At 59.5% G+C, this 57,671-nt stretch carries 48 protein-coding genes, 2 tRNA genes and 1 riboswitch (1 of these 51 running past the window's edge); of the genes, 17 read left to right on the plus strand and 33 right to left on the minus strand.

All coding sequences use genetic code 11. The features are described 5' to 3' along the window. Window positions 1-77: 77 nt before the first annotated feature. From tnpA to DXB44_RS03645, 3 genes are all read right to left on the minus strand, one after another. Window positions 78-584, minus strand: a complete 507-nt coding sequence (tnpA, locus tag DXB44_RS03635; protein WP_118657773.1) for an IS200/IS605 family transposase — start codon at window positions 582-584, stop codon at window positions 78-80. 190 nt (window positions 585-774) lie between these two features. Continuing rightward, window positions 775-1,425 (minus strand): metallophosphoesterase, encoded by a 651-nt coding sequence (locus DXB44_RS03640; RefSeq protein ID WP_181967338.1) that lies wholly within the window; start codon window positions 1,423-1,425, stop codon window positions 775-777. Window positions 1,426-1,460: 35 nt separating this feature from the next. Beyond that, window positions 1,461-3,392 (minus strand): BMP family ABC transporter substrate-binding protein, encoded by a 1,932-nt coding sequence (locus DXB44_RS03645; RefSeq protein ID WP_118657774.1) that lies wholly within the window; start codon window positions 3,390-3,392, stop codon window positions 1,461-1,463. 179 nt (window positions 3,393-3,571) lie between these two features. On the opposite strand from DXB44_RS03645, the gene DXB44_RS03650 reads away from it, so the two are divergent. The 4 genes from DXB44_RS03650 (at window position 3,572) to DXB44_RS03665 (ending at window position 5,025) form a co-directional block, all read left to right on the plus strand. Beyond that, the gene (locus DXB44_RS03650; RefSeq protein ID WP_118657775.1) at window positions 3,572-4,135 is read left to right on the plus strand and encodes a DUF1643 domain-containing protein; all 564 of its coding nucleotides are present in this window, start codon (window positions 3,572-3,574) and stop codon (window positions 4,133-4,135) included. 28 nt (window positions 4,136-4,163) lie between these two features. Next, window positions 4,164-4,700: a phosphatase PAP2 family protein gene (locus DXB44_RS03655; RefSeq protein ID WP_118657776.1), complete on the plus strand. Its 537-nt coding sequence runs from the start codon at window positions 4,164-4,166 to the stop codon at window positions 4,698-4,700. A gap of 166 nt (window positions 4,701-4,866) precedes the next feature. Beyond that, window positions 4,867-4,940 (plus strand) — tRNA-Arg (locus DXB44_RS03660). 8 nt (window positions 4,941-4,948) lie between these two features. Beyond that, window positions 4,949-5,025 (plus strand) — tRNA-His (locus DXB44_RS03665). A gap of 104 nt (window positions 5,026-5,129) precedes the next feature. On the opposite strand, the gene DXB44_RS03670 is transcribed toward DXB44_RS03665, so the two are convergent. From DXB44_RS03670 to DXB44_RS03715, 10 genes are all read right to left on the minus strand, one after another. Then, entirely contained in the window at window positions 5,130-6,479 is a 1,350-nt protein-coding gene (locus DXB44_RS03670) for a cell envelope biogenesis protein TolA (RefSeq protein WP_118657777.1), read from the minus strand. Window positions 6,480-6,493: 14 nt separating this feature from the next. Further along, the gene (locus tag DXB44_RS03675) at window positions 6,494-6,679 is read right to left on the minus strand and encodes a hypothetical protein (RefSeq protein ID WP_055185609.1); all 186 of its coding nucleotides are present in this window, start codon (window positions 6,677-6,679) and stop codon (window positions 6,494-6,496) included. After that, window positions 6,667-8,547 carry a hypothetical protein gene (locus tag DXB44_RS03680; protein ID WP_118657778.1) on the minus strand — a complete coding sequence of 627 codons (1,881 nt, stop codon included), beginning with the start codon at window positions 8,545-8,547 and terminating at the stop codon, window positions 6,667-6,669. The genes DXB44_RS03675 and DXB44_RS03680 overlap by 13 nt, the downstream gene beginning before the upstream one ends. A 12-nt stretch (window positions 8,548-8,559) precedes the next feature. Next, window positions 8,560-8,943, minus strand: a complete 384-nt coding sequence (locus tag DXB44_RS03685) for a hypothetical protein (RefSeq protein ID WP_118657779.1) — start codon at window positions 8,941-8,943, stop codon at window positions 8,560-8,562. 74 nt (window positions 8,944-9,017) lie between these two features. Then, window positions 9,018-9,230 carry a hypothetical protein gene (locus DXB44_RS03690; RefSeq protein WP_005927203.1) on the minus strand — a complete coding sequence of 71 codons (213 nt, stop codon included), beginning with the start codon at window positions 9,228-9,230 and terminating at the stop codon, window positions 9,018-9,020. Between the two features lie 10 nt (window positions 9,231-9,240). Beyond that, a complete protein-coding gene (locus DXB44_RS03695) occupies window positions 9,241-10,239 on the minus strand; it encodes a N4-gp56 family major capsid protein (protein WP_015536641.1) in 999 nt (332 codons plus the stop codon). 24 nt (window positions 10,240-10,263) lie between these two features. After that, window positions 10,264-11,190, minus strand: coding sequence for a ribosomal-processing cysteine protease Prp (locus DXB44_RS03700; protein ID WP_118657780.1), 927 nt, complete (start codon window positions 11,188-11,190; stop codon window positions 10,264-10,266). A 1-nt stretch (window position 11,191) separates the two neighbouring features. Then, window positions 11,192-12,976: a hypothetical protein gene (locus DXB44_RS03705; RefSeq protein WP_118657781.1), complete on the minus strand. Its 1,785-nt coding sequence runs from the start codon at window positions 12,974-12,976 to the stop codon at window positions 11,192-11,194. Window positions 12,977-13,001: 25 nt separating this feature from the next. Continuing rightward, window positions 13,002-14,447: a terminase family protein gene (locus tag DXB44_RS03710; RefSeq protein ID WP_118657782.1), complete on the minus strand. Its 1,446-nt coding sequence runs from the start codon at window positions 14,445-14,447 to the stop codon at window positions 13,002-13,004. After that, window positions 14,444-14,731 (minus strand): hypothetical protein, encoded by a 288-nt coding sequence (locus DXB44_RS03715; protein ID WP_005927190.1) that lies wholly within the window; start codon window positions 14,729-14,731, stop codon window positions 14,444-14,446. Before DXB44_RS03715 ends, DXB44_RS03710 begins: the two co-directional genes overlap by 4 nt. A 737-nt stretch (window positions 14,732-15,468) precedes the next feature. Here DXB44_RS03715 and DXB44_RS03720 point away from each other — a divergent pair. From DXB44_RS03720 to DXB44_RS03745, 6 genes are all read left to right on the plus strand, one after another. Then, window positions 15,469-16,515 carry a substrate-binding domain-containing protein gene (locus DXB44_RS03720; protein ID WP_118657783.1) on the plus strand — a complete coding sequence of 349 codons (1,047 nt, stop codon included), beginning with the start codon at window positions 15,469-15,471 and terminating at the stop codon, window positions 16,513-16,515. Window positions 16,516-16,677: 162 nt separating this feature from the next. Next, on the plus strand, window positions 16,678-18,219 hold the full coding sequence (locus DXB44_RS03725; RefSeq protein WP_055185603.1) for a sugar ABC transporter ATP-binding protein: 1,542 nt from the start codon (window positions 16,678-16,680) through the stop codon (window positions 18,217-18,219). Between the two features lie 18 nt (window positions 18,220-18,237). Then, complete coding sequence (locus tag DXB44_RS03730) at window positions 18,238-19,236, plus strand: beta-methylgalactoside transporter (RefSeq protein ID WP_118657784.1); 999 nt, start codon at window positions 18,238-18,240, stop codon at window positions 19,234-19,236. Window positions 19,237-19,349: 113 nt separating this feature from the next. Beyond that, window positions 19,350-19,661 (plus strand): hypothetical protein, encoded by a 312-nt coding sequence (locus tag DXB44_RS03735; RefSeq protein WP_118657785.1) that lies wholly within the window; start codon window positions 19,350-19,352, stop codon window positions 19,659-19,661. A 48-nt stretch (window positions 19,662-19,709) separates the two neighbouring features. Beyond that, a complete protein-coding gene (locus DXB44_RS03740; RefSeq protein WP_118657786.1) occupies window positions 19,710-22,463 on the plus strand; it encodes an insulinase family protein in 2,754 nt (917 codons plus the stop codon). Window positions 22,464-22,764: 301 nt separating this feature from the next. Next, complete coding sequence (locus DXB44_RS03745) at window positions 22,765-24,135, plus strand: NCS2 family permease (RefSeq protein ID WP_118657787.1); 1,371 nt, start codon at window positions 22,765-22,767, stop codon at window positions 24,133-24,135. Window positions 24,136-24,416: 281 nt separating this feature from the next. On the opposite strand, the gene DXB44_RS03750 is transcribed toward DXB44_RS03745, so the two are convergent. From DXB44_RS03750 to DXB44_RS03800, 12 genes are all read right to left on the minus strand, one after another. Further along, window positions 24,417-27,683 (minus strand): ABC transporter permease, encoded by a 3,267-nt coding sequence (locus tag DXB44_RS03750; RefSeq protein WP_243111017.1) that lies wholly within the window; start codon window positions 27,681-27,683, stop codon window positions 24,417-24,419. A 5-nt stretch (window positions 27,684-27,688) separates the two neighbouring features. Beyond that, window positions 27,689-28,393: an ABC transporter ATP-binding protein gene (locus tag DXB44_RS03755; RefSeq protein ID WP_005927166.1), complete on the minus strand. Its 705-nt coding sequence runs from the start codon at window positions 28,391-28,393 to the stop codon at window positions 27,689-27,691. A gap of 166 nt (window positions 28,394-28,559) precedes the next feature. Continuing rightward, a complete protein-coding gene (locus DXB44_RS03760; protein WP_118657789.1) occupies window positions 28,560-29,702 on the minus strand; it encodes a ribose-phosphate pyrophosphokinase in 1,143 nt (380 codons plus the stop codon). Window positions 29,703-30,046: 344 nt separating this feature from the next. Continuing rightward, on the minus strand, window positions 30,047-31,201 hold the full coding sequence (gene metK / locus DXB44_RS03765) for a methionine adenosyltransferase (protein WP_097784732.1): 1,155 nt from the start codon (window positions 31,199-31,201) through the stop codon (window positions 30,047-30,049). Window positions 31,202-31,300: 99 nt separating this feature from the next. Next, window positions 31,301-31,399, minus strand: a riboswitch (SAM riboswitch). Between the two features lie 82 nt (window positions 31,400-31,481). After that, window positions 31,482-32,651: a GGDEF domain-containing protein gene (locus DXB44_RS03770; RefSeq protein ID WP_118657790.1), complete on the minus strand. Its 1,170-nt coding sequence runs from the start codon at window positions 32,649-32,651 to the stop codon at window positions 31,482-31,484. A 217-nt stretch (window positions 32,652-32,868) separates the two neighbouring features. Further along, window positions 32,869-33,534: a deoxyribose-phosphate aldolase gene (gene deoC, locus DXB44_RS03775; protein ID WP_097782685.1), complete on the minus strand. Its 666-nt coding sequence runs from the start codon at window positions 33,532-33,534 to the stop codon at window positions 32,869-32,871. A gap of 18 nt (window positions 33,535-33,552) precedes the next feature. Continuing rightward, complete coding sequence (locus DXB44_RS14980; protein WP_005944717.1) at window positions 33,553-33,687, minus strand: hypothetical protein; 135 nt, start codon at window positions 33,685-33,687, stop codon at window positions 33,553-33,555. Window positions 33,688-33,707: 20 nt separating this feature from the next. After that, complete coding sequence (locus DXB44_RS03780) at window positions 33,708-34,328, minus strand: GtrA family protein (protein ID WP_112121272.1); 621 nt, start codon at window positions 34,326-34,328, stop codon at window positions 33,708-33,710. A 96-nt stretch (window positions 34,329-34,424) separates the two neighbouring features. Beyond that, window positions 34,425-36,335 (minus strand): bifunctional 4-hydroxy-3-methylbut-2-enyl diphosphate reductase/30S ribosomal protein S1, encoded by a 1,911-nt coding sequence (locus DXB44_RS03785; RefSeq protein ID WP_118657791.1) that lies wholly within the window; start codon window positions 36,333-36,335, stop codon window positions 34,425-34,427. Window positions 36,336-36,337: 2 nt separating this feature from the next. Next, the gene (locus DXB44_RS03790) at window positions 36,338-36,949 is read right to left on the minus strand and encodes a lysophospholipid acyltransferase family protein (protein WP_055185592.1); all 612 of its coding nucleotides are present in this window, start codon (window positions 36,947-36,949) and stop codon (window positions 36,338-36,340) included. Window positions 36,950-36,975: 26 nt separating this feature from the next. Next, window positions 36,976-37,641, minus strand: coding sequence for a (d)CMP kinase (gene cmk, locus DXB44_RS03795; protein WP_118657792.1), 666 nt, complete (start codon window positions 37,639-37,641; stop codon window positions 36,976-36,978). A 55-nt stretch (window positions 37,642-37,696) separates the two neighbouring features. Continuing rightward, the gene (locus tag DXB44_RS03800) at window positions 37,697-38,989 is read right to left on the minus strand and encodes an NAD(P)/FAD-dependent oxidoreductase (RefSeq protein WP_118657793.1); all 1,293 of its coding nucleotides are present in this window, start codon (window positions 38,987-38,989) and stop codon (window positions 37,697-37,699) included. Between the two features lie 178 nt (window positions 38,990-39,167). Between DXB44_RS03800 and DXB44_RS03805 the strand changes: the two genes are divergently transcribed. Beyond that, a complete protein-coding gene (locus tag DXB44_RS03805; RefSeq protein WP_118657794.1) occupies window positions 39,168-39,812 on the plus strand; it encodes a TetR/AcrR family transcriptional regulator in 645 nt (214 codons plus the stop codon). Between the two features lie 79 nt (window positions 39,813-39,891). After that, window positions 39,892-41,085, plus strand: coding sequence for an MFS transporter (locus DXB44_RS03810; protein ID WP_118657795.1), 1,194 nt, complete (start codon window positions 39,892-39,894; stop codon window positions 41,083-41,085). A gap of 45 nt (window positions 41,086-41,130) precedes the next feature. Here the strand turns inward: DXB44_RS03810 and DXB44_RS03815 are convergent, their stop codons facing one another. The 3 genes from DXB44_RS03815 to DXB44_RS03825 form a co-directional block, all read right to left on the minus strand. Beyond that, window positions 41,131-41,895: a M23 family metallopeptidase gene (locus DXB44_RS03815; RefSeq protein WP_118657796.1), complete on the minus strand. Its 765-nt coding sequence runs from the start codon at window positions 41,893-41,895 to the stop codon at window positions 41,131-41,133. Between the two features lie 160 nt (window positions 41,896-42,055). Beyond that, window positions 42,056-43,201, minus strand: coding sequence for a glycoside hydrolase family 88 protein (locus DXB44_RS03820; RefSeq protein WP_118657797.1), 1,146 nt, complete (start codon window positions 43,199-43,201; stop codon window positions 42,056-42,058). A gap of 3 nt (window positions 43,202-43,204) precedes the next feature. After that, window positions 43,205-44,761, minus strand: coding sequence for a glycoside hydrolase family 28 protein (locus DXB44_RS03825; protein ID WP_118657798.1), 1,557 nt, complete (start codon window positions 44,759-44,761; stop codon window positions 43,205-43,207). A gap of 111 nt (window positions 44,762-44,872) precedes the next feature. Between DXB44_RS03825 and DXB44_RS03830 the strand changes: the two genes are divergently transcribed. Then, window positions 44,873-45,691, plus strand: a complete 819-nt coding sequence (locus DXB44_RS03830; protein ID WP_243111018.1) for an AraC family transcriptional regulator — start codon at window positions 44,873-44,875, stop codon at window positions 45,689-45,691. Window positions 45,692-45,774: 83 nt separating this feature from the next. On the opposite strand, the gene DXB44_RS03835 is transcribed toward DXB44_RS03830, so the two are convergent. The 5 genes from DXB44_RS03835 to DXB44_RS03855 all read right to left on the minus strand — a co-directional run bounded on the left by DXB44_RS03835 (window position 45,775) and on the right by DXB44_RS03855 (window position 51,521). Then, entirely contained in the window at window positions 45,775-46,632 is an 858-nt protein-coding gene (locus DXB44_RS03835) for a carbohydrate ABC transporter permease (RefSeq protein ID WP_055186959.1), read from the minus strand. Window positions 46,633-46,642: 10 nt separating this feature from the next. Next, the gene (locus DXB44_RS03840; RefSeq protein WP_118657800.1) at window positions 46,643-47,572 is read right to left on the minus strand and encodes a sugar ABC transporter permease; all 930 of its coding nucleotides are present in this window, start codon (window positions 47,570-47,572) and stop codon (window positions 46,643-46,645) included. Window positions 47,573-47,759: 187 nt separating this feature from the next. Continuing rightward, window positions 47,760-49,151: an ABC transporter substrate-binding protein gene (locus tag DXB44_RS03845; RefSeq protein ID WP_118657801.1), complete on the minus strand. Its 1,392-nt coding sequence runs from the start codon at window positions 49,149-49,151 to the stop codon at window positions 47,760-47,762. Window positions 49,152-50,269: 1,118 nt separating this feature from the next. Continuing rightward, a complete protein-coding gene (locus DXB44_RS03850; RefSeq protein ID WP_055187050.1) occupies window positions 50,270-50,875 on the minus strand; it encodes a thymidine kinase in 606 nt (201 codons plus the stop codon). A 4-nt stretch (window positions 50,876-50,879) separates the two neighbouring features. Then, on the minus strand, window positions 50,880-51,521 hold the full coding sequence (locus DXB44_RS03855) for a redox-sensing transcriptional repressor Rex (RefSeq protein ID WP_055187049.1): 642 nt from the start codon (window positions 51,519-51,521) through the stop codon (window positions 50,880-50,882). A 254-nt stretch (window positions 51,522-51,775) separates the two neighbouring features. On the opposite strand from DXB44_RS03855, the gene DXB44_RS03860 reads away from it, so the two are divergent. The 4 genes from DXB44_RS03860 to DXB44_RS03875 form a co-directional block, all read left to right on the plus strand. Continuing rightward, the gene (locus DXB44_RS03860) at window positions 51,776-52,459 is read left to right on the plus strand and encodes an ATP-dependent Clp protease proteolytic subunit (RefSeq protein WP_118657802.1); all 684 of its coding nucleotides are present in this window, start codon (window positions 51,776-51,778) and stop codon (window positions 52,457-52,459) included. 263 nt (window positions 52,460-52,722) lie between these two features. After that, the gene (locus DXB44_RS03865; RefSeq protein WP_118657803.1) at window positions 52,723-55,587 is read left to right on the plus strand and encodes a DNA translocase FtsK; all 2,865 of its coding nucleotides are present in this window, start codon (window positions 52,723-52,725) and stop codon (window positions 55,585-55,587) included. A gap of 12 nt (window positions 55,588-55,599) precedes the next feature. Continuing rightward, window positions 55,600-57,657, plus strand: coding sequence for a YgiQ family radical SAM protein (locus DXB44_RS03870; protein ID WP_118657804.1), 2,058 nt, complete (start codon window positions 55,600-55,602; stop codon window positions 57,655-57,657). After that, window positions 57,630-57,671, plus strand: partial view of an MBL fold metallo-hydrolase gene (locus DXB44_RS03875; RefSeq protein WP_118657805.1) — the beginning only. The gene runs 1,065 nt beyond the window's last position; the window shows 42 of its 1,107 coding nt (coding positions 1-42); it begins with the start codon at window positions 57,630-57,632; the stop codon falls past the right edge of the window. The genes DXB44_RS03870 and DXB44_RS03875 overlap by 28 nt, the downstream gene beginning before the upstream one ends.

The raw sequence follows: 57,671 nt of genomic DNA on the forward strand, positions 1-57,671 counted from the left end.
GGCCCCATAGGGGCCATAATACCAGCCGCGCCTAAAGGCGCACAATGAGCGACGTCAACCGCACACTGACGTCGCTTTTACTTTCTCATACTATCTGTAGGCACTTCTGGCGAATCGTCGTCATCGAAGTCAGCTACATTCTTGAATGGATCTTCGTATTCCTTGAAGCTCAACTGGTCGCACATCTGATCGTTGAACTCTTGTTCCTGAATGTATTTGCGAATCTTGGCTTCATTTCCACCTACTGTATTTACGTAATATCCTTTCGCCCAGAACACTCTCCTTCCGTATTTGTATTTTAGGTTTGCATGTCGCTCAAATATCATGAGCGTATTCTTCCCTTTGAGATACCCCATGAAATCTGCTACGGCAAGTTTGGGCGGTATCGACACAAGCATATGGATATGGTCTGGCATAGCGTGTGCTTCTATGATTTCTACATGCTTATAATCGCAAAGCATTCTCAATATCTTACCGATATCTTTTCTCAGTTTTCCGTATATCACTTTCCTGCGATATTTCGGTACTAGCACTATGTGATATTTGCAATTCCAGCTCGTATGTGATAAACTTTTCTCGTCCATATGGATGAACCTCCTTTTGCTTTAGTATGCGGTTGGCGTTACCCGCTTCTAATTATAGCAAAAGGAGGTTCTTTTTCTACCGTTTCAACGCTACGGCTCTTTTCTTCCACAAGCTTAGCTTGTGGTTTTCTATATGAACAAAAAAAGACACCGCACAGCTGTGCGGTGTCTTTTTTGCATAGGCAGCGGCTCAGAACCCCAGCATCCGCCAAAGGGTCTTACGCTCCTCGGCCGGATCCGGGTCCGGGATCTCGAATACATAGCGCTCGGTGGCGTTGATCACGGTGGTGTTGCCGCGGGTGCATACCCGGGGCAGCTTTGCATCGTAATTCAGGTGTACGTGCCCGTGGATGAACCATTTAGGCTGGTACTCGTCCAAAATCTCGTTGAAGCACTCAAAGCCCCTGTGGGCACAGTCGTCCCCATCGTTCAGCCCTTTGGCCGGGGCGTGGGTCAGCAGCAGGTCGATGCCGCCCCTTTTGTGTGCCTGATGCTCCAGCTTGTGCACACGGCGACGCATGGCCTTCTCGGTGTACTGGTAGGTGTCCTCTTTATTATAGCGCTGACAGCCCCCAAGCCCCATGATGCGCAGACCCTTCCATGTGTACACCTGATCGTCCACGCAGATGCAACCGCCGGGCTCGCCCTGGGTCTGGTAGCTGCCGTCGTGGTTGCCGTGCACATACAGGATGGGTGCAGCGGTAAAGTTTGTGAGATATTCCAGATACTTTTTAGGCAGATCCCCGCAGGAGAGGATCAGGTCGATGCCTTCCAGCCGGGCGCGGGTGTCATAGTCCCACAGCGCCTTGGACGGGACATCTGAGATAGCAAGAATTTTCACGTTCGTATGCTCCATTCTTTTCTGGTCAGGCCGGCTCATTTCTCCAGACCCTTTACGTTGTCCAGTCCGTTGATCGCCAGCACGGTACGGGTCTTGACGTCCAGTTCATCGTAATGGGGCAGCTTGCCGTGTACACAGGCATCCAGCCAATCCATCTCCATCAGTTCTTTGGGGCTGTAAACTCTATTCTCCGGGGAGTGCAGGTTGTCCTCGTTATCATACAGCTTTTCCGGGAAGATGTGCACATTATCCGAGCCCTGCAGTGTTTCCAGCAGATCCAACAGCTGCCGTGTACCGCTGGGCAGTGTTTCCTGATACTCCAGATCCTCTGCGCCGCTGCGCAGCCCCCACCAGTAGTTCACCGCACGAGTGGTGGCTGCGTTGTCCCAGCTGCCGTCAAAGATAGAGCGCACGATCTCCACATAGAAGGTATCCCACCTCCAGATTGGCAGACCCAGCGGCTGCAAACTGCCGTCCGGCAGCTTGCGGCACAAACCATAGTCCCGGTGGGTGTTGGCAGGCTCCCGGCTGTCCCGGGCGTAGACCATGTCGATCTCCGGGCAGTCGGCAAAATCCAGCGGGTGGGCTGCATCGTTCAGGCAGGCCCAGCGCAGCCAGATGCGGCCCGCCGGGCGTACACTCTTCAGTCCCTGTGCAAAAGCGTTGATCGCAGCGGGCACGCCGTACACGGGGTTTGCCGCCACATAGCCAATGTGCCCGGTTTTGGTCATGATACCGGCCAGCATGCCCAGCAGATAGGTCACTTCATAGGTGCGGGGGTAGTAGGTGCGCACCAGCGGGTGCGGCGCGTTCAGCGAGCAGTTCAGGATGCGGGTCTTGGGGTGTTGCGCCGCCACCTTCAGGCAGGCGTTGTACATCCGCACGCTGGTGGCGAACACCACGTCCGCATTGTTGTGGGCTACTTCCTCCAGCACCTGCTCTGCGTCCACCTCCGGGTTCACATCCTCGTAGCAGCTGATATACACCTTGTCCGGGAAAACCTTGGCCAGCGCCTCGCGCCCTTCGTCATGCGCGCGTACCCATGCGCTGATCTTGGCGTTGTACTCGTGGATAAATGCCACCCGCAGCTCACTGGGCTGTTTGCTGGGGCTGAAGATATTCAACTTGGACAAAAGCGGCTCTGCGGGACTCTTGGGCGGGTCCAGCGAAAGCTCCACGCCATGGGGCTCGGTGAGCACCTTCACCTCGTTCCACAATTTTTCGAGATTCTGCCGCACCTGTGCAGGGGTGGCGTCGTAGGTGTCGGAGTAGCGGTACACCGACAGGTACACCAGCAGCGCATCACCGGTGGTCAGCCCCAAGGATCTGCCGCCCAAGGCTTCGAACTGTTGGTGGAACATGGTGTAGAAGGCGGCAAAGTTCAGCCTGTCGTCCTCCGACCATGCCTCGCCGCTGGCCTTGCACACCAGCGTCTGCAGCTTGCTGTAGCCGCCCAGCTTGGAGAAATGCACATAGTTCACTTTGGACAGCTTATAGAAATCCAGAAACTCGTAGTAGATCTTATTCTCAAGGTCATCAGTGCGGGCGGGGATGAGCCGGGTGACTGTGCCCGGGATCTTGACTGCACCGTAATACTTGAGCACCGAGACCCGCTTGTTGCCCTCCTGCACATAGAACCGGTTCATGTACTCAAAGGCGATGATGGGGGTATGGATGCCCTCTTCCAAGTGCGCGTCACACAGGTTCGACCACTTGGCGGCAAACTCGGTATCCGGCTCCAACAGAGGCATAAAGTCATACGAAAAGGCAGTGTGCCGTCCGCTGGTTTTGGTGCCCACAAGACTGTCTGACGGGATCTCCACCAGACCCAGCGGCTCCTGCGCCACGATATCCACGCCCTTGAGCACATCGTCCAGAACAGCCAGATAGGGCGACTGGCCGCGGGATATGCGGGCACGATAGGCGCGCTGCCCTGCGCGCAGTGCACTTTTATAATCTTCCAGCATAAGAACTCCTTTTTTCTATAAGCGAAACGCGGTGCCGCAGTCCCCCTGCCGCACCGGAACACCCCCAGTATACCACAAAAACAGAAATAAGGCAGTATTTTAGGGCTAAAACTGTTGATTTTCCCGGTAGATTCAGGTACGATAAGAATGCTATTCAAAACCGACAGGAGTTTACTATCATGCAGACCGTTTCTCTGCCCGTGCTCAAGGCGGGCGAATACGCCGGCGGCGTCTGGTATTACGAGCCCCACACCTACCAAAGCTACCGTTATGTTCTGGGGCGGGTGGGCAAACACCCGCTGGTGTGCATCGGCATCAACCCCAGCACCGCCCAGCCCGGCGCGCTGGACCCCACCTTAAAAAGCGTGGAGCGTCTGGCCGCCGCCAACGGCTTTGACAGCTGGATCATGTTCAACGTCTACCCCCAGCGTGCCACCGACCCCAACGATATGGACAAAGTACCCGACCGCGCCCTGTGCGATGAAAACCTGCGCTGGCTGCAGGCCGTGCTGGCGCAGACCGAGCCTACCATGTGGGCGGCATGGGGCACCCTGATCGAAAAGCGGGACTACCTACCCGGCCTGATGCGGGAGATGGTAGCCCTGACGCGGGAGCGGGAGATCCCGTGGGTCACCTTTGGCAAGCGCAGCAAAAAGGGGCACCCGCACCACCCGCTGTACCTGCGCAAGGATTCCACCCCGGAGCCCTTTGATGTGGAAAACTATCTGGACACCTGTTTCTGATGTCCGACCCGACAGGAGGAGAGCTGCTTTGACCGCAGAACAGTATAAGCCCATCTATCACTGGTTCAACGACCATCCGGCCGTAAAACGGCTGGTCGTTTTTCTGGACCGGTGGCTGCCGCTGGTGCCCTTTGTGTGCTATCCGGTGCTGCTGTGCCTGCTGAACGTCCGGCTCTCGCGGCTGTTCCTCACCCAGCAGCAGGCCGCGCTAGGCTTTATGGTGCTCATCGCCCGTTCCGTCTTTGTGCCGGGACTGGTGTTCTGGGGCGGCACGTTGCTGCGCAGTCGGCTGCACTTCCCCCGCCCCTACGAGCAGCCCGGCTTTACCCCGCTGGTAGCAAAGGAGAGCCGGGGGCACTCCATGCCCTCCCGCCACGCGCTGAGCGCCGCTGTGCTGGCCGCGGTGTGGCTGTATTTCTACCCCGCTGCGGGCTGCGTGATGGTGGGCATTGCCCTGCTCATCTGCTGCCTGCGGGTGCTCACCGGGGTGCATCATGTGCGGGACGTGGTGTGCGGCTTTGCACTGGGCTTTGCGCTGGGCTGTGCCGGAATGTGGCTGCTGTAAGGCCGTTCCTACACGCTGGAACGTCTATTTTTGCCCGCAGCGCAAAAAAGTTGAAACTTTTTTCAAATTTTCCTTGACAGAATGCGATGGGTATGGTATTATTTCTCTCGCAGCCTGTGCCGACACAGAGCTGCCGCCATAAAGGAACCCATTGGGATAACAACGTGCGCCCGTAGCTCAGGTGGATAGAGCAACTGCCTTCTAAGCAGTGGGCCGGGGGTTCGAGTCCCTTCGGGCGCATCTATGTGGTGCCCATAGCGTAGTCGGTTAACGCGCCAGATTGTGGATCTGGAGACCGTGGGTTCGAGTCCCACTGGGCACCCCACCAAAAAGTCCGCTGTTTTGAACAGCGGACTTTTTCTTTTGGCCGGATACTATAAAAATACTGCACCCCGGCAAAGCAGCTGCTTTGCCGGGGTGCCTTTTCTCTTATTTATTCATCTCCTGTAAAATCTTTGCGATCTGGGCGGGGGTATAGCCCTCCTGCCGCAGGGCAGAGGTAATGGCCACATCGCTCTTGCCCTGACTGTGCAGCAGCGCTGCTGTGTAGGGCACTCCGGCGCTGACGGCGCTGCGGCTGCCACCGGAAGCAGAGCCGCTGCTGCCGGTGGCCTTTCCGCTGCTGGAGCTGCCAGAGCTGCCGGACTTTGTGCCCGCAGTCGCTGCTCTGCTGGCGGCCTGTGCGGCCTTCTGCTGGGCGTTAGCCTGCTTCAGTGCCCACTCACCCTTGGCGATGTTCAGCTTCTGGGTGGTCACGTTATTGTTGAAGGCCTGTTGCTTCAGCGCATCCTGATAGGCGCGCTCGCTGGCGGTGTTGTCGTACTGCTGCTGGGTCAGTGCGTCCTGCCGCTGCTTCTCCTGCATCTGCTGGCTCCACTGGGTGTCGGCACGCTCGGCCTCATAGGCGCGGTTGCCAGCGTAGATGTTGTACCCGGTGTTCATCAGACTGCCCGCCAGACTGCCCAGACCGGTAGTACCGCTGATGGCCAGCTGCACCACATCCCCGATGATGCCCAGCACGGTCATGATATTATTAAAGGCCTGCTGGCGCTGATTGATCTGCGCCTGCTCCTGCGCGGTGTAGTAGCCGTGCAGGGTATCCAGCCGGTTCAGGTGCTCCTGATACTGGCCGTAGTCCTTGGCGTAGGCGTCGTTGTAGGCCTCGCCCTTCTGCTGCAGCTGGGTGTAGTAGTCCTGCAGCTGACGGTCATACAGGGTCTGGGCGTTCTGCTCCTGTCCGTTCAGTTGGTCCAGCCGGTTCACCAGTTCCTCGCCGCCGCTCTGGTAGGTATCCAGCGCCAGACTATACAGGGTGGGGATAGCGCTTGCCAGCCCGCCGATCTGCTGCTGATAAGCCTGCTGCGCCGCACTGGTGGCATAGCTGGAACCGTAGCCGCCGGTCAGGGCTGCCGCCTGCGCCGCCGCGTCCGCGCTGGCGTTGTGGGCGTTCTGGGTATATAGCTGCTCATACTGGCGGTAGAGCGGGTCACGGGTGTAGCTGTACTGAAAATTTTCCCGCTCCAGCAGCTGCCCCAGCAGCTCGTTGATCCTGTCCTGATAGCCGCTCTGGTAGTCTGCGGGGCGGTTCTGCTGCCACTGCTTCAGGGCATCGGCAGCATCGGTCACCTGCTGGCTGGGGCGGTAGCTAGTGTTTGCCATGGCCTTTTCCACATCGGCGCGGCTGTTCAGCCCCTCGGTGCTGTAAGTGGGCTGCGCGGCAGGCTGTGCCTGCGTTTGCACATCCGGCTGCAGCAGCTCCTCCTTCTTTTTGGATGCCATAAAATTCTCCTTTCTTATAATCCCTGCAGCTTGCTGCGCAGGGTGTCGGACATATTTTCCGTATCCAGATTGGTCAGTACATACTGCAGCTGCTCCTGCATCTGGTACAGATAGCTGCGCAGTGCCCGGGCATCCTCCGGGTCCATGTGATCGCTGAGCTTGGGCAGGCCCAGCTTGCTCAGGCCGTTCATGCTTGCCATGAGGCATCCTCCTCCCATAATTTTCCCTTTGCCGGGGCGATGGTGCGCACAAGGCTGCGCAGGGTGATCTGCCCCTTGCCGCGCAGCCGCAGCCGCAGCGACCCACACCGCCGGGGCACAAAGGGCAGGTCACAGCTGCGGCGGCTGCCTTGGGTGGCAAGAGAGGCCACCGTCTCCCACGCGCCGCCGTCATAGCTCACCGCCACTTCTACTGTGCTGGTGCGCTCGGCGTCCAGACGCAGGGTCAGCCGGGAGAGATACCGCTGTTCGGTGCCGTCCAGCCCCACATCGCCGGTAACCAGCTCAAAGGGGATGTCCGTTTCCACACCGTCGGTGGTTTGCCAGTCCGGCTCACGGGTGGGATCTGCCGCCCACAGCGCCTGCCCGTCCCACAGATAAAGCTGCCCGCCGGTGCTGGTCATATCGCAAGAGCAGACGTCCTCCTCGCTCCACAGCCCCTTCTCGGTATCGTAGACCAGCAAGCGCGCACTCTCCCGGGAGATGTGCAGGTAGTACCGGCCATCCAGCGCACCACCCACGGCGCTTTGCACGTTGGCAAGCTTTGCGGCGTCCAGCGCACCGGACACCTTGGTGGGCAGACTGCCGTCCCACGCCATGACGCCGTCCGGCGAGAGATAATACAGCGTCTCGTTCAGCACACACAGGCTGCGGGCGGCGTTTTTTGCCACGCCCCGGCAGCGCAGGCTGGAAAGCTGAAAATCCGAAGGCTTGGAGCCGTACAGCTTGTGCAGGGTATTCTCTTTAAAAAACAGCGCATAGCCCATGCAGGAAGCTGCCCCGGTAAAGGCACCATCGCTGCCCACGGTGACGGCGTAGCTGTCCGCGGCAATGCCCCGGTAGCTGAACCAGTTGGTGGGGTCGCCCAGCTTGCAGCCGTAGATAACGTTTTCTTTGCTGTTGCAGCCCCACACCCGGTTGTCGCACTCGGTCACAAAATCCAGCTCCGGCACCCGGCGCTCCATGGATACCGTCTGCGCAGTGTCCACACTGCGGCGCTGCTTGCCGTCCATGCTCTGCCACTGGGCGGCGGCGGCGTTCTGCACCAGTGTGCCGTAGAAATACTCGCCCTGCGGGGTGCAGCGCACCCGCAGCCAGTCCTCGCCCACGTCGTACACGATCTGATCTCCGTTCAGCTCCGGGCTCTGCCCCGCTGCTTCGGCGGCTGCACCCTGCACGGTCACGGTGTCCCACTGCCGGAACAGTTTGCCCAGCCCTGCCGCCGTGATACGGCAGTATTCCAGCGGGATGGCTGCCCAGCTGCCGGAGTTTTTGCTGTACATCTCCAGCGTGCTGTCGTACCGCCACGGGTGGTCGGCATCCTCCACCTTTAAAAACAGCTGTCCGTCTGCTGGTTCGGCGGGCTCGTCCCGGCCAAAGGCCTCCACCTGATAAGTCTTGCCTGCGGCATCGCAGGGGGCAAAGGTCACGCTTTTGCCCGCCGCCGTCCACAGTGCTCCCAGTGCGGTCACGCTGCCGTCTGCCGTATCAAAGGCCAGCTTGTCCGGGAAGATCAGGATCTTTGTGCCAATACCCACCAGCGCCTTGCGGCCATCGGTCACGGCGTCCTGCTTCGTCACCGCCGGGGCGGCGGCATCGTCCGGGGTATAAACAATGTCCCGCCCGCAGACGGTCAGCAGACCGTTCAGATGATACATCCCGTTCAGTCCGGTCAGCGCCCGCAGTTTGCGGCGGGGCGTGCGGGTGCTCAGTGCGGGAAAATCCCGGGTGGAAAAGTTCACTCCGGCGCTGTACTCTGCCTCCGAACAGCCGTAAGTCTCGTTCAGGCCGCCAAAGGCCCGCAGCAGCTGCCGGGTGTTGGCAAGCCGCATTCTGTCTGCCAGTACCATCGTCTCACCTCCTTACCAGCGCCACTGCGCCCGGCTGCGGGGCGGGTAGTTCTGCCGCAGCCAGACCGCCAGCTCTGCATACAGGGCGTTGTACTGCGCCTGCTCCCCGGCGTAGCGGTCGGTCTCGCCCAAGGCGGCATCCATCTGCGCACACAGCAGGTGCGGGTACAGGGCATCAAAGGGCGGCGGGGCCAGCAGCGTCTGGTCATCCTGTACCGGCTGCTCCCACGGACGGTCTGCGCCCACTGCATCAAACGTCCCGGCGGCGGCGCGGTCAAACAGCTTTGTGCGCAACAGGGCGTCCGCCTCCCGCAGCCATTGCAGCCGGGTCTCGGTTTCAATGCGGCAGTTGGGGCGCAGCCGCTCGGCACGCTCCAAAGCCTCTCCTATGGTCATCTCATCACATCCTTTTTATAAAAAGCCCGGCCGGGGGCATTTCTCCCAGCCGGGCAGCGTTGATATTGCAGATTTTACTGCGCCGCGTTCTCCGCAGCGGCAATGCGGGCAGCGGTCAGCTCGTCCTGACGCTGGCTGTGCTCCAGCACCTCGGCCACAGCGGGCGGCACTTCCACCTCCACGCCACGGCGGATCTTGTAGTTCACGCCGTTGACGCTGACGAACAGATCGCCCTTGTAGCGGCTGTTATCCTTGAACAGCCGGATGCGCACATTCTTTTCAGCCATGGGCACCTCCTTAGTTGGCGGCAGCGGTGGCGGAGTAGCTGGACACGCTCTCGATGCGCACCATGTACTGCTCCACCAGACGCTCGGCGGCGCGCATACCCTTCCAGCCCACAGAGGCGCGCTGGTTCAGCGGGTCGTCGCCGTAGCCCAGCTGCTTGACGATGTGCTCAAGGCCGCCGCCCTCCAGCTCGGTCACACCGTAGGCGTGGGCACCCAGCACCAGCGTACCGAACACCGCAAGACCCGCCGGGCAGGTATCGTCCTTCCAGATCTTGGCTTCGCTGGTCTCGATAAAGCGGATGTTGCCCAGCTTGCCGATCTCGCCGCGGAACATGGTGTCGGGGTCGGCGTACTTGTGCACCTCCATGAACTCCTTGCAGGTCTTGAGGTCGTAGGCCGCATAGGGGTGGATGATGGCAACGTAGCTGTCGCCGATGGGGTCAGCGTTCATTGCGCCCAGCTGCGCCGCCGCCTGAAAGAACAGCTTCGGGGTCAGGGTGCAGCTCTTGTCCAGCGCCTTGCGGCTGGTAACGGCGGTCTCGGCACCGTCTGCGCCAAGCTTAGGGGCGTAGATAACATTGGTGCCGCCCGCCAGCACATCGCGGGTGATGCTGTCCATGGTGCGGCCTGCCTGACTTGCCAGCACACGGGTAGCCTGCACCACGTTGTTGTCGATGGCGGTCATCTGCAGCACATCGGTCAGCGGGGTCCAGCCGCCGTACTGGTGCAGGTCGCTGGTGATGCTGGTCACGTTCAGGGCCTGACCGTTGGGGGTAACGCCCTCGGTCAGCGGCGTGCTGGCCTTGGGCAGGCTGTCATACTTGCGGAACTCGATGGTCTTACCGCCGTTCTGGGGCACGGGGTAGTAATCCGCAAACTGATCGTGCACAAGGCGCGGCTCCGCCTGATCGATCAGGCGCTTCTCGTAAAAGGTCTTCATCTCTACCGACATAGTGCCGGTGGTGTTGGTCTGCGCGTCCGCAAACAGCTGGATGTTGAAATTCATCATGCTTTTTTCCTTTCTCCTGTCAGGTTAAAGTTCAATTTGTGCACCGTGCAGCACACGGCGCTCCAAGGCCTCCCGCTGGGCGCGGGTCATGGCGGCTACGTCCGGCCGTACCGAAGCCGCAGCTCCGGGGCGCAGGCCGTTTTCCAGCGGACGCGCGGCGCGCTGCTGCACCCGCTCCACCACGCCCTGCTCCACGGTCTGTGCTGTGGTGCGCAGGGCATCCTCGTAGTGGGCAAGGCGGTAGGCGTCCTGCACCCGCATGCCGGGCAGCTGCATCAGACGGCGCATCTCCGGGTTCTTCAGCTCTGCTTTCAGGTCAAAGCCCGGCTGGCTGCGGCGCATGGCGGCTTCCTCTGCCGCCCAGCGGGCGTGCAGGCTGCGCACCGTGTTTTCCACCGGCAGTGGCAGAGGCGGCAGCACCGGGCGCTCCGGCTGTGCGGGTGTTTCCGGCTGCTTTTCCGGCTCTGCCGGGGTCTGCCGGGGCGCTTCCGGCTGCGCGGCGGGGGCTTCCGGCTTCAGGGTGCCCGCAGCCACCGCCTGTCGGCTCTGCTCCGGGCTCAACGCGGGGGCGGCTTCGCCTTCCGCAAACAGCTGCAGGTCCATCATGCTTTGCTGTCCGCTGCGGCTCACATCCGCAAAGCGCAGGTTGTCCGGGTAGCGCTCTGCCAGCAGGGTAAAGCCCGCCTTGGCCAGCTCAAACGCACCCTGCACCCACGGTGCTACCGGGGCCTGCACCGCCACGGCAAGGCGCGGACCTTCCGGCTCGTCCCATGCATCGCTGCGGGCGCTCTCCTCCCCTGCCAGCAGGTACACCAGCGCCTGCATCAGGGTGCTTGCGCCAGCGCATACGATATCCTGCCCGGCGGGCGCGTAGCCCGCGTGGCCGGCGGCTTCCAACCGCAGGCTCAGCCCCTTGGGGCCGTCCAGTTCACTGTAACATACCTTGATCATCTCACTTCACCTCCTTTCCGTTCCAGTTCATGGCGCGGGCAGCCGCCGCCACCGGCAGCTGTGCCGTCAGACTGGCGGTGTCCTGCGCCGTTTGGGTGCCGCCGGGCTGCTGCGCAAGAGCGGCGGTCAGTCTTGCCATCTGCCCCTGCAGCTGCAACAGCTGCTGCGCCAGCGTACCGTTCTGCCGCACCCGGGCGCGCACCTTTTCCACCCCTTCAAAGTCCATCATTTCCAGCGCCGCAAGGGCAGCGTCCGCATTGGCAGGGTCGAAGAAGCCCAGCTTATAGCACTCCTTGGCGGTCTCGTTCTGGGACAGGCGGCTGAAGGTGCTCTTTTTGGCGGCGCTGACCACGATGTCAAAGACAGGCTCCCGGCTGCCCAGCTCCACCCCGCCCACGGCGGGCACAGACTTTGCGCGCAGTCCCTGTGCCGAGAAGGGCACGAATTCGCTCTCGCCGCGCTGCCCGGTGATACGGAACACCCGCTGCTCGTCGTAGAACTGCCGCATCAGCTCAATGATAAGGTAGCACTGCTTTGCAAAGGCGCGGTAGGCGCTCTTGAGCATATCCCGGCTCAGCTTGCTGCCTGCCTCCTGCAAGGCAGCGATGGCGCTGGCGGCGGTCACGCCGCCGCTGGTGCCGCCCTGCGTCAGGTCACGGTTGCCGCTGATCTCCTTCAGCTCCTCGATGCGGCTGTTGCGGTAGCTCAGGCTGTTGCCCTGCAGGCCCGCCGTTTGCAGCGGACGGAAGGAATCTTCGTTCAATCGGCCCACAACGTGCACGATGTCCCGGCTCAGGTCGGCCAGCTCCTCTTCGTTCACACCGGCGGTATCGCTGAGCACATACCGCTGGCGGGAGGCCAGCAGCACGTTCTCGTCCATGGCGTGGTTCATCTTATCAATGGCGTTCTGGCAGTCCTTCATCACGTCAATGTAGCCGAACCCGGCAGGGGAATCCTCCTCCACGAACAACGGGTCGAACACAAAGGGGTACTTGCCGTGGTCGTACAATCCGCGCGCCGCCAGCGCCGGGTCGTTCTGGCTGGCATACAGCACCACGCCGTTGCACAGCTTGCAGTAGTGCAGCCGCAATTTGCCGTTCTCGTCCGGGCGCTTATAGTACCAGTCCACCACTACGCTCTTGTTGACGGTGGTCTGGCCGTCCTCGTGGATGTACCGGGGCACGTCCACCACACCGGCGGCGTGCCCTGCCAGCTGCGGATACTGCGCGGTCAGCCGGGCGGTGTCCTCAAGGCTGAGGTGGAACAAATCCGGCGAGTCCTGAATATCCTGCACGCCCGGCTCCCAGTAGAGCATAAGCAGGTTGACGCTGCGCACCGCAATGTCGCCCAGCCCGCCGCGCGCCGCCGGGTCCCAGAAGATGCCGGTAACGCCAGTGCCCTGCTTGAGCTTGCGCCACCAGACATCGCTGTACACCTGCTCGTAATCCGCCTGCTCCAGCACCACCGGCAGCACGCTGGAAAGCGCCTGCGCCGTGGTTTGGTCGTCTGCCGCCCGGGGCAGCACCATGGGCTCGGGGTAGTTGTCCATGGCGTCGGCGTGCTTGTTGGCGATGCTGTTGAACAGCCACCCGCTGGAGGGCTGCGCCTTGCCGGGCATCAGCGGGTCGCGGTAGTTTTTCCAGTGTCCCATGCGGAACCACAGCTCGTTATCGATCAGGCGCTTGTCCAGCGCCGCCTTGCCCGCCTTATAGCGCTGCAGCGTCTGCAGCGCAGCCGCCGCCTCTGCCGTGCCGATGGGCAAAGCTTCTGCTCTTGTATCTTCCATAATCTTTCCTTTCTGTCCTGTTTTTTCAGATGCGGTAGAACCGCGCCTGCCGGTGCAGCTCCAGCGGGTCGTCCGGCCTTGGCGGCGCGGCAGAAGCCTCGGGCGGGCTGATGGGATGCTCCATCAGCACATAGCGGCACTCGTCGTAGATGTGGTCCTCCTGCCGGGTGTCGATATCCTCCACATTGCTCTCGTCGTACACAAGGTTCGGCAGGGTGCGGATAAAGTGCTTGCAACTGCTGAACACCTGCAGCATCGGCCGCCCGTCCGGCGCAAACCGCAGCCGGTAGTGAAACTGCATCTTGCCCGCCAGCCGGGTGTGGTCTCCGGGTTGCCAGCGCAGAAAATGCGGGCTGCGCTCCATCATGGCCGCAATGCTCTCGCCCCGGCTCTCGTCAAAGATGGCGGGGTCTGCCACCCCATGGATCACCCTGCCCCGCAGCAGCGGGTCATTCTGCTCAGCCTCCCGGATGCGCTTGGCCTGCTCCACCGGGTCGATGCGCAGACCCTCGTTGGGACGTCCGGTGCAGCCGTACAGCTCCTTGATGCGGTACAGCCGCCCCTCCTCGTCCACCGCATACCACCCCACCGAAAAGGGCTTGGAAAAACCGAAGTCGTACCCGCGCCAGATGGGCCAGTGCTTGGGGATGGCAAAGGGCGCGATGACGTGGGTCCAGCGCTGGTCCTGATAATGCGCCGGGTCGTTGCGCCATTCGGTGAACACCTGCCCGGAAAAGCTGTCCCAGCTGCCGTAGAGCAGCGCCTGCTTTTCCGCCTCCGGCAGGCTGGCAAGGCTTGCCAGATACCCGGGGTCGTTGGCCAGCAGGGCGGGGTTATCGAACACGCTGGACGGGATGAATACCCGCGCCCGCTCCATCTGCTGGTCGGTGCCGTCCGGCAGACGCACCGTGACCGTTTCCACAATGGGGGTACCGGGCGGGGCAGGCGTGATGAACCGTGCCTTCACCCAGCCGTGGCCGATGCCGCCGGGGTTGGTGGTGGCACGCATATACACCCGGGTGCCCGGCCCGGTGGGGCGGTTGCGGCTCATCATGTAGCTGTACTCGTCCCACTCAAAGTGGGTCAGCTCGTCAAAGCCGATAAAATCATAGGCTTTGCCCTGATAGTTGGTGCGGTCCTTGGTGTACTGCATGGAGCCAAACCAAATCTTCGCCCCGCTGGGAAAGACCCATACATGGGAGGTAGCGTTGTACTGCGCCTCTGGGAACGCCCGGCGGTAATATAGTTGGCTCTTATCCACAAGGTCGGAAAGCTGTGGGTAGGTCTTGCGCAGGATCAGCGCCCGGTAATGCGGGATATGCACCTGCCGCAACGCCTCGATCAGCAGTGCATCGCTCTTGCCGCCGCCTGCCGCGCCGCCGTACAGCGCCTCCGGCTCCGGTCTGCGCATAAATTCCAGCTGCCGGGGCTGCGGCTTCCACACAATAACTGCCCGTTCGGTTCTGTTCATTCCTTCTCCTCCTGTTCCACCGGCGGCAGCAGCACCACGCCGCACTCTGTCCCTTCCAGCTCTGTGCCCTGATCGTTCAGGGTCTTTACTACACCCGCCAGATCCTTGAGCACGGCGGTAGCCTCCTTCAGCCCCTTCATCATCCCGGGGTCGGGGGTGTTTTCCCGCCGGGCGGCCTTCTGCCGCTCGTTCAGCTCCTTCACCTCCTGCGCCAGCAGGGTGCTCAGGGTATCGGCGGCGCGGTTCAGGCTCTTCAGCCCGGCGGCGGGCTTTGTCTGCCCCATGATGTTCTTCCTCCTTTCGTCCGGTGTCCCGGGCTCTGTACACAGGATATCACCCGCCTTCCGCACCCGACAGTGTGCACTTTTGTGGGGTCATTGGGTATTTTTTCATAGATATTATCCTAAACGTATATCTTGCATTTTCAAGGTACAACGCAGCTGCGTCAGTTTTATCTCTCCGGTCGGCGTAGCACGCAGAAAACGGCCGCTCGTATTTCGGGTGCTTCCCACAAAAACGTTCGCCGCGCACTGCCCGTCCTATCACTATAAAGGTACAACGGCGCCGTGCTCTAAGGCCGCAGCACCGTCCCTACCCGGAGGAGCAAAGCTTTTTCTCGACCCATGTTGTTTTTCCCTTCCAGTAAGAGTATATAAAAGGCGTTTTCTTTCCGTTGTGTAGTATCCCTGAAAATATCTTTCAAAAAATGTATCGCCCCTTTTCGCGGTTTTTTAGCAGTCATGCAACATTCAGTCATGTTCGAGCATGTTTTTTTACATACCTGCATCATATTTGTATGTTGGTTGCATCGGCATGAAAAATTGTGATAATTCGCGAAAAGATTTTGTAACCTTTGGTCCGCTTTTGTAGAAACGTAACAAAACATTTGCACCAATATTGTGAACTTATTCTCTTGCGGAACACCCCCATACAAGGGTATAATACTGTCAGGGATTACGGACGCATGCGACAAATGCGTCTGTGAATATGCTGTGACACACAAATGAAGGAGATTACTATTATGAAAATGATTTCTCGTCGCGACTTCCTGAAGGCTTCCGCTGTTGTGGGCGCCACCGCTGCTATGACCGCTTGCGGCGGCTCTTCCTCCACCAGCACTGCTGCTTCCAGCGTTGCTTCTTCCACCGCTGCTTCTGCCGCTGCTACCAACGGCTCTGCCAACATCGGCGTTTGCATCTATCAGTTTGCTGATAACTTCATGACCCTGTACCGCTCCGATCTGGAAGGCTACCTGAAGGATATGGGCTACTCCGTCACCATCATGGACGGCAAGAACGACCAGAACACCCAGACCGAGCAGATCAACACCTTCCTGCAGCAGGGCGTGGACGTGCTGATCATCAACCCTGTCCAGACCACTTCCGCTCAGACCATCGTTGACACCGTTTCTCCCTCCGGCACTCCCATCGTGTTCATCAACCGTCAGCCCGAGGACAGCGTGCTGGATTCCTACAAGGGCAAGTGCTGCTACGTTGGTGCTGACGCACGTCAGTCCGGTACTTATCAGGGCGAGCTGATCCTGGATACCGAGACTCAGGGCGATATCAACGGTGACGGCAAGATCACCTACATTATGTGCAAGGGCGACCCCGAGAACATCGATGCTCAGTACCGCACCGAGTACTCCATCAAGGCTCTGACCGATGCCGGCAAGGAAGTTGAGTGCCTGTACGAGTATCTGGACAACTGGGATCAGACCACCGCTCAGCAGGACGTTGCAAACGCTCTGTCTCAGTACGGCGATAAGATCGAAGTCGTCTTCTGCAACAACGACGCAATGGCACTGGGCGCTCTGCAGTCCATCCAGCAGGCAAACCGCACCGTCGGCAAGGACATCTATCTGGTCGGCGTCGATGCTCTGACTGAGGCTGTTCAGGACGTTCTGGACGGCAACATGACCGGTACCGTTCTGAACGACGACGTTGGTCAGGCTACCAAGGCTGCCGAGGCTACCAAGCTGTTCGTCGATGGCAAGGACGTGGAGCAGTTCTACTGGGTCGACTACGTCAAGGTCACCAAGGACAACGCTTCTCAGTACATTAAGTAAGACCAAAGTTTCCCGGAACCAATGCAAGGTGCGCAGCAGGCCTTAACGGCTTGAATGTAAGCTAAAAAGCGCGTGCGTGCGAGAAAACGTCTCCACGCACGCGCCTTATTTTGGAAAAAAAACTGCCCGCCTGTAAACAACCAAAAAGGAGGCTTTTGCGGAATGTCAGAATACCGTCTGGTAATGAAAGGCGTGGTCAAGACCTTCCCCGGTGTCAAAGCCCTGGATCATGCACAGCTGGAACTCCGTCCCGGCAAAGTCATGGCTCTGATGGGCGAAAACGGCGCCGGTAAGTCCACTCTGATGAAATGTATGTTCGGCATTTACAAGATGGACGAGGGCGAGATCGAATACGAGGGGCAGAAGGTAACCATCCCCACCCCGCTGGATGCACTGGACCGCGGCATCGCCATGGTGCATCAGGAACTGCAGCCCATTCCGGCCCGTACCGTGGCCGAGAATATCTGGCTGGGACGCTACCCCACCAAGAAATACGGCATCGTCACTGTTGTGGACCATGCCAAAATGTACAAAGATACCGATGAACTGCTGAAGAAACTGAAGCTGGACATCGACCCCCATGCAAAGCTGGGCTCTTTGAGCATCGCCCAGATGCAGATGGTGGAAATCGCCAAGGCCGTTTCCGCCAACTGTAAGGTGCTGATTTTGGACGAGCCCACCTCTTCTCTGACCGCGAACGAGGTCGAGAGCCTGTTCCGCATCATGCGGGATCTGAAGGAGCAGGGCGTTGCTCTGGTCTACATCAGCCACAAGATGGACGAGATCAAGGTGATCGCGGACGAAGTCACCATCATGCGCGATGGCCAGTACATCGGCAAGTGGGACGTTGCCAACATGACCAAGGAAGAGATCATTGCAAAGATGGTCGGCCGTGAGCTGTCCAACCTGTTCCCCCCGCTTGAGAACGTGCCCTCGGACGAGGTCATGATGAAGGTGGAGGACTTCACCTCCATCCATCCCCGTTCCTTCCGTCATTGCAGCTTTGAGCTGAAAAAGGGCGAAATTCTGGGCGTCGCCGGTCTGGTGGGCGCACAGCGTACCGAGCTGATGGAAGGTATCTTCGGCCTGCGTGCCCATACCTCCGGTAAAGTGTGGATCAAGGGCGAGGAAGTTACCATCAAGCAGCCCCGCGATGCCATCCGCAAGAGCGTTGCTCTGCTGACCGAGGACCGTCGTGCTACCGGCATTCTGGGCGTGCTGAGCGTTGCCGATAATATCTCCATCGCTTCTCTGGACGCCCTGCGCAAGGGTCCCATCATGCTGGACAACAAAAAGATCCTCGATCTGGTGGCTACCAACAAGGAAAAGATGGCCATCAAGGTGCCCAGCCCCAAGACCCAGATCAAGAGCCTTTCCGGCGGCAACCAGCAGAAGGTGCTGATCGCCCGCTGGCTTGCCAACAACCCCGATGTGCTCATTCTGGACGAGCCTACCCGCGGCATCGACGTCGGTGCAAAGTATGAAATTTACTGCATCATCGCCGATCTGGCCAAGCAGGGCAAGAGCATTATCATGATCTCCTCTGAAATGAGCGAGATCATCGGTATGTCCAACCGTGTCATGGTCATGTGCGATGGCCGTATCACCGGCTTTATCAACGGTAAGGATGCCACCCAGGAGAACATCATGGCGCTGGCTACCCAGTTCGAGACCGCACCTGACGCAGCTGCGGCAAATCAGTAATTAAGGAGGCTGTCTATCGTGGAAGCTACCAAAAAATTGAATGGCAAGGCTGTGGGCAAGTGGCTCAGCAACAACGCCATTATCATGATGATGCTGGCCATCACTCTGATCGTTGGCATCATTCACCCCAACTTCTTCTCCGGCACCAACATGATCAACCTGTTCAAGAACGTGTCCATCCGCTACATCATCGCGCTGGGCATTTCCGGCTGCCTGATCACCACCGGTAACGATCTGTCCGCTGGCCGTCTGGCTGGTTTTGCCGCCTGCCTTGCCTGCATTTTTGCGCAGACCGAAGGCGCTTCCGGCAAGTTCTACCCCAATATGCCCACCCTGTCCACCCCTGTGGTGTTCATTCTGGTCATTGCCATCTGCGCCATCGTGGGTCTGTGCAACGGCTTGGTGGTCAGCTACCTGAAGGTGCAGCCCTTCATCGCAACCTTGGGCATGCAGCAGGTGGTCTACGGTATCTGCCTGGTGTACACCGGCGGTACCCCCATTGGCTCCCTGAACAAGAACTTCACCTCCCTGGCCTCCAACACCATCATCGGCATCCCCGTGCTGATCTGGATCGCCCTGATCGTGGCTGCCTGCTTCTGGTTCCTGTACAACAAGACCCGTCACGGCAAGTACATGTACGCCATCGGCGGCAACGAAGCTGCTGCTGAGGTGGCCGGTGTCAACGTCAACGCCACCAAGATCCGCATCTACATCCTGGCTTCCTGCATGTTCGGTCTGGCAGGCTGCCTGCTGGCTGCAAAGTCCGGCGGCGCATCCGTCAACACCGCACAGGGCTATGAGCTGGACGCCATCGCAGCCTGCACCATCGGCGGTGTTTCCACCACCGGCGGCGTTGGTACTGTTCCCGGCGTTCTGGTCGGCGTTCTGGTCTTTGAGCTGATGAAGGTCGCTCTGCAGTTCATGAACGTCAACTCCTCTTACACCTACATCGTGCAGGGCCTTGTCATTATCGTGGCTGTCGCCATTGATATCCGCAAGTATCTGGCTAAGAAGTAATCTCCTCATCATCCCCCTTTGCACCCGCAGTCTTTGCACTGCGGGTGCTTTTTTTGTCCACATTTTTGTGGTATCATAAGGAAAACATCTTATGCTTACAGGAGGGACTTTCCATGGCACAGCCCACCCCGGATACCCAGACCGAGCTTGAACGCCGCGAGGCCGCACTGGCCGCCCGCGAGGCAGAACTTGCCCGCCAGCAGGCTGAATTGCAGGCACAGAAGGCCGATTTTGAGCAGGGCAAAAAGCGCCTGCTGGACAACGGCAACAAGAACTTTGTAAACCCCAAGGAAAAGCTTTATGATAAATTCCCGCTCACGGTGCACCAGATGGATATCATCATCGGCGTGCTGTTCGCTTTGATTGCTCTTTTCCTTGTGCTGGGCGTGACCCACACCAGCTTTTTCGGCCTGTTCGGCGGCTGAGCCGCAGGCGCATCCTCTGTGAAAAACATCCCGTAAAGGAGAATAAAAATGGCACACTATCCCGGTTATACCGTCCTGCGCACCGAGGACTGCCCCGAGCAGCACGGTACTTTGACCCTGCTCACCCATGACGTCAGCGGCGCAGCCGTGCTGCTGGTGGAAAACGAGGACGTCAACAAGGCCTTCGGCATCGGCTTCGGCACCTTCCCCTCCGATGACACCGGCGTGTTCCACATTCTGGAGCACTCCGTGCTGGCGGGCAGCGAAAAATACCCGGTCAGCTCCCCCTTCGTGCAGCTGCTCAAAAGCAGCATGGCCTCCTTTCTCAATGCAATGACCTTCCCGGATAAAACGGTCTACCCCTTTGCCACCCCCAACGAGACCGATTTCTGCAACCTGATGGATGTCTACCTGAACGCGGTGTTCTGCCCGCTGGCTATGGTAGATTCTGCCGTGTTCGAGCAGGAAGGCTGGCACCGGGATGCAGACGGCACGGTCAGCGGTGTGGTCTACAACGAGATGCAGGGCGCGCTGGCCTCCCCGGATGCTCAGCTGCAAAACGCCCTGCAACGGGCGATGTTCCCGGATACCGCTTACGGCTTTGTGTCCGGCGGCGACCCGGCGTCCATCCCCGCCCTGACCTATGAGAAATACCAGCGGGTGTACCGCCGCCATTACAGCGCCGACAACTGCTGCATCACCCTGTACGGCAAGATGGACATGGCCGATAAGCTGGCACGGCTGGATCAGGACTACCTGTCCAAGATGCCCAAGGCCGCTGCCCGTCCCCGCCTGACCATGCAGGACGAGCAGCCCGGTGCATTCGTGGAGCTGCCCTACTACACCGACCAGCCCAAGCCGGACGAGGTGCAGTGCGCACTGGCATGGTACACTGGTGCGTTCGCCGACCGGGAGCGGCAGCTGGGCGTGGAGATTCTGCTGGGTGCGCTGCTGAGCACTAACAGCTCTCCCCTCAAGGCCGCGCTGCTGGCCGAGCAGCTGGGCGCAGATATCGACATCGGCTTTGACGACAGTACCCTGCAGCCCACCTTGGAGTTGCTGCTGCGCGGTGCTACGGTGGATTCTGCCCGCAAGTTTGCCCCCGCTGTACGCAAGGCTGTGGACGAGCTGCTAAAGACCGGCATCCCCCACGACCTGCTGCTGGCCGCTTTGAACGAAGCCGAGTTTGCCTCGCTGGAGCGCCCGGGCAGCCTGCCGGACGGCGTGCTGGACGCCATCAACGCCGCCACCGGCTGGCTGCATACCGGCGATGCCGCCCTGCTGCTGCACACGGACAAACTTTTCGCCGCCCTGCGCAGCAAGCTGGAGGAGGGCTGGTTCGACACCCTGCTGCGGGAGCTGTTTGCCCCCGCCCCGGTGCAGGTGGTGCAAATCCCCACCGCCCCCAAAACTGAGGACATCGCCGCCCCGGCGCGCACCGATGGCAAGCTGGTGCTGGAGCACCCCCTCACCGCCGCCGACCTTGGCGCAGGCGATGCCGCCCCGCAGGGCAGCGCCGAGCAGCTGGCCGGTGCCACCCTGCTGCGCCACCCCTCTGCCGGGAGCCTGTACCTGAATTTTTACTATGATCTGGGCACTGTCACCCCGGAGGAGCTGCAATACCTGAACCTGCTCACCGATGTGCTGGACGAGCTGGACACCCCCGCCCACACCGCCCAGCAGCTGAACACCCTGCGCAGCACTTGGCTGGGCGACAGCCGCGCCCAGCTGGACCTCTGGACCGGGCGGCAGGAGGGCAGCCCCTGCCACGCAAAGCTTTCCCTCTGCCTGAGCCTGCTGGAGCGCAGCTTGGAAAAGGCGGTGGAGATCGGCGGCGAGTGGCTGTACGATACCGTCCTTACCGGCGCTGCTGCCGAAGCCGCCTATGCCCGGGTGGTCAGTCAGCTGAAGCTGCGCATGGAGCAGCTGTTTATCCAGCAGGGCAACGAGTTTGCCTCCACCCGTGCCCGCGCCCATTATTATGTAGAGGGCGCTGCAGACGAAGCCTGCACCGGCGTGAGTTATTACCATTTCCTGTGCAATCTGCTGGAAAAGGCCGACTGGGCGGCACTGGGCGCAAAGCTGGATGCTGTGCGCCGCCAGGTGCTGCAAACTGCCGCCCTGACCGTCAGCCTGCACGGCTCCGAGGACGCACTGGAAAAGCTGCGCACCCTGCTGCCGCAAAGCCGCTTTGCCGCTGCGCAGCGCACCCCGGCGCAGCCCTACACCCAGCCCCTGACGCCCCCCGTGAACGAAGCCTTTATCATTGACGGCGGTGTGAACTACGATGTGCTGGCTTGGCCCATGCCCCGGGACAGCCGCCGCCGGGTGCTGGCGCGGGTGATGAGCTACGAATACCTGTGGCACGCCATCCGGGAGGTGGGCGGTGCCTATGGCACCGGCATGCTCTGTGCCGACGGCATCGAGTTTTTGTACACCTACCGGGACCCCCACCTGCGGGAAAGCTACAATACCTTTGCCGCCGCCCCTGCCGCCCTTGCCGCCCGGGACTACACCGCCCGGGATCTGGACGAGTTCATCGTGGGCACTGCTGCCAAGCTGGACACGCCCCGCAAGGCGCGTGCCGCTGCCCGTGAGCTGGACCGCCGGTACTTCTGCGGCATCACGGACGAGATGCGCGCCGCCGACCGCAAGACGCTGTGCAGCGTGGACGCCGCCCTGCTCAAAGCACAGGCCGCCGCCCTGTCTGATGTGCTGTCCGGCGGCGTGCGGGTGGCCTTTGGCAGCAAAGATGCCGTGGAAGCGGCAAAGGATCTGTTCGACCGGGTAGAGACGCTGTAAGCGCCGGTCATTTGTAAAAAAATATTTTATTTGTAGTTCCGAAACACCCGCAGGATGTTTCGGAACTACTTTTTTCCGCACACACTTTTTCTGCACATATCGCCTGCATTCCGTCCAAATCACTAAAATATGCCAGATTTTTTGTGAGATAAGTCATACTTATTTAAGAAAATTTGAACAAATTGCGAAATTTATGTGTTTCTGATGTGGACAAAAACGTTTTCAGCTGATAGAATGGAAACTGTTCTTTCTCCGCCGTCCGCAACCGGCGGAGTGTTTTATTGGAAGCAGGAGGTTTCTCATGTTAGAAAAGTTCTTTCACCTGAAAGAAAACCACACCGATGTAAAGACCGAGATCATGGCTGGTATCACTACCTTCATGACCATGGCTTACATCCTTGCCGTCAACCCCAACATCCTGTCCGCAGCGGGCATGGATTCCAAGGCTGTGCTGATTGCCACCGCGCTGGCATCCTTTATTGCCACTGCACTGATGGCTGTGCTGGCCAACTACCCCTTTGCACTGGCTCCCGGCATGGGCCTGAACGCCTACTTTGCCTACACGGTCGTGCTGACCATGGGCTACAGCTGGCAGCTGGCTCTGATGGCCGTCTTTGTTGAGGGCGTCATCTTCATCGCACTGTCCCTGACCAATGTGCGCGAGGGCATCTTCAACGCCATTCCCATGACCCTGAAGAGCGCCGTCAGCGTGGGCATCGGCCTGTTCGTGGCCTTTGTCGGCCTGCAGAACGCCAAGCTGATCGTTAACAGCGATTCCACGCTGGTCACCTACCAGCACTTCAAGGGCGCAACCTTCCACAGCGTTGGCGTGGGCGCTATTCTGGCTCTGCTGGGCGTGGTCATCACCGCCATTCTGCTGGTCAAAAAGGTCAAGGGCGGCATCCTGTACGGCATCCTGATCACCTGGCTGCTGGGCATCGTGTGCGAGCTGACCGGTATCTACGTCCCCGATGTGGAGGCCGGCATGTACTCCGTCATCCCCACCGCCTTTGTCAGCTTCGACTTCTCCGCACTGGGCGAGACCTTTGGTCAGGTGTTCAAGACCGACTTCTCCGGTGTCGGCCTGCTGAACTTCTTCGCCGTGATGTTCTCCTTCCTGTTCGTGGACCTGTTCGACACGCTGGGCACCCTGATCGGCGTGGCCTCCAAGGCTGATATGCTGGACGAGGACGGCCGTCTGCCCAACATCAAGGGCGCACTGATGGCAGACTCCATCGGCACCTGCGTGGGCGCTGTGCTGGGCACTTCCACCACCACCACCTTCGTGGAGAGCGCCTCCGGCGTTACCGAGGGCGGCCGCACCGGTCTGACCGCTATGACCACCGGCGTGCTGTTCCTGCTGGCTACCATCTTCAGCCCGCTGTTCCTCACCATTCCCAGCTTTGCTACTGCTCCGGCTCTGATCATCGTGGGCTTCTACATGATGGGCTCTGCCGTCAAGATCGACTTCAATGATCCCAGCGAGGGCATCCCCGCATTCCTGACCATTCTGGCTATGCCCACTGCTTACAGCATCTCCGAGGGTATTGCCATCGGCATCATCTCCTGGACCATCATCAATGTGATCACCGGCAAGGCCAAGGAGAAGAAGATCAGCCCGCTGATGTATGTGCTCACCGTGCTGTTCATCCTCAAGTACGTGTGCCTTTAATTCCCTGCGCATCTAAAAAAGCCAAGCACCCCCTGTGGTCTGCCCGTACAGGCCGCAGGGGGTGCTTTTTTGTGCAGTTGAAAAGAGGTAGTAACCTTTACAAAAACAGCCGCGCCCCATCTGCTGGTTCAGACGAGGCGCGGCCTTTTGCGGTATTTGGTTTGGGGTATAGGAGGAATCATGTCCCTGAGAGGGGCTTGCGGCTTTCCCCCTCCCAGTGATTTTATAATATCCGAAAAATCCTACGAAATTATGCTTATTTTGTGAATGCGCTGTAAACATTACTCCGGGGCTTTCATGCTTTCCACCATGCTGATGCGCCGGACGTGCCGCCGCATCACAAAGCAGACCACCACGGTAAACACCATGGTCAGCGCCACCGCCAGCAGGTAGCTGCGGGGCGCAATGGTGCGGATGAACATGAGCTGATCCATCTCCACGGTCAACACAATGAACTTGTGCAGCGGCACCCCCAGTGCCAGACCCACGCCGGAGCCGATAAGCGCCAGCAGCTCGATCTCGCGGAAGATGTAGCGGTACACTTCCTGATCGTAGAAGCCCAGCACCTTGATGGTCGCCAGCTCCTTTTTGCGCTCCCCAAGGTTGACGCTGATCAGGTTATACAGCACCACAGCCGCCAGCGCCGCCGCGCAGATGATGATCAGCACCACCACATAGCCCAGACTGACGATGAGGTTATCGAACAGCTCGGTGGTGTCCTCGGTAAAGCTGATGCTGCTGACATAGTTGCAGCCCAGCAGGTCGGTGCGCAGGGCGTTGTACCCGGCAGCATCGGTGCAGGTGGTCTGCCCGTAGACCGTGTTCCACGGGATCTCTGCCGTGCCCAGCAGGCTTTCCAGCTGTGCGCGGGGGAGGTACAGCCGGGTGAACATATAGTTCTCGGTAATGCCGGTCAGGGTCAGCTCCACCCGGGCACCCTCGGTGTTCTCCACCCAGAAGGTATCACCAGTGTGCAGCCCCAGATTCTCGGCGGTCTTTTCGGTCAGGATGGCGCTGCCGCTGTCAAAGCCGATGGCCTTGTGCCCCTTGCGGGTGCGGAAGGTAACATAGCGGGTCAGGTCGCTGTCCTTTGCCGCAGCCACGATGCTCACGCTTGCGCTCTCGCCTTCGGCATTGTAGATGGTGGTGGATTTGGTATACACCGCGCTCCAGTTCTGCACGGCGCTGTTGCTGTCCAGCTCCTCTGCCAGCCCCTGCTCCATGGTCAGGGCTTTGGGGTCGCTGAGGGTGATGGACATATCGTTGTGGGTCAGCTCCGTAGACTGCTTTGTGACGATGGGCAGCAGGGAATCCTGTATGCCGAAGCCGATGAGCAGCAGCGCGGTGCAGCCCGCCACGCCCAGCACGGTCATGAAGAACCGCTTTTTATACCGGAACAGGTTGCGGGCGGTGGTCTTTTGGGAGAAGGACATCCGGGACCACAGCGGGGTGATGCGCTCCATCAGGATGCGCTTGCCCGCCACCGGGGCCCGGGGCAGCAGCAGAGCTGCGGTCTTTTCCGCCAGACTGGAACGGCAGGCGTACCACGTGGCAAAGCCGATGACGGCGGCGCTGATGCCCACGCTGGCGGCTGCCATGCCCGGGTAGAAGTGCAGGGTGAAGGTGGGCAGGGTGAACACCAGCTGATAGGCGTTCCAGATAATGATGGGGAACACCACAAAGCCCACCACCATGCCGACGATGCTGCCCAGAATGGTAGCCAGCAGCGCGTAAAACAAATACTTGCCCGCGATGCTGAAATTGGAGTAGCCCAGCGCCTTTAAGGTGCCCATTTGCAGGCGGTTCTCGTCCACCATGCGGGTCATGGTGGTGGTAGCCACCAGCGCCGCCACAAGGAAGAAGAACACCGGGAACACCCGGGCAATGGCGTCCATGCGGTCGGCGTACTGGGCAAAGGTGACGCAGCTCATGGTGGAGGTGCGGTCCAGCACATACCACTCGCCCTTTTTGATCTGGCTCACCTGCTCTTCGGCATCGTTCAGCTGGGCAAGGCCGTCTGCCAGCTTCTGCTCTGCCTCGGCCTTCTGGCTCTCGTACTCGGTACGGGATTCTTCCAGCTGGGTCTGCCCGGCGTTATATTCTGCCCAGCCCTCTTCCAGCTGCTTTTGTGCGGCATCGAACTGGGTGTAGGCGCTGGCTGTGCCGGTGGTCAGCTGCAATTGCCCCTGCAAAAGCTGCAATTTCATCTTGCGCAGCGCAGCCTTGGCTTCGGTCACCAGCTGGTCGTTGGAAAGGTTTGGCGAGGAGATCAGCCCCTGCTTGTACATCTGCCGCTTGCCTGCATCCAGCTGCTGTTGATAGCCCTGCAGCTGGTTATAGATATTGTCGTAAGCGGCCTGCGCCTTGGCCAGCGCATCCCGCAGTTCAATGTAATCTTCGTCCTCCGGCTCGGCTTCGTCCAGCGCCTTTTCGGCGTTGCGCAGAGCGGCTTCCGCGTAGGTCAGCAGGGGGTCTGCCACCTTTTTCAGGTTGACCAGCATCTCGATTTGCTGTAACTGTTCCTCAAATTCCAGCACCTGCTCCTCGCTGCTCACCAGCTTGTCGGCACCGCTCTGCATGGTGTCCGGCAGGGCAGCCTTCTGGGCAGCAAGCTCCTTTTCCCCGGCTTCCAGCTGCGCCTTGGCGGCATCCAGCTGTGCCTGTGCGTCCGCAAGCTTTGCCTCGGCTTCAGCGAACTGACGCTCGGCTTCGGCCTTCTGGCTGTCGTACTCCGCGCGCGCTTCGGTCAGCTTGTCGCTGGCGGTGTCCATCAGCTCTTCCCGCCGGGCGGTACACTGCACGCTTTGGATGGCCTTGAGCTTTTCGGCTACGGCATCCACGGCCGCCTGATATTCATCGGAATAATTACCATACAGTCCGGCGTTTTCCGCCTTGATATAGCACGCCGTATAATAATCTGCGGTCAAAGTGCCCTCCGGCACGAACAGGATGCAGTCCAGCTGGCCATCGCCCACGGTGCTGCTCTCGGAATCGGAGGAAAAATGCAACGGGTCCTGCACCGTGCCCACCACCGTGAACACCTGCCCGCTGACCCCTTCGGTCTCTTCCGGCAGGGTCAATTGGGTGCCCAACTCCACCGGGCTGCCGTGGCCCATCACATGCACCACGCACTCCCCGGCAGCTTCCGGCATCCGGCCGGACAGCAGCACCGGGCGGTTCATGTTCTCCGGCGTATCGGCCTGCGGGTCTGCAGGCAGCTGATACAGCCGCACCACCGTGGTCTGCTCGTCCCCTGTCCAGTGTCCTTCCACGTCCTGATACTTCACCGCCTGCACGGCGTCTACCCCGTCCACAGCAGCAATCGCGCTGATATCGCTCTGGCTGAGACCAAGGGTGGACAGCACCCGCAGGTCGAACACATTCTGCTGCACATAGTACTTCTGGGCAGCGGAGCGCATATCGGGGGCAATGCACATCAGGCCGGTGAGCATCATCACCCCCAGCGCCACGATGCCAAACAAGGACACCACCCGGCTGATGCTGCTTTTCATCTCGCGCAGGATATTTTTGCGGTAACTTTTCTGCACAGTACTCACCACTCGATCTGTTCCACCGGCACCGGGTGCTCGTTGACCTGATTGGACACGATGCGGCCGCTGCGCACCTGAATAATGCGGTCAGCCATACCGGTCAGTGCCGTGTTGTGGGTAATAACAATGACGGTGCGTCCGGTCTTGCGGCAGGTATCCTGCAAAAGGCCCAGCACCTGCTTGCCGGTGCGGTAGTCCAGCGCACCGGTGGGCTCGTCGCAGAGCAGCAGCTTGGGGTTTTTGGCCAGTGCGCGGGCAATGGACACCCGCTGCTGCTCGCCGCCGGAAAGCTGCGCCGGGAAGTTGTTCAGCCGCTCGCCCAGCCCCACGCTGCGCAAGGTCTCGGCGGGGTCCAGCGGGTCGCGGCAGATCTCGCTGGCAAGCTCCACGTTTTCCAGCGCGGTCAGGTTCTGCACCAAGTTGTAAAACTGGAACACAAAGCCCACATCGTACCGGCGGTAGGTGGTCAGCTCCCGGGCAGAAAAGCGGCTCACGTTGCGGCCGTCCAGCCAGACGTTGCCCTCGTCGCAGTTGTCCATGCCGCCCAGAATGTTCAGCAGGGTGGTCTTGCCCGCGCCGGAGGGCCCCACGATGATGCAGAACTCGCCCTTGTCCACATAGAAATTCAAATGGTCTGCGGCAGCGATTTTCACACTGCCGGTCTGGTAATATTTACAGACATCTTCAAACTCCACAAAATGCTCCATGGCGTTTTCCCTTTCTGTCAGAATGCAAAGTATTTCAACTTAAATATAGCATAAACCCACCGGGTTTTGCAAAGCCCCCGGCACAAATTTTCAAAAACTTAACAGAAGTTTTCATAAAACGCAAAAAGCCCCTGCACGCAGGGTGCAGGGGCTTTGGAACAGCTTCTTACTTGCGGTTTGCCAGCAGATTCTCGATCTTTTTCAGGGGGTCGATGATGCTGGAAACGGACATATCGTGGTTCAGTGCCACCACAAAGTAGGCAGCGTACTTGGAAACGTCCACGTCCACATACCAGTCGCGGGTCAGCAGCTCGGGCATACGGTAGGTCAGGTTGGTGCCCACAACGTAGGTCAGGGTGCCGTCTGCCACAGCCTTGTCGAACTTCTCCAGACCGCTGGTGAACAGGGGGAAGGTGGCGTTGGCGATGATGTTGGTAGCACCGCGCTCCTTCAGGTTGCTGGCGACCTCCAGCATGCTCTCGCCGGAAGCAATGATATCGTCTGCGATAAAGACGGTCTTGCCCTCCACGCTCTCGCCCAGATACTCATGGGCAACGATGGGGTTGCGGCCGTTCACCACACGGGTGTAGTCGCGGCGCTTGTAGAACATACCCAAGTTGCAGCCCAGCACGCTGGAGAAGTACATATTGCGGTTCATAGCGCCCTCGTCCGGGCTGACCACGGTGAACTTCTCCTTGTCGAAGGACAGGGTGGGATCCTTCTTCAGCAGGCTCTTGAGCACCTGATAGGTGGGCATGGCGTTATCAAAGCTCATCAGGGGCACTGCGTTCTGCACGCGGGGGTCGTGTGCGTCAAAGGTGATGATGTTGCGCACGCCCATGGTCTGCAGCTCCTGCAGGGCCACAGCGCAGTCCAAGCTCTCGCGCACCACGCGGCGGTGCTGACGGCCACCGTACAGGCTGGGCATGATGACGGAAACGCGGTGTGCCTTACCGGCCACAGCCTGAATCAGACGCTTCAGGTTTGCAAAGTGGTCGTCCGGGGACATGTGGTTCTCGTAGTTGAACAGCTTGTAGGTGACGCTGTAATTGCCCGGGTCCACCACGATAAAGATATCGTCGCCGCGGACAGACTCCTTGACCAGACCCTTGGCGTCGCCGCTCTGGAAGCGGGGGCAGTCGCAGGAAATAATGAAGGTGTCTTTTTCAATTCCGGCAGCCTTTGCCCAACGGACAAGGTGCTTGTCGATCAGGCCGGTCAGCTCCTCGGCACCGGGGCAGGCGATCAGCCGCATATCCGCCACACTGGGCTGCTCAAAGAAGGACTTAGGGGAAATTTCAATAGACATAGTCACATAACTCCTTATTGCTGTTTACCATCCGTACCATGCACACAAGTGCGCATATCTAGTTTTATTTTATCACATTTTGTCGATTGTTCCATATCAATTTGTTTCATGTGTGGATTTTCTGCGCCTTGCACAGCTGTTTTTCCTTTTCCTTCAAGAGAATGTGAGTTTCTTACAAAAAACCGACCAAATCTTTACCGTTTCGCAAAGTTTATCTGATTTTTGAAGAAAAGTAATACTTTTTACCGTACCATTTTCTTTTCCCTGTGACGCAAAAGAGCCGCTGCACGGTCGGGTGCAGCGGCTCTTCTCTTCACTTACCTTCTATCAGGGTAAAACGCTTTTTACAGGGCAGCAACGGCAGCCTTCAGGGCATCCACGCGGTCGGTGTTCTCCCACTTCACGCCCAGATCCTCGCGGCCCATGTGGCCATAGGCGGCCAGCTGGCGGTAGATGGGCTTGCGCAGGTCGAGGTCACGGATGATGGCGGCGGGGGTCAGGTCAAACACCTTCTCCACTGCCTGCTCGATCTTCTCGTCTGCCACAGTGCCGGTGCCGAAGGTATCCACCATGATGGACACGGGCTTTGCCACGCCGATGGCGTAGGCCACCTGCACCTCGCACTGCTTTGCCAGACCCGCAGCCACGATGTTCTTTGCCACCCAGCGGGTCGCGTAGGCTGCGCTGCGGTCCACCTTACTGGGGTCCTTGCCAGAGAAAGCGCCGCCGCCGTGGCGTGCATAGCCGCCGTAGGTGTCCACGATGATCTTACGGCCGGTCAGTCCGGTATCGCCCTGCGGGCCGCCCACAACAAAGCGGCCGGTGGGGTTGATGTAGTACTTGGTGTTCTCGTCCAGCAGCTCAGCGGGAATGGTAGCCTTGATGACCTTTTCCATCACGTCTGCCCGCAGCTGCTCCATGCTCACGCTCTCGCTGTGCTGGCTGGAGATGACCACAGCGTCCACGCGCACGGGCTTGTTGTTCTCGTCGTACTCCACAGTCACCTGACTCTTGCCGTCCGGGCGCAGGTAATCCATCTCGCCGCTCTTGCGCACCTCAGTCAGGCGCTTTGCCAGCTTGTGGGCAAGGCTGATGGGCATGGGCATCAGCTCGGGGGTCTCGTCGCAGGCATAACCGAACATCATGCCCTGATCGCCTGCACCGCCCACCTGATCGTTGGTACCCAGTGCAATATCGGGGCTCTGGCCGTCAATGTTGGAGATGACGGCGCAGGTGTCGGCGTCAAAGCCAAACTTTGCGCGGGTGTAGCCGATATCTGCCACCACCTCGCGGACGACCTTCTGAAAGTCCACATAGCAGCTGGTGGTGATCTCGCCCATAATGTGCACAAGGCCGGTGGATGCGCAGGTCTCGCAGGCCACGCGGGCATTGGGGTCGTGGGTCAGGATCTCGTCCAGAATTGCATCAGAGATCTGGTCGCAGATCTTGTCGGGATGTCCCTCGGTGACGGACTCCGAAGTAAACAGGTGTCTAGCCATTTTTTGCCTCCTAAATGTTGCAGTTGCGTGTATTTACCATTCCATCAAGTTTGTTCTGAAAAATAAAAGCGCCCAGAGCCGAAAGCTCTGAGCGTTGCACTCTTATCTTCCGGTTTCCCGCAGGATTTGGCACCTTACGCGCTCGCGCAGGTTGTCGGGCTTCACAGGGCCTGTCCCCTCAGCCGCTCTTGATAAGTCGGTATTCAATTGGTACGCTCCATATTCTATCATTGCAGCGTCAGATTGTCAAGATAAGTCGCACTTATTTTAGACATTCCTTTTAAATTGATGGAGCATTTCCCTGCTCCGGTGCGGCATGGCCGTCCCGGGCGGCGTGGAAAGCGCGCTTTTCCGCGTACATCCGCTGATCCAGCTCCACCAGAAACTTCTCCACGCTGCCGCCCTCGTACTTTGCCACACCGGTGGAGAAGGACAGCTGAAAGCTGCCCGCCGGAGCGGTTTCGTTATAGTGCTGCACCCGCTGCTCAATGGCGGCGCAGGTCTCGTTCAGCAGCTCCTCCGAGCCGTGACGGATCAGCACCATGAACTCATCGCCGCTCATGCGGATGGCTACCGAGTTTGCCACCAGCGCCCCGGACAGGATATGCCCGATCTCCTGAATGGCGCGGTCGCCCTCGGCGTGACCGTAGGTGTCGTTGATTTCCTTGAAGCAGTTCACGTCCATCATGATGCCGTAAACGTCCTTCTCCTGCGTGTCGTGGATGCGGTCCAGACAGTAGTTCATATACTTGCGCCCAAACAGGCCGGACAGCTCATCGGTATAGCCGCGCAGGCTGCGGGTCTGGCTGTCCACAAGCACAAAAGCGATGGCTACAGACAGCCAGCCGAAGGCCATGCCGTAGAATGCGCCCTGCAGCAGCGTGCCCACCGCACAGGTGACCACGAAGTAGTACACCGGAAAAAATTCCACCGTAACGCCATCACGTCTGGCCTTATGCACCTGCCACACGCTCTCGGCATAATAGCCAAACAGCAGCAGATACAGCAAAATATTCAGCGGGCCCCGATGGTAAGCGTTGTCCGCCGAAATGGAAAAGATCCACCCCGTGCCAAAAAGGTTTGCCACCAGCAGCACCAAAAGCGCCAGCAGCGGCGCGCCCAGCAGCAGATGCCTTCTGCGCAGGCGTCCAATGCTGCGGTAGACCCGGAAGTCCACATACAAACACCACGCATAGCCCACGCACACAGTAGCGCCGGTGCAGACGGTGTTGGTGAGGTACAGCCAGAACCGGCTTGCCGCGCCGGGCACGCCGTCCAGCAGAAAGCTGATCGTCTCTGTTGCCTGTGCCAGCAACGTCACCACCAGAATCCGGCAAAACAGCTCTGTTCCCACGCTGTTTTTACTCTCGCCGCGCACCCGCAATAAAAGCAGAAAGCTTACCAGCACCGCCCCTGTGCCATTGGCCACAAGGATCTCGGGTATATTCATTGCATTTCCTCCTCTGCCCGCCTTACCCCATAAAGCGGGCAGCCTCCTGTTTTATACAGTATTTATCTGTATTATACACCCTGCCGCGCCCTGCTTGCAAGGCTTGGACGCAAAAAAGGCCGCTGCACGGCAATTTGTGCAGCAGCCCTTGAGAGATCATCCTTTGCAGTTCAGCCAAGCCCAGAGGCTTTGCCGAAATACTTTTTTTGCAGAAAACTTAATAGCCCTTTGCCTGCTCGCCGTTCAAAATCTTGACAGCGCGGGAGGTACCCAGACGGTCAGCGCCCAGTGCAAGGAAGGTCTCCATATCCTCCACGGTGGAAATGCCGCCGGCAGCCTTGACCTTGCAGCGGCCACGCACGCCCTTGACCATCAGCTCCACATCATGGAAGTTGGCACCGGCGGTAGAGAAGCCGGTGCTGGTCTTGATGTAGTCGGCACCGGCCTCGCAGACGATGTCGCACATCTTTTCCTTCTCTTCCTCGGTCAGCAGGCAGGTCTCGATGATGACCTTCAGAATCTTATCGCCCACAGCCTGCTTCACGGCACGGATGTCCTCGCGGACAGCATCGTACTCCTTGTTCTTCAGGCGGCCGATGTTGATGACCATATCCACCTCGGCTGCGCCGTTCTCAATGGCGGTCTTGGCCTCAAAGGCCTTGCTGGCGGTATCCATGGCACCCAGAGGGAAGCCCACCACGCAGCACACGGGGATGCGGCCTGCCATATACTCCACAGCCTGCTTGACGTAGCAGGTGTTGATGCAGACGGATGCGGTGTGGTTTGCAATGGCTTCGTCACACAGCTGCTGAATCTGGGGCCAAGTAGCCTCCGGTTTCAGCAGGGTATGATCGACATGGGACAGGATCTCTTCGCGGTTCATGCTCGTTCCTCCGTTGTTTTACTTGCTGGCACGGCGCACCTTTGCCATGCCCACAGCGCTGAGTGCGATCGCAGTCGCCGATACCGTTGCACCAATGATGCCCAGCACCAGACCGGAAACCAGGAATGCAAACCCTTTCAGACCACGTTTCATAATACCGTACCTCCTGAAAATTATTGTTTCTTTTTAAAGATAATGAGCTTGCTGAACACATAGTTCAGCAAGATCACCAGTACATTGGAAAAGACCTTCACGGCAAGGCCCCACATTGCCTGAGCATCGTAGGCGCTGGTGACGAAGATGGCTGTGGGGCCGTCCGCCCCGCCGATGACGGCAATGGCAGCGGAACCATCTGCCACGGCGGCATGGCTCCCGGCAAAGCTGTTTGCCATGTAGAGGGTAGTATCCGGACCCAGCCAGCCCGCCACGGCGCCCAGCAGACCCTGCATGGCGGTGTCCACCAGCGCCGCCCCCTGTGCGGCAAAAAGGTTGCCCCCCACCATCATGATCACAGCATCCAGCACCATGGTGCCCAGACGGCAGGTGACAAAGGTGCCGAACTCTTTGGCCATGGCTTTGCCGGTGGTCCTGCTGCGGAACACGAACGCCCGGTTGGTGCAGTAGGCAAACAGGATGCACAAGGCGTTATCCAGCACATTGCCCCAGCTGTTGGCGGCAGTATAGCCGAACAGTCGGCTGAACAGTGCATACAGCACAATATTCAGCAGGGTGGTCAGCACGCCAAAGATCAGGTAACTGAGCACTTCCCAGTGCTTTTTGAAAAACTTTATCATGGCTTTGTTAACAAAAACAGCCCCGCCGCCGTTTTCCCGGCAACGGGGCTGCAGATCGCATTGTGTCAGAAGCTATGCTTTTGTACGAAGGGCTGATTACTCAGCGTCGTCGTTCAGCAGAGCCTTCATGGACAGGCTGATGCGCTTCTTGTCGAAGTCAACATCCAGCAGCTTCACATCGACCATATCGCCGACCTTCAGTGCGTCAGAGACCTTCTCAACGCGGTCATTGCTGATCTCGCTGATGTGGACCAGACCGTCAACACCCGGCAGGATGCGGACGAATGCACCAAACTTGGTCAGAGAAACGACCGGAGCATGGAAGGTGCTGCCGATGGGGTAGTTGTTCTTCAGCTGCTCCCAGGGGTTGTCCTCGGCCTTCTTGTAGCCCAGAGAGACCTTGTGGTTCTCGGTGTCGATATCCTTGACATACACTTCGATGGTGTCACCAACGGAGACGACCTCGGAGGGGTGCTTGATGCGGTTCCAGCTCAGCTCGCTGATGTGGCACAGGCCGTCAACACCACCGATGTCAACGAATGCACCATAAGAGGTCAGGCTCTTGACAACGCCGGTGTAGGTCTTGCCCACCTCAACGTTTGCCCAGAACTCCTCGCGCTTTGCCTTGTTCTGCTCAGCGGTCACCTTGTTGATGCTGCCCACGATCTTGCGGCCGGAGCACTCGGTGACGACCAGCTGAACGTGCTGGCCGACCAGAGCAGTGTAGTCCTCGTCGCGGCGCATAGTGGCCTGAGAACGGGGAACGAACACCTTGACGCCCTTGACGTTGACGACAACGCCGCCCTTATTGAACTCGGTAACATCGCCCTCGACGACTTCACCGGATTCTGCTGCCTTGGCGATCTCTTCCATGCCCTTGCGGGATGCGAGCTTCTTACGGGAGAGCTGGATGACGCCATCCTGATCCATAACCTTCTCGACGATGAGGTCCAGCTCATCGCCAACCTTCACCAGGTCTTCGACCTTGGCGGAGGAATCATCGGTCAGCTCGCTCAGCTTGACAAAGCCGGTCTGCTTCGCACCGATATCCACCTGGATCTCGTTGGCAGAGATGCTGGTCACGATTCCTTTCACAATACTGCCTGCATGAACTCGCTTTTCTTCGGATGCGTTCAGCATCTCCTCAAAGCTCATGTTGTCATTGATTTCTGCGCTCATACTGTTAAGTACCTCCTCAATAATAGACGATGGCGTTGAAGCCCCGGCTGTCACGCCCGCCACTTTAACATCTGCAAACCATTCCGGCCGAAGTTCGCTCGCTGTTTCGACCGTTACGGCACGCGTGTGTTTTGCGGCGACCTGTACCAGCTTTTGGGTATTGGAAGAATGATGACCGCCAATGACAACAACAATGTCGCATTTTTGGCTGAGGTCTTCCGCTTCCTGTTGCCTCGCCCACGTCGCATTACATATTGTATCAAAAATTCGGGCGTTTGTATAGGCTTTTTTGAGAAACTCCGAACTTTCTTTCCATTTTGTTACCTGAAATGTGGTCTGTGCAACTGCAAAAAGGGGTTTTTGGGGGTCAGAAGGGCCTTTCCACGCCTTTAACTCGGCTAAATCGGCAAAAACGAACACCTCGCCCCGGGTGTGTCCCACGATGCCCTGCACCTCCGGGTGGGTCTTATCCCCCGCCACCAGCAGCACCGCACCCTCTTTTTCAGCCTGTGCGGCAATGCGCTGGATCTTCTGCACAAAGGGGCAGGTGGCATCGTGGTAGGGGATGCCGTTTGCCTCCAGCTCATCGTAAACGCTGCGGGGTACCCCGTGGCTGCGGATGACCACCTCGCACCCGGCGGGCACATCCTGCACGGTGTTTACCACCTGTGCACCCTTGCGCCGCATATCTTCCACCGCCTGCGGGTTGTGGATCAGCGGGCCCAGCGTTGCTACCTTATGCCCCTCGGCCAGCAGACCGTAGGTCAGTTCCACGGCGCGGTTCACGCCAAAGCAGAACCCCGCCGTTTTTGCCAAACGGATCTCCATTTTTACGCCCCCATCTTTTCCCATGCTTCCAGCAGTGCCTGCTTGTTGGCACGGAGCTTTTTGGTATCGCGGCGGCCCTCCATGGCAAACTGTGCTGCGGGCATCGGCTCGCCGTAGATCACCCGCACCTTGCAGAACAGGTGCATCTTCCTGTCCGGGGTGTCGTACAGGATGCGGCAGGGCACAACGTCCACCCCTGCCTCGGCGGCAATGACGAACAGGCCGCTCTTGGGGGGCAGAAGCTTGCCCTCTTTTTCGCGGGTGCCCTCCGGGAAGATGAGCAGGGTCTTGCCCTGTTTGCAGGCTTCCACCGTCTGGGAGATGACCGCCATCTCGTCCTTGGTGCCGCGGACGCACACGCCGCCGCAGCAGCGGAAGAACCAGGTCAGAAAGGCGTTGATCTCGAACAGTTCCTTTTTGGCGAACACCACCATCCGCCTGCCCCACCGGGTAACGACGATGAACACCGGGTCGATGGCAGACACATGGGTAGGCGCAAGGATGCAGCCCTTCGTCTGCACCTTTTTCAGGTTTTCGCGTCCCTCCACCCGGATGCGGAAACCGATGTGCCACACAAGCCATGCAAGGGGCACCAGAATATAATATAGTACCATTTTCTATTCCTGTCCTGTTTGTTGTATCAGCCGATCTTTTGGGCAATGATCTGCTTCATAGCGTCAAGGCTCTGCTCAAAATCCAGCTCCGAGGTGTCCAGCAGCACGGCGTCCTCTGCCTGCTTCAGCGGGGCGGCGGCGCGGTGGGTGTCCTGATAGTCCCGCTGCTTCACGTCTGCCAGCACTTCCTCATAGGGGGTGTCGATGCCCTTGGCCTGATACTCCTTCCAGCGGCGGGTGGCGCGTGCCTCCGGGCTGGCGGTCAGGAAAATTTTCACCGTAGCGTCCGGCAGCACCACCGTGCCGATATCCCGGCCGTCCATCAGCACGTCCTGCTTTTTTGCCATGCTGCGCTGTAAGTCCAGCAGAAATGCCCGCACCGCGGGGTTTGCGCCCACGGCAGAGGCTGCCATGCCCGCGGCTTCGGTGCGGATGGCGGTGCTCACATCCTCGTCCTTCAAGTAAATGTGCTGCTCGCCCGCAATGGAAGCCAGCCGCAGCTCGATTTCCGGCAGCAGGGCGTCCACCGCTGCGTTGTCCTTGGGGTCCTTGCCCGCGCGCAGGGCGTACAGGCCGATGGCGCGGTACATTGCACCGGTGTCCACATAGATATAGCCCAGCTCTGCCGCCAGACGGCGCGCCAGAGTGGATTTGCCTGCACCCGCAGGCCCATCAATTGCAACAGATACCATAATATGTTCTCCTTATTATATATAATAGTACACGGGAATGGACTGCACTGCTTTTTTACAGATTATTCGCAAAGCTCTGTGCAGTGCAGAAAGCGATCTGCAGATTATAGCCGCCGGTGTAGGCGTCCACGTCCAGCACCTCGCCCGCAAAGTACAGTCCCAGCGCCTTTTTGCTCTGCATGGTCTTGGGGTCTACCTCCCGTACCGATACGCCGCCGCTGGTGATCACTGCGTGGGCAAGGTCGCCCCGGGCGTCAATGGACACCTGCCAGTGCTTGACCAGCTGCACCAGCTCCCGCTTCTGCTCCCGGGTGATCTGGTTTGCCTTGGTGGCGGGGTCAATGCCCCAGCGCGCCACCATCACCGGCTGCATGCTGGAAGGCAGCAGCTTGACCAGCGCACCCTGCGCCGCATGGTTTGCCAGCAGGGCAAAGTCCCGGGTGATGCGGTCGTACAGCTGCTCCTCGCTCAGGGCGGGCTTCAGGTCGATCTCCGCGATGTATCTGTGCTTTTTCATATCCCCCAGATGGCTGGACGCGCTCAAAGTCAGCGGCCCGCTGATGCCAAAGTGGGTAAACAGCATCTCGCCCTGCTCGTCAAAGATGGCCTTGCCGTCCTCCAGCAGGGTCAGGGTGACGTTTTTCAGCGCCAGACCCATCATCTTTTTGCAGTCCGGGTCGCGGCTGACAAGGCTGACCAGACTGGGCACCGGCTCCACAAGGGTGTGTCCCGCCTGCTGCGCCAGCTTGTAGCCGTCACCGGTAGAACCGGTGGTGGGGTAGCTCACGCCGCCGGTGGCCACCAGCACGGCGTCCGCCCGGTATTCCCTGCCGGAAGTGCCCCGCACGCCCACGCAGCGCAGCACCGGACCAGCCTTTTTCTTTTTGGGGTGGCGCGGGTTTTCCGCTGCCGCCGGGGCGGGCTCTGCCTCCGGCACGATGTCCTCCAGCAGCAGCTTTTTTGCGCCGTCGTAGACGATGTCGGCATCCTGCGCATAGCGCAGCAACGCCTGCCGGATCTCCTCGGCCTTATCCGATACCGGGAACACCCGGCGGCCACGCTCCACCTTCAACTCCACGCCAAGGCCTTCGAACAGCTCCATGGTCTTTGCCGGGGGGAACGCCCCCAGCGAGGAGTACAAAAAGCGCGGGTTCGTGCGCACATGGCGCAAAAACTCCTCTGCCGGGCAGTCGTTGGTCACATTGCAGCGCCCCTTGCCGGTAACAAGGATCTTCTGCCCGGGCTTCTCGGTATGCTCCAGCACCGTCACCTGATGTCCCTGCCGCACGGCGGCACCCGCCGCCATCAGTCCGGCTGCCCCGGCTCCCACGATCAAAACCCTTGCCATCTGTCATCCTCCCAAAATCGCCTTTTAACTCTATTGTATCATACCAGAAACCCCGCGCAAAAGCAATGCAGCGCCGCAGGAAATCAATGGATTTTCGGTTCCATGCCCTCTTGACAAAGCCGCCGGGCTGCTGTATTCTTTTTACAGACCGTTAGTTTGTAAAAAAGGAGCATCTGCCATGCCGCGCAACAAATACCCGGAACAGACTGTGGAAAAGATCCTGGACGCCGCCGCCCTGCTCTTTATCCAGAAGGGCTACCAGAATACCACCCTGCAGGACATCATCGATGCCACAAAGCTTTCCAAAGGGGCGGTGTACCATCACTTCCGCTCCAAGGAGGAGATCGCGCAGCGCGTCGGTGACCGTTTGGGCGACCAGATGTGGGAGCCGCTGCGCCATATCCGGGACGACCCGGCCCTGACCGGGCTGCAGAAGCTGCAGGCGGTGTTTGCAGCATCCTTTGCCGGGCAGCGGCAGCAGCAGATCGCGCAGACCTTGCCGCACCTGTGCAGCAACCCGCAGTTCCTTGCCATGGAGCTGACCAACATTGAAGCGCATCTGGCCCCGGAGTGTATTGCACCCATGATCCGGCAGGGCATGGCAGACGGCTCCATCCACACTGCCGATGCCAATGCGCTGGCCGAAGCGCTGTTCGTGCTGGCAGACATCTGGCTTTCCCCCCAGACGCGCCCCACCACGCCGGCTCAGCAGCGGGCGCGGAACGTCGTGTTTCAGCAGATGACCCACGCGCTTGGGCTGGACCTTTTGACGGATGCACAGGCCGAACAGCTGGTGCAGCTGTGCACACCGGTCAAGGGCTGAATTTTCCGGGCGGAACGCTCCGCCCTTTTTTGCGTGTCTTTACAGACCAATGGTCTGTATTTAAAAACAGGAGGTTCCCATGAACACATTTTTCCTCATCGTCCTCGGGCAGATCATCTCCCTGTTCGGCAATGCCGCCCTGCGGTTTGCGCTGCCGCTGTATCTGCTGCGGCAAACCGGTTCCGCTGCGCTGTACGGCGGTATCACCGCTCTGGCCATGCTGCCCGCCCTTGCTGGAATGCTGACCGGCGGCGCGCTGGCAGACCGCTGCCGTAAAGTCCGCCTGATGGCACTGCTGGATCTGGTGACCTCCGGTATTGCGGCGGCAGCCGCTGCCGGATTGCCGCATCTGCCCCTGCTCCCGCTGGTTCTGACCGTGCTGGGCAGTCTGTACGCCATTCAGGGGCTTTACCAGCCCGTGGTACGCGCCTGCCTGCCCCTGCTGCTGAACGGCACCCAGCTGCTGCGCGGCAACGCAGTCATCCAACTGGTGGATACCGTGGACGAGCTTCTCGGCCCCCTGCTGGGTGCTGTTCTGCTGGAGCACCTCGGCATCCGGGGTCTGCTGGCGCTCTGCGGCAGCTGCTTTGCACTTTCCGCCGGAATAGAGCTGTGCCTGTGCATCCCACAGGATGTCCCATCGGACACAAGGCTCTCCGTCCGTTCTCTGTGTACCGACCTGCGGGAAAGTGCGCAGTTCCTCACCGGGCAGGCTGCGGTGCTGCAATTAGCCGCCGCCATGGCGGCTGTAAACCTGCTGGAAGTCCCGGCTCTCACCGTGGGTGTCCCGGTGCTGGTGGTACAGACTTTGCAGAAAAGTGATGCCTCCCTCGGCCTTGTGCAGGCGGTGCTGAGCGCAGGCGGCATTCTGGGCGGCGTGCTGGCCGGAACCGTCTTTGTCCGGCGTCCCATCCGCAGCGGCACACCTCTTTTGCTGGCGCTCAGCGGCGTGTGCGCCGCGCTGGGGCTTACCCTCCGGGTGCCCACGCTACAATTCGGCAGCATTCTGGTGCTGGGGGCCATGTTTATGGCCGTGGCGGCGCTGTTCAATGTGTGGTTCTTTGCGCAGCTGCAGGTGTTAGTGCCGCAGGCACAGCTGGGCAAAGCTACCGCCTGCCTCTCCGTGCTGGCCTGCCTGACCCAGCCCATCGGACAGGCAGCCTATGGCAGTGCCTTCCAGCACTGGGCTGCGCACCCGGCAGATGTACTGCTGGCAGCCGGGGTGCTTTCGGCGCTGGTCCTCTGGCTGCTGCAAACGCGCCGTACCGCCTGACACAGCAAAAAAGGAGCCGCTATTGCAGCCCCTTTTATGGTTTGCTTACTCCGGCAGCTTTGCCGGGTCGAGGTAGCTTTCGCCCTGCTTTACCTCCACATGGATGTGGCTTTCCTCGGCGCACTCGCAGCCGACAGTCCCCACCGTGCCAAGCTTCTGCCCGGCGGTCACGGTCTCTCCGGCCTTTACGGCAGGGTCAGCCACACCGCACAGCCGCCAACTGCGGCCAGCGGCATCTTCCAGCACCACCACGGTGCCCCAGTTGCCCTCTGCCCCGGCAGAGACCACCTTGCCCGCCACGGGTGCTGCTACCGCAGCGCCCTGCGTGCAGGCGTAGTCCACACCGTTGTGGGTACGCCAGTCCCCAAGGGTCTTGTTATACACCAGCTCATCGCCGCTGAAGGCGTTGAGCACGCGCCCCGGCATAGAGGGCGCGGCGGCAGGCTGCGCCGAACTGCTGGCAGGCGAGGATGCGCCTTGCAGTGCCGAGGGTTCGCGCAGCGAACCAGAGCCAGACTGCGCACCAGAGGACGCACCAGAGCGCTCCTGCTGCGGCACATCCGCCTTGCTGTTTGCAACGTCGGTCACGGGCTGCTGCCATGTGGTATCCTCCTGTGCGTCCCAGTCCGGTTCTGTTTCCGGGGCGGTCTGTTGGGTGGTGCCGGGGGCGTCCGGCACGTCCAGACTTTTTTGCAGTTCTGCCCGCAGGGCGCGCACCGCCCACACCCCTGCCGCAGCCGCAGCCAGCAGGCTTGCGGTCAGCAGCAGAGCAAAGCCCTTGCCGTGCAGAAATTTTTTGATCTGCTCCATGCTTGTTACTCCCATCTGTCCGTTTTGTGTACGGGATTTTCTTCTGGGCTTAGTGTGGGACAGCGGCGGGCGGTTTATGCAAGGGGACAAAAAAGACACGCAAAAAGGCTGAGCAGCCACTTTTTTGCAGCTGCTCAGCCTTGCTGTATCCCGTTTTGGGTTACTTCCGTGCGATCATTTCGGTATAAGCCAGCACCAGCGGGCCTACGCCCTTGGCATCGTTGCAGACCACCGGCTCGCTGAAGTAGTAGGCCAGAGAGCCGTCACGGTGATCCTTGCCGCCCAGACCCGCCACAAGGCAGATGCCGTCCAGCTGCAAGCTGCCGTCCGGGTTCTTGGACAGGTACCGGTCGCAGGTGCCGTAGAAAGCCTTCTCCGCCCATGCAGCCATGCGTTTGGGCAGATAGCCCAGACGCACGCCCTTGAGCACAGCGTAGGTGAACAGGGCGGTGCCGCTGGTCTCCAGATAGTTGCCCTCGGCCTCCGGGTGGTCGATGACCTGCCAGAACATCCCGCTCTGCTCGTCCTGGAACTTGTGCATATCCTCTACGGTCTGCTTGAGCATGGCCATGATGCCGCGGTACTCGTTGTACAGCTGCTCGTCCATGCGTTCCAGCACGTCCACCATTGCCACAAGGAACCAGCCCATGGCGCGCAGCCAGAAGTTGGGGCTGCAGCCGGTCTCGGGGTCTGCCCAGTACATCTGGCGGCTCTCATCGTAGCCGTGGTAGTACAGCCCGGTCTTTTCGTCCCGCATATGCTTTTTGATGTTCATGAACTGCTTGTAGCTGTCGATGCAGCCCTGCATCTTGTTGAAGCGGGTCTCGTACTCCATGTAGAAGGGCTGCGCCATATAGGTGCCGTCCAGCCACACCTGCCACGGGTAGATGTCCTTGTGCCAGAAGTTGCCCTCCTTGGTGCGGGGCTGGGTGAGCAGCTGGCTGCGGATGGTGTCGATGGCCTTGCGGTACTTCTCGTCCCCGTAGATATCGTACAGGATGAACAGGTTCTTGCCCTGATTCACGTTGTCCAGATTGTACTCCTTGGGGTCGTAGGTCTTGATGGAGCCGTCCGGCTGCACAAAGTAGTCGATGAACTCCTTGGAAAACTCCAGATACTTCTCGTCGCCGGTGGTCTTGTACAGGCTCAGGCAGGCGGTGATCATGCAGCCGTCGATGTAGTTCCACTTGTTGGGCTTGCCGCTGCGCACCTTCTCGATGTTCCACATCGGTGCCTCGGCGCTGGAATTGGCGATCAGGTAGTCCACATAGTCGCCCAGCATGGACAGGATCTCTTCATGGGTCATGGGTCAGTCCTCCTCAAAATGTCCTACGTTGACAAAGTGCAGCCGCTCGCCCTCGTAGCCCTCGATCTTCACGTTGTGCAGGTCGATCTCCTTGACGTTCTCGGCATAGATGGCCAGCTTTTTCACCAGCGGACGGTTATCGGCCATGGCCGCCTGTCCCTCCTTGGCGTTGGGGTCGAAGGTGATGCTCACGTCCCGCATAGTCACCCGCTCGATGGGCTGCTCCGGCAGGCCGTCGAAGTAGCAGCCCGCGAACTGGGCATCGGTGGCCACGATGTTCTCCATGGTCAGGCTGCCCAGCTTGGGGGTGTACTCGTCCACCGGCATCGGCTCGCGGCACTGTACATAGGGGCCGTGGCCGTCCGGGTCGCAGAAGTAGAACATATTGATGACAAAGGGTGCCTTGACGCCCCGCATCTCCACGTTGCGGAACACCAGCCCGTCGATGACGGCGGTGTTGCCGCGGCCGCGGCGGGTCTTGACGCGCAGACCGCGGTCGGTGTGGTCCATCAGGCACTGGGTCACCACCATATCCTTGACGCCGCCGCTCATCTCGCTGCCGATGACGATGCCGCCATGGCCCTTGTCCAGCAGACAGTTGCGGATAACGGTATGCTCGCAGCTGCGCTTCAGTTTCATGCCCAGAAAGACCTTGCTGGCCTTCATGGCGATGCAATCGTCGCCCACATGGATGTTCATGCCGATGATGCGGATATACTCGCAGCTTTCGGGGTCGATGCCGTCCGTGTTGGGGGCGTTGTAGGGGTTGTTGATGTTGAAGTTGAGCAGGTCGAGGTGCTTGACAAAGATGGGGTGGATGGTCCACGAATAGCTGTTCTGCACCGTGATGCCGTGCAGGCAGACGTTCTCGCTGTCCACCGCAGCCACGGCCCGGGGACGCCATGCAATGCGCTTGACCTTGGGGTTCACCCACCAGTCGCCGTTTTCGGCATCGCAGTCCAGCGTGCCCTCGCCGGTCACCACCACGTCATGCACCTGCGTGATGTTCAACAGACCCGCAAAGCTGTCCAGCGGGTTGCCCTCCCAGCCGGTCAGGTAGTACTCGTCCACCTCGTTCTCGCTGGGCAGCACGCCGGGCAGGATGGGGTAATGGGTGCGGTCGTTGTCGCCCAGCAGCACCGCGCCCTTTTCCAGATACAGGGTGGTGTTGCTCTTCATGAACAGGCTGGCGGTGCGGTAACGGCCGGCGGGCACATACACCGTGCCGCCCTTGGGGCAGGTGGACAGCGCCGCCTGCAGCCGCACGGTGTTGTCGGTCTCGCCGTCAGCCACCAGACCATAGCGGGCAGCATCCACAAAGAAGGTCTCCGCCTCGGTGGTGAAATCCAGCTTCAGGGTCTCGCCCTCGGCCTGCACCTCCACCGTATAGGTGGTGCCGGGCAGCAGGGAGAACAGGGAGAACACGTTGGTGTTGCAGGCCTCGTACACCGTTTTGCCGTTCAGAGCAACGGTAAAGGGGTGTGCCGGACGGTAGCACAGCTCGTTTTCCAGCTCGAAAACGGCGCTGCGGGTCATGGAACGGATCAGGGTCAGATTCATGCGAAATAACCTCCTGTGAGTTTGTCTTGCCCCCACGGGGCAGACGTGGTATCATGAGGAAAAGCGCTCTCCCGGCTACCGGGAGGGTTATTCTCGGAAAGGATGCGCAAAATGAAAGCGGAACGGGAAAAGATCCATGCAAAAGTAAAGGCAGACACCGTGCGGCTGAACGGCAGCAAGCTGGAGCTGACGGCAGACGAGGAGATGTGCACCTTTTTGCTGGTAAGCGAGGGCAGCTGCACCCTGCAAATGGGGGAAAACAGCCTGCTGGTAAACCCCGGCAGCGCGCTGCTGCTGGGCGCGGGGGACGCGGTGCTCACCGCCGCCGGTGCAGCCGTCCCGGAGCTGGTGGGCTGCCGGTTCCCGCTCAGCGCCCTGCACGAGCTGCGCAGCGCCGCCCAGCAGGATTTTGCCCGGCTGTTTTTGCCCGGCGAGGTAACGGTGCTGTACGGCCCGGTGCTGTGGACCCGCCGCCTGCGCACTCTGCTGGAGATGATGCGCTCTGCCATGCCGGAGCAGGACTACCCCGGCGGGCTGTACCTGCTGCTGATCCTGCACTATGTAGAGCAGGAATGCCTTGCCGAGAGCAGTGCTGTGGCGCGCCCCCGCAACGAGACCATCGAGCAGGTGTGTGCCCACCTTGCCGCCAACTACCGGCAAAAGTTCTCTCTTACCGAGGTGGCAGCAAAGTTCTACCTCTCCCCTTACTATCTCAGCCGCCTGTTCCGGCGGGTGACCGGGCAATCCATCGTGGACTACCTGAACAACCGCCGCATCGAGGCTGCGCAGAAACTGCTGGAGACCACCGAGCTTTCCATCAGCGCTATTGCCGAGCAGACCGGCTTTGCCAGCGCAGCTCACTTCCGCCGCGTGTTCCGCGAGGTGATGGATATCAGTCCTTTGCAGTACCGCAAAAAGCAGACGAAATGATGTATCAGCCAAAACACCCCCTGTGCCATCCGTTGGGAGCAGCACAGGGGGTGTTGGTCTTGGTCAGATGTTCTTATGGCGCATTAGCCCTTGACGGCACCTGCGGAGATACCTTCAACGAACTGATCCTGTGCACAGAAGAATACGATCAGCTGCGGCAGGATGGAGATAAGGGACAGCGCAAGGATCTTGTTCCATGCAAAGCCGGTATCACCGTCCATGGACAGCTTGACGAACAGGGACATGGGGTATTTGCCGGGGGTGCTGACGTAAAGCAGCGGGCCCATAAAGTCGTTGCAGCTCCACATGAACTGGAACAGTGCGCAGGACACCAGAGCGGGGCCCAGCATGGGCACAATGACCTTGTACAGGGTCTGGAAGGAGGAGCAGCCGTCAATGGCGGCAGCCTCGTCCAGATCACGCGGGACGTTGCGCATGAACTGCACCAGCTGATACACGAAGTAGGTCTCGGTAGCAAATGCGCAGTGCACCCAGATGGCCAGATAGAAGGGGCTGTCCACCCAGCCGAACTTGTTGTACAGCAGGTACTGCGGCACGTTCAGCACGACCTGCGGCAGGAACAGGGTAGCCAGCATGATGTTGAACAGCAGCTTGCGGCCAGGGAAGTCGAAACGGCCAAAACCGTAAGCGGCAATACAGGCAGACACCACAGTGCAGATCACCTTGGGGATGACATAGCTGTAAGTGTTGAGCATGGCCTGCAGGATGTTGATGGAGCCGCCGAAGTTGTTCAGGGCGTTGCGGTAGCCATCCAGCGTAGGCTTTTTGATCCACAGGCTGATGCCTGCAAAGATCTCGCTGTTATCCTTGAAGGTAGCGCTGATCATCCACAGCAGAGGATAGATCATGATGACACCAACCAGGATCAGCACGAAGTACTTAAAGAAGGTTGCGATCTTATTCGATGCTTTCATTCCCATATTGGTCACCTTACCTTTCATCCGAGTAGTAGACCCACTTCTTCTGGCTGGTGAACGCAATGATCGTCAGGATGCAGACGATGATGAACATGATCCATGCCAGAGCAGAAGCCATGCCCATGTCGTAGGACTTGAATGCGTAGTTGTAAACCAGCAGGGAGATCAGGGTAGTGGAACCACGGGGACCACCGTTGGTGATGATGTAGGGGCCGTTGAACTCCTGGAAAGCCTGGCAGATCTGAGTGACCAGGTTGTAGAAGATGATGGGGGTGATCATCGGAACGGTGATGGAGAAGAACTGACGCCACTTGCCGGCGCCGTCGATGGTAGCAGCCTCGTACAGGTCTGCGGGCACGCCCTTCAGTGCAGCAAGGAACAGCACCATGGCGGAACCGAACTGCCATATACGCAAAAAGCAGATGATCCACAGTGCGTAGTTGGGGTCACTCAGCCACTCGGGGCCCTGCACCGCACCAAAGGTGACAGCGCGCACCACAGTGTTCAGCAGACCATCCACGCTGAACACAGCCTTCCACAGCACAGCGATAGCCACAGAGCCGCCCAGAATGGAGGGGATGTAGTACACCGTGCGGAACAGGTTGACACAGGCAATCTTGAAGTTCAGAATGTAGGCGATGAACAGTGCGAAGATCAGCTTCAGGGGCACGGTGATAAAGGCGTACTTGAAGGTGATGATCAGCGCCTTGGTGATCTTTCTGGTGTGGAATGCGGTAATGTAGTTGGCCAGAGCAACAAAGTTGGTGTCGCCCTTGAAGAAGTTCATATCGGTGAAGCTGTAATACAGCGACTGACCGAAGGGGAACGCCTTAAAGACGAGAAAGCCGATGATCCAGGGGATCAGATAAAACAGACCCTGATACTTATCGACCCATTTCTGGAACGGAGTTCGTGCGCCTGCGGGCGCATTACTTTTTTTCATCCGAAGTCCTCCTTTTGCAGGATTTTGAAGCAGACAGTACAGCAGGTCACAGACCGGTAACAATTCTTTCAAGGTTTGATAACCATTCTCCGAAAAAACAAGGGCATCTGTCGTACGGGCGGCAGATGCCCTTATTTATTTCAGATACTGAATATCCGGTTCTGACCGCTGTCAGAGAGAGGTAAGCTTAGCCGATGGTGTAGCCGACAGACTCCATGCCGTCCAGCAGAGTCTCAACAGCCTCTTCAGGGGTCTGATCACCGTAGTCGATGTTGTCGAACACTTCCTGATAGATGCCGGTGCCGGAAGCCTTCAGGTCGTTGTTCTCGAACAGGGGATCCAGCTTGTTGGTGGTGAATGCCATGACCTTGGCATTTGCCTCAGCAACCAGGCTCTTGACAGCGCCGGCGTCCTGCGCGAACTTCAGGCCAGCCTTGGAAGCGGGGATGCCGCACTCAGAGCCCATGATGGAAGCGCCCTTTTCCTCGTTCAGCAGGAAGTTGATCAGGGTAGCAGCCTCGGCAACGTTCTTGCAGGTCTTGGTGATAGCCAGACCCATGGACACCTTGGAGAAGCCGCCGTTGTTGTCGCCGAACTTGATCTCCTCGCCGACGGTAAAGCCGTCCTTGTTGCTGTCGTCCAGAGCGGAAGAATACTTGCTTGCAGCGGAATCCCACTCGAAGATGCCTGCGATCTTACCGGTGATCCACTCGTTGGACTGGTGGGTAGCGGTATCGGAGTTTGCAGAGTAGTAGGTCTTCAGGTTCATCATGACGTGGTTGTCCACCAGGCTCTTGATGAAGGCCAGACCCTCAGCGATCTCGTCCTCGGTGTAGTTCAGGGTGGAGGTAACGGGATCAGCCCAGTCCTTGCCGTACTTGGACTCGAGGTAGAACACCATCAGGATCATACGGTCGTATGCGCCCAGGTGCAGGGGGTAGTAATCGTTGCCCAGCTTCTCCTGGAAAGCCTTACCGGCAGCCATCAGATCGTCCAGAGACTTGGGAACCTCGGTGATGCCAGCCTTATTAAAGGTGGTCATGTTCCAGTAGAAGATACGGCCGGTCATGGAGACGGGCACGCACTGCTGGCTGTTGGCCACATAGCAAGCGTCCATAGCAGCGGCATCCCACTGGGTCAGGTCGATGAACTTGGAGGTGGTGTTCAGATCCACGAACTTGCTGCCGTCGGCAGAGTAGTTGTACAGCCAGTTCCAGTTCACCTGGCAGACATCCTGAGCGTTGCCTGCGATGAAGGCAGCAGCCATCTTCTCTTCCCAGCCGGACCATGCGGCGAAGGTGGGCTCCACGGTGATGTTGGAGTGCTCAGCCTGGAAAGCCTCCAGAGCGCTCTGGTAAGCAGCGTGACGGCTGTCGCCGCCCCACCAGCTGATGCTCAGGTTGACGGGGCCGTCAGACAGGGTCAGGCTCTCGTCTGCGGAAGCAGCGGGGGCCTGAGAAGCAGCGGAAGAAGCGGTGGAAGAAGCAGCGGGCTTGCTGCCGCAGGCAGCCAGCAGACCTGCAGCACCGACAGCGCCGGTAGCCATCAGGAAGTTACGACGAGAAATTGCCTTGCTCATTTTTGTTCTCCTCCTAATAGAAAACATCTTCATGTTAGGGGTCTGCACATCCCCCTTGTATACAATTATGATAACAAAAGCCACCAAAAAAAGAAAGATGGTTTTTACAGTGATACAGGATAAAAACGTACAAATATTGCTCTTGTTTTTGAAAGGGATTCGACGTCCTTGCCGAAATGAATAAACTTGCGCTGAAAAACTGTGCAACTTGTATACTTCAATGACTTGCATAAAAATCTGGGATGCAACATGGGAAGAACGGCAAAAATTTCAATAATTTCTGTTACATTTACCGTTCTGCCTGTAATTTTTTATGTCCTGCCGCCCCCGCTGCTCTCTTCTTTTCCCTCTCCCTCTCCTCTCCGTTGAGTAACTGCCTAGTCTGAACTGATATATCAATAGCGCAAAAAACGTGCGTATTTCACCCAGTTGATATATCAGTGGCCGCGAAACGCAGCAAATTAATATATCAGTCTGTATACAGCCTGTCAGGGATCCCCCTTCCGTCTGCTCACTGTGTTCGCAACCACCTTCCCCAAGGGGACGGCTTTTGGCGGTGGTGGGGAAGGTTTTTTTTATTGCGTTTGATACTTTAAAATAGGGCTAGCGGCGTGCGCCCTCTCCGTCACCTACGGTGACAGACTCCCCCTTTTGTCGCTGCGCGACATCTTCCCCCGGAACGGGGGAAGTCTTTCCTCAAAGGGAGAGCCCTTGGCATAGCGATACAGTTTCCAGCTAAAGTGCAAAGCTTGCGGGCGTGCCCGCTCCCCCTTGGGGGAGCTGTCGCGCAGCGACTGAGGGGCTTCAAATCGGCGGAGCCGGAAAAAACGGTTAAAAGATCTTCACGCCGAACAGGCGTGAATCTTCAGTTTTTTCCGGTGTAGCCCACCCCTTTGGGGTTAAAAGGGGCGAGCAGCCCCTTTTTCGTGGCTCCAGCGCGTCGAAATCGCTGGCACTTTTCTGGTTCTCTTTTGGTGTCAAAAGAGAACATCCCCCGGCAAGCAAAAACCTCCCCCGCGGAGCGCAGCGAGGCTGAGGGGGTAGCTCTTCCGCAAATCACGCAAAAAAGCCGCTGCACCCAGCGCGGTACAGCGGCTTGTATACAACATAAAGGTATCTCAGTTTTTCTTTGCAGCGTAGAACGCCCGCCGCGCCTTGAAGTAGCACTGGGGGCACATGCTGACGTACTGCACATCGTTTTCAAGGTCGATGGCTACCTGCTCGCCTTCAAAGACGAACTGCCCGTTCACCTTGCGGCAGTTGCAGATGGCTTTGCGCCCGCAGGTGCAGATCGTTTTCATCTCCTCGATGGTGTGTGCCAGCTCCAGCAGACGGGTAGAGCCCGGGAAGCCCTTGAGGGAAAAATCTGCCCGCAGACCGTAGCAAATCACCGGGATGTTCAGATCTACCGTGATCATGAACAGCTGCTCGGCCTGCTCCGGGGTAAAGAACTGGCTCTCGTCGCACAGCACACAGGCCAGTGGGCCAGAAGCATCGTTTGCCGCCTTCACGGCTTCGAACACGTCCAGCTCCGGCGGGATCAGCAGGTCTGCTTTGCGGCGCACGCCCAGACGGCTCACCAGCTCCCCGCCGCCCTTGGTATCCACCTGCGGCTTTAAAATGAGCACCTTCATGCCCTGCTCTTCGTAGTTGTGTGCCACCTGCATCAGCGCCGTGCTCTTGCCGCTGTTCATGGCACCGTAGCGGAAATACAATTTTGCCATGCCGTCACTCCTGATTGCGCAGACGGTAGCCCAGACTCATCAGGCTGTCGCCCAGATGGACGTTTTCCACCACCACATCGGGGTAAGGCACCGACAGATCATAGTGGGAGAAGTTCCAGAAGCCCTCGATGCCCAGATCCACCAGCCGTCCGCTGACCTGCTGTGCACCATCGCGGGGGACGCAGAGCACCGCCACCTTGGGCTTGTTTTCCTCGCAGAAGGCCTCCAGCTCGTCAATGTGACGGATGCGGATGCCGCTGATCTCCTTGCCCACCTCGTTCTCGGCCACGTCAAAGGCCGCGATCAGCTTGTAGCCGTTGGTGTCGGTGGTGATAAAGCGGCTCACCGCCTTGCCCAGACGGCCGCAGCCGATCAGGATGGTGGGCAGACGGTCGCCGTTGCCAAACAGCAGGCTTTCCAGAATGGAAAGCAGGTTCTCCACCGAGTAGCCGATGCCCTGCCGTCCGTTCACGTCACCGATGCAGTTGAAGTCCTGCCGCACCTGCGAGGCAGTGGTGCCCATCTGGGAAGCCAGCTCCCGGGAGGAGATGCTGGTAATGCCGTCGTCCTGCAAGGAGCGCAGATACCGGTAATATTTGGGGAGACGCTTGATCACAGGGATCGATGCTTTTTGGGGGGTGTTCATAGGAAAATTCTCCTTTCTGCCCAACGCGCTGCAGCTTCTGCCGCCATGCAAGGGGCTTCTTTGCGCGCAGAGAGATGTTCCGTTTTATCCTGTTATATTATTTAAAGTATACAGCATGAAAGGCGAATGTCAAATACCTATTTATAAAAAAGCAAAAAATTCACAAAGTTTTTTGTTTCTTTTCTCCTGTATACTTCCCCGGATGCCGGGGGATACTGACCCCACAAAGACCCCGCTACGGAAGGAGAATGCGCATGGATACGGCAAAAGACACCCCCGCAGAGCAGCACCGGATGGAAAAAGAGGATATCGAGGATCTGGGCACGGTCACCCTGAGCCGGGGCGGTCATGTCATCCACTGCCTGACCGTCATCGGCCAGATCGAAGGGCATACCGAAGCGCCGCAGGGGCAAAAGACCACCAAGTACGAGCACGTCATCCCCCAGCTGGTGGCGGTGCAGGAGGACCCCCGTATCGAGGGGCTGCTGGTGCTGCTGAACACGGTGGGCGGCGATGTGGAGACTGGGCTTGCACTGGCGGAGCTGATCGCCAGTATCTCCAAGCCCAGCGCCACGCTGGTGCTGGGCGGCGGGCACTCCATCGGCATCCCGCTGGCGGTCAGCGCGCGGCACAGCTTTATTGTCCCCACCGCCACCATGACGGTGCATCCGGTGCGGCACTCCGGGCTGATCTTAGGCGTGCCGCAGACCATGCACTGCTTCGAGCAGATGCAGCAGCGCATCACCGGTTTTGTAGCCGCCCACAGCGGTATGCCGGAAAAGCGCTACACCCAGCTGATGCTCCACACCGGGGAGCTGGTCATGGACATGGGCACGGTACTGGACGGACGCCGCGCCGTAAAGGAAAAGCTCATCGACGAGCTGGGCGGTCTTTCGGACGCGCTGACGTGGCTGTACAGGGAGATCGAGCGGGGGTAAAGTGTGTTGTGGGTTTACCCCTTCCGTCATCGCCTGCGGCGATGCCACCTTCCCCAAGGGGACGGCTTCAGTGGCAACGGGAACGTTTATCTCTACCACAAAAGGCGTCCCCTTGGGGGAGCTGGCTTTGCGAAGCAAAGACTGAGGGGGTTCGTTCCATTTTCCTCAAGAAAAACAACATTATGGTTTGCCATTTTTGCCCTTGCGTGGTACAATAGTAAAATCAATTATTGTGTCTATGGGAAGTTGGGGAACAGAGTAGAATGGCAACGAAAAAACGAAAATCAACGAAACGGCGCACTGCTGCCCGCCGTAAAAAGGCAGAACAGCGGCTCCCGGCAGGGCTTGGCACCCTGTTCGGCGGCCTGCTGCTGATGGTGCTGGCCTTTGTGCAGGGCGATTCCGTATGGCGGGTGCTCCACGATGTGCTGTTCGGGCTGTTCGGCTGCGGCAGCTTTGTGTTGGGTGCAGCCGTGTGCTGTCTGGCTGTTTTGTACACCCGGGGCGAGGAGCTGCTGTCCCGCATCCTCAAGCTGGTGCTGGGGCTTATCTTTGTCTGCGGCACAGTCATCGTGTTTTCCGATATCCAGCCGCAGGGACTGTCGGCGCTGCAAATGCTTTCTGCCTGCTACGCCAACGGCGTCAGCGCATGGCTCTCCGGCGGCGCAATGGGCTTTGTGCTGGGCGGCGTGCTGCTTTTGCTGTGCGGTCGCCCGGCGGCAAACCTCATTATGATCGTGCTTTTGTTGTGCGGCAGCCTGTACATTTTTGATGTCACCCCCGCCGAGGTCTGGGTCTGGCTGTGCGCCGTCACCGGCGGCATCCGCGCCCGCGGCTCTGCCTTTGCAGAGCAGAGCGCCGCCCGCCGCGCCGAGCGTGCCGCCATCCGGCAGGCAGAGCGGGAGATCGACGAGGAATACGACGAAACCGAGGACGAGCCGCTGGACGAGGAGGACGAGCCTGCCGGGCTGCATCTGGGTGTGCCGGACTGGATGTCCGGCGTGCTGCGCTGGGGGCATAAGGTAACGCAGGAGATGGAAGCAGACGCTGCCGAAACTGAGGCCGCGCCCGCCCCCCCTGCCCAGCCGGAGCCTGCCACACCGCCCATCACCCCGGTGCGGGTCAGCGTTGCGCGTCCCCGCGCTGCCTTTGACGTAGACCTTGGCCCCGACCACACCGCCCTTTCCGAGGGTGGCAGCGAGCCCATTGAGCCGCTGATCGTCGGGCCGGGCGGCACCTTCGGGCAGGACCCGCTGCGCCCTGCGCCCAAGCCCACGCCGCCGCCCATCGTGGCAGACCCGGTAGTCACCGCTGCGGCAGATTTCTTTGCCAAAGATGCCCCCCAGCCGGAAGAGCCCGCCCCTGCCCCTGTTTTTGATACTTCCATCGTCCAGCCGGCAGCGCCGGTGGTGCAGCCGCAGATGCCGCAGCCGCCGGAAGCTGCGCCCATCCAGCCCGCCGTGCCCCGGGTGAGCGCCGAGAACGCCGTGGCGTTCCGCTCTGCGCCGGACGAGGACGGCTGGATCAGCATCACCGCCGAGCCGGTAGAGGAAAAGGACATCAACTCGCTGGTGGCAGCGGCCATGGAAAAGCCCGCCGTCTCGGAGCAGGCAGCTGCCACCGCCCCCACCGAGGAAGCCGAGCCGGTGGACAGCTATGAGTACCAGTACCCGCCCATCGAGCTGTTTGAAAAATCGCAGGAAGAAAGCGACCCCGGCGCACAGGAGGAGCTGAAGGCCAACGCCCAGAAGCTGGTGGACACGCTGGAAAGCTTCGGCGTGCGTACCCGGGTGCTGGATATCTCCCGCGGCCCCTCTGTTACCCGGTACGAGCTGCAGCCCATGGCGGGTGTGAAGATCAGCCGCATCACCTCGCTGGCAGACGATATCGCCCTGAACCTCGCGGTGGCAGATGTGCGTATGGAAGCCCCCATCCCCGGCAAGCCCGCCGTGGGCATCGAGGTGCCAAACCACAAAAAGACCCCTGTGTACATCCGCAGTATCTTTGAAAGCCAGAGCTTTCTGCGCATGACCTCGCCGCTGGGCATCGCCCTTGGCAAGGACATTGCCGGTGTGGCGCAGGTGACTGACCTGTGCAAGATGCCCCACCTGCTCATCGCGGGCAGCACCGGCAGCGGTAAATCCGTGTGCGTGAACAGCATCATCATGAGCCTGCTGTTCCGCTCCAGCCCGGAGGACGTAAAGCTGCTGCTCATCGACCCCAAGGTAGTGGAGCTGGCCGAGTATAACGGCATCCCCCACCTGCTGATGCCCGTTGTCACCGAGCCGCGCAAGGCCGCCGGTGCACTGGGCAGCGCGGTGCAGGAGATGGAGCGCCGCTACCGCCTGTTTGCGGAGAACAACGTGCGCGATATCAAGTCCTTCAACAAGCTGGCTGCCGAGCAGCCGGAACTGGAAAAGATGCCCTACATCGCCATTATCATCGATGAGCTGGCCGACCTGATGATGGTGGTGGGCAAGGATGTGGAAGATTCCATCTGCCGCATCGCCCAAAAAGCCCGTGCCGCCGGTATGCACCTGATCGTTGCCACCCAGCGCCCCAGCGTGGATGTGATCACCGGCCTGATCAAGGCCAACATCCCCAGCCGCATCGCCTTTGCGGTGTCCAGTCAGGTAGACAGCCGCACCATTCTGGACGGTGCCGGTGCAGAAAAGCTGCTGGGTCAGGGCGATATGCTCTTTATGCCCGTGGGCGCACCCAAGCCCACCCGTATCCAAGGCACCTTTGTGCGGGATGAGGAGATCAGCCGTGTGCTGGATTTCATCAAATCCAGCGCCACCGTGCAGTACGACGAAGCCATGATCGAGGCCATGGAAAAGCACGCCATTCAGGACGGCAAAAAGGGCGGCGGCGGTGCCGACGCCGAGGAGGACGCAGGCTCCGACCCCATGTTCAAGCAGGCCGTGGATGTGGTCATCGACGCCGGTCAGGCTTCCACCAGCCTGTTGCAGCGCCGCTGCAAGCTGGGCTACGCCCGCGCCGCCCGCATCATGGACGAGATGGAGCAAAAGAGCATCATCGGCCCCTACGAGGGCGCAAAGCCCCGCGCCGTGCTCATCAGCCGCCAGCAGTGGCTGGAAATGCAGATGAACCAACCGGAGGAATAATAAAGGAGCATTATGGAACATTCTACTCCCCAGATCTACACCAAATTTCTTCCCATCAGCCGGGCGGACATGGAAGCCCGGGGCTGGGAGCAGCTGGACTTTGTGGTGGTAGGCGGTGACGCCTATGTGGACCACCCCAGCTTTGGCACCGCCATCATCAGCCGCCTGCTGGAGGCCGAGGGCTACAAGGTGGGCGTGTTGGCACAGCCTCGCTATACCGACTGCGAGGACTTCAAGCGGTTCGGCAAGCCCAAGTACGGCTTTTTCATTGGCGGCGGCAATGTGGACAGCATGGTCAGCCACTATTCCGTGGCAAAAATTCCCCGCGCCGAGGATGAATACTCCCCCGGCGGCAAGGCCGGTGCCCGCCCGGACCGCAGCGCCACCGTGTACACCAAGCTTGCCAAGCAGGCTTACCCCGACCTGCCGGTGATCTTAGGCGGTCTGGAAGCCAGCCTGCGCCGGTTTGCTCACTACGATTACTGGCTGGACACCGTGCTGCCCAGCATCGCCGAGGACTCCGGCGCGGATCTCATCAGCTTTGGCATGGGCGAGCACCAGACCGTGGAGATCGCCCGCCGTCTGGCCGCCGGGGAGCCGGTGGAGAGCATCACGGACGTGAACGGCACCTGCTACCTGACCGATTTCGACCACCTGCCCCAGCGGTATGTGGAGTGCGCCGGTTTTAAAAAGGTTGCCGCCGACAAGACAGCCTACGCCAAGGCCTGCCGCATCCAGATGGACAATCAGGACGTGGTCAGCGGCCAGATCATTGTGCAGAAGCAGAGCGAAAAGTATCTGGTGCAGAACATCCCCGCAAAGCCGCTGGTGCGCGGAGAGCTGGACAAGGTATACGCCCTGCCCTACACCCGCCGGTACCACCCCATCTACGAGAGTATGGGCGGCGTGCCCGCCATCCGCGAGGTGCAGTTCTCTATCATCCAGAACCGCGGCTGCTTCGGCGGTTGCAACTTCTGCGCCATCCAGCTGCATCAGGGGCGGCGGGTCACCAGCCGCAGCGCCGACAGCATCGTGGAGGAAGCCGAGCGCATGACCCACGAGCCGGATTTCAAGGGCTATATCCACGATGTGGGCGGCCCCACCGCAAACTTCCGCTTTCCCTCCTGCCGTGAGCAGATGCTGCGCGGCATGTGCACCGGCGGCAAGCATTGCCTTGCCCCCACCACCTGCTCCCACATGATCGTGGATCACAGCGACTACCTTAAAATTCTGCGCCGGGTGCGGGAGCTGCCGGGCGTGAAAAAGGTGTTCATCCGCAGCGGCATCCGGTTCGACTACCTGATGGCTGACCCGGACGATACCTTCTTTAAAGAACTGGTGGAGTACCATGTGTCCGGCCAGCTGAAGGTCGCCCCGGAGCACTGCGCCCCCAACACCCTTGCCTACATGGGTAAGCCGCCCATCGAGACCTTCAACAAGTTCAAGGATAAGTTCTACGAGCTGAGCAAGAAGGCGGGCAAAAAGCAGTATCTGGTGCCCTACCTCATGTCCAGTCACCCGGGCAGCACCCTGAAGGACGCGGTCTATCTGGCCGAGTACCTTTATAAGAACCACATGCGCCCGGAGCAGGTGCAGGACTTCTACCCCACCCCCGGCACCGTGAGCACCTGTATGTTCTATACTGGGCTTGACCCCTACACCCTCAAGCCGGTGTTTGTGGAAAAGACCCCCGAGGGCAAGGCATTGCAGCGCGCACTGCTGCAATACTACGAACCCCGCAACGCCGAAAAGGTGGTCAAGGCCTTGCAGCTGACCCACCGGGAGGACCTGATCCCCCTGCTTGTGCCCGCCGTCGGCCGCCGCGCCGTGCAGCGCACCGCCCGCCGGGCAGAGAGCGCCGAGGTGACCATCCACAACGATGGCACCTATACCGTACACCCCAGCCAGAAGGGACGCAGCACCGGCAAAAATGCCCGTGCCACCGCCCCGGCAGGCCGTCAGCCCAGCCCGGGCGCGCGCTTTGCGCCCAACTCTGCGCCCGGCCACAAACCCAAGAATAATCAACAGAAAGAGGCCGCAACGTGGAAAACCGGAAAGAAGAAAAAGTAACCCTGCTCCCCCGC

The sequence above is a fragment of the Faecalibacterium sp. OM04-11BH genome (assembly GCF_003482185.1).
Taxonomy (GTDB): Bacteria; Bacillota; Clostridia; order Oscillospirales; family Ruminococcaceae; genus Faecalibacterium; species Faecalibacterium tardum.

Bases quoted from the DNA above. Each gene is read 5' to 3' on its own strand.
- tnpA (WP_118657773.1), bottom strand. From the start codon at position 584: ATGGACGAGAAAAGTTTATCACATACGAGCTGGAATTGCAAATATCAC.
- DXB44_RS03645 (WP_118657774.1), bottom strand. From the start codon at position 3,392: ATGCTGGAAGATTATAAAAGTGCACTGCGCGCAGGGCAGCGCGCCTAT.
- DXB44_RS03650 (WP_118657775.1), top strand. From the start codon at position 3,572: ATGCAGACCGTTTCTCTGCCCGTGCTCAAGGCGGGCGAATACGCCGGC.
- DXB44_RS03670 (WP_118657777.1), bottom strand. From the start codon at position 6,479: ATGGCATCCAAAAAGAAGGAGGAGCTGCTGCAGCCGGATGTGCAAACG.
- DXB44_RS03675 (WP_055185609.1), bottom strand. From the start codon at position 6,679: ATGGCAAGCATGAACGGCCTGAGCAAGCTGGGCCTGCCCAAGCTCAGC.
- DXB44_RS03680 (WP_118657778.1), bottom strand. From the start codon at position 8,547: ATGGTACTGGCAGACAGAATGCGGCTTGCCAACACCCGGCAGCTGCTG.
- DXB44_RS03685 (WP_118657779.1), bottom strand. From the start codon at position 8,943: ATGACCATAGGAGAGGCTTTGGAGCGTGCCGAGCGGCTGCGCCCCAAC.
- DXB44_RS03690 (WP_005927203.1), bottom strand. From the start codon at position 9,230: ATGGCTGAAAAGAATGTGCGCATCCGGCTGTTCAAGGATAACAGCCGC.
- DXB44_RS03695 (WP_015536641.1), bottom strand. From the start codon at position 10,239: ATGATGAATTTCAACATCCAGCTGTTTGCGGACGCGCAGACCAACACC.
- DXB44_RS03700 (WP_118657780.1), bottom strand. From the start codon at position 11,190: ATGATCAAGGTATGTTACAGTGAACTGGACGGCCCCAAGGGGCTGAGC.
- DXB44_RS03705 (WP_118657781.1), bottom strand. From the start codon at position 12,976: ATGGAAGATACAAGAGCAGAAGCTTTGCCCATCGGCACGGCAGAGGCG.
- DXB44_RS03710 (WP_118657782.1), bottom strand. From the start codon at position 14,447: ATGAACAGAACCGAACGGGCAGTTATTGTGTGGAAGCCGCAGCCCCGG.
- DXB44_RS03715 (WP_005927190.1), bottom strand. From the start codon at position 14,731: ATGGGGCAGACAAAGCCCGCCGCCGGGCTGAAGAGCCTGAACCGCGCC.
- DXB44_RS03720 (WP_118657783.1), top strand. From the start codon at position 15,469: ATGAAAATGATTTCTCGTCGCGACTTCCTGAAGGCTTCCGCTGTTGTG.
- DXB44_RS03725 (WP_055185603.1), top strand. From the start codon at position 16,678: ATGTCAGAATACCGTCTGGTAATGAAAGGCGTGGTCAAGACCTTCCCC.
- DXB44_RS03735 (WP_118657785.1), top strand. From the start codon at position 19,350: ATGGCACAGCCCACCCCGGATACCCAGACCGAGCTTGAACGCCGCGAG.
- DXB44_RS03740 (WP_118657786.1), top strand. From the start codon at position 19,710: ATGGCACACTATCCCGGTTATACCGTCCTGCGCACCGAGGACTGCCCC.
- DXB44_RS03745 (WP_118657787.1), top strand. From the start codon at position 22,765: ATGTTAGAAAAGTTCTTTCACCTGAAAGAAAACCACACCGATGTAAAG.
- DXB44_RS03755 (WP_005927166.1), bottom strand. From the start codon at position 28,393: ATGGAGCATTTTGTGGAGTTTGAAGATGTCTGTAAATATTACCAGACC.
- DXB44_RS03760 (WP_118657789.1), bottom strand. From the start codon at position 29,702: ATGTCTATTGAAATTTCCCCTAAGTCCTTCTTTGAGCAGCCCAGTGTG.
- metK (WP_097784732.1), bottom strand. From the start codon at position 31,201: ATGGCTAGACACCTGTTTACTTCGGAGTCCGTCACCGAGGGACATCCC.
- DXB44_RS03770 (WP_118657790.1), bottom strand. From the start codon at position 32,651: ATGAATATACCCGAGATCCTTGTGGCCAATGGCACAGGGGCGGTGCTG.
- deoC (WP_097782685.1), bottom strand. From the start codon at position 33,534: ATGAACCGCGAAGAGATCCTGTCCCATGTCGATCATACCCTGCTGAAA.
- DXB44_RS14980 (WP_005944717.1), bottom strand. From the start codon at position 33,687: ATGAAACGTGGTCTGAAAGGGTTTGCATTCCTGGTTTCCGGTCTGGTG.
- DXB44_RS03780 (WP_112121272.1), bottom strand. From the start codon at position 34,328: ATGATAAAGTTTTTCAAAAAGCACTGGGAAGTGCTCAGTTACCTGATC.
- DXB44_RS03785 (WP_118657791.1), bottom strand. From the start codon at position 36,335: ATGGAGATCCGTTTGGCAAAAACGGCGGGGTTCTGCTTTGGCGTGAAC.
- DXB44_RS03790 (WP_055185592.1), bottom strand. From the start codon at position 36,949: ATGGTACTATATTATATTCTGGTGCCCCTTGCATGGCTTGTGTGGCAC.
- cmk (WP_118657792.1), bottom strand. From the start codon at position 37,641: ATGGTATCTGTTGCAATTGATGGGCCTGCGGGTGCAGGCAAATCCACT.
- DXB44_RS03800 (WP_118657793.1), bottom strand. From the start codon at position 38,989: ATGGCAAGGGTTTTGATCGTGGGAGCCGGGGCAGCCGGACTGATGGCG.
- DXB44_RS03805 (WP_118657794.1), top strand. From the start codon at position 39,168: ATGCCGCGCAACAAATACCCGGAACAGACTGTGGAAAAGATCCTGGAC.
- DXB44_RS03810 (WP_118657795.1), top strand. From the start codon at position 39,892: ATGAACACATTTTTCCTCATCGTCCTCGGGCAGATCATCTCCCTGTTC.
- DXB44_RS03815 (WP_118657796.1), bottom strand. From the start codon at position 41,895: ATGGAGCAGATCAAAAAATTTCTGCACGGCAAGGGCTTTGCTCTGCTG.
- DXB44_RS03820 (WP_118657797.1), bottom strand. From the start codon at position 43,201: ATGACCCATGAAGAGATCCTGTCCATGCTGGGCGACTATGTGGACTAC.
- DXB44_RS03825 (WP_118657798.1), bottom strand. From the start codon at position 44,761: ATGAATCTGACCCTGATCCGTTCCATGACCCGCAGCGCCGTTTTCGAG.
- DXB44_RS03830 (WP_243111018.1), top strand. From the start codon at position 44,873: ATGAAAGCGGAACGGGAAAAGATCCATGCAAAAGTAAAGGCAGACACC.
- DXB44_RS03835 (WP_055186959.1), bottom strand. From the start codon at position 46,632: ATGGGAATGAAAGCATCGAATAAGATCGCAACCTTCTTTAAGTACTTC.
- DXB44_RS03840 (WP_118657800.1), bottom strand. From the start codon at position 47,572: ATGAAAAAAAGTAATGCGCCCGCAGGCGCACGAACTCCGTTCCAGAAA.
- DXB44_RS03845 (WP_118657801.1), bottom strand. From the start codon at position 49,151: ATGAGCAAGGCAATTTCTCGTCGTAACTTCCTGATGGCTACCGGCGCT.
- DXB44_RS03850 (WP_055187050.1), bottom strand. From the start codon at position 50,875: ATGGCAAAATTGTATTTCCGCTACGGTGCCATGAACAGCGGCAAGAGC.
- DXB44_RS03855 (WP_055187049.1), bottom strand. From the start codon at position 51,521: ATGAACACCCCCCAAAAAGCATCGATCCCTGTGATCAAGCGTCTCCCC.
- DXB44_RS03860 (WP_118657802.1), top strand. From the start codon at position 51,776: ATGGATACGGCAAAAGACACCCCCGCAGAGCAGCACCGGATGGAAAAA.
- DXB44_RS03865 (WP_118657803.1), top strand. From the start codon at position 52,723: ATGGCAACGAAAAAACGAAAATCAACGAAACGGCGCACTGCTGCCCGC.
- DXB44_RS03870 (WP_118657804.1), top strand. From the start codon at position 55,600: ATGGAACATTCTACTCCCCAGATCTACACCAAATTTCTTCCCATCAGC.